47 protein-coding genes and 1 pseudogene (2 of these 48 cut by a window edge) are annotated in these 57,671 nt (G+C 47.7%); 10 read left to right on the top strand and 38 right to left on the bottom strand.

Translation table 11 applies throughout. From position 1 onward, the window contains the following. The 7 genes from nagA to FO446_RS21930 form a co-directional block, all read right to left on the bottom strand. Window positions 1–1,018, bottom strand: the 5' portion of a protein-coding gene (gene nagA / locus FO446_RS21900; protein WP_237899039.1) for an N-acetylglucosamine-6-phosphate deacetylase. The gene continues 152 nt to the left of window position 1, outside the view; only the first 1,018 of its 1,170 coding nucleotides appear in the window; it begins with the start codon at window positions 1,016–1,018; its stop codon lies off the left edge, out of view. Between the two features lie 45 nt (window positions 1,019–1,063). Further along, the gene (locus tag FO446_RS21905) at window positions 1,064–2,143 is read right to left on the bottom strand and encodes an NAD(P)H-dependent flavin oxidoreductase (protein WP_221869184.1); all 1,080 of its coding nucleotides are present in this window, start codon (window positions 2,141–2,143) and stop codon (window positions 1,064–1,066) included. 36 nt (window positions 2,144–2,179) lie between these two features. Next, window positions 2,180–3,214, bottom strand: coding sequence for a VOC family protein (locus tag FO446_RS21910; protein ID WP_232774338.1), 1,035 nt, complete (start codon window positions 3,212–3,214; stop codon window positions 2,180–2,182). 206 nt (window positions 3,215–3,420) lie between these two features. Next, window positions 3,421–4,452 carry a FecCD family ABC transporter permease gene (locus FO446_RS21915; RefSeq protein WP_173612067.1) on the bottom strand — a complete coding sequence of 344 codons (1,032 nt, stop codon included), beginning with the start codon at window positions 4,450–4,452 and terminating at the stop codon, window positions 3,421–3,423. Between the two features lie 2 nt (window positions 4,453–4,454). After that, complete coding sequence (locus FO446_RS21920) at window positions 4,455–5,510, bottom strand: FecCD family ABC transporter permease (protein WP_047071438.1); 1,056 nt, start codon at window positions 5,508–5,510, stop codon at window positions 4,455–4,457. A 215-nt stretch (window positions 5,511–5,725) separates the two neighbouring features. Further along, window positions 5,726–7,318, bottom strand: a complete 1,593-nt coding sequence (locus tag FO446_RS21925; RefSeq protein WP_221869186.1) for an AraC family transcriptional regulator — start codon at window positions 7,316–7,318, stop codon at window positions 5,726–5,728. A gap of 129 nt (window positions 7,319–7,447) precedes the next feature. Beyond that, window positions 7,448–8,422 carry an ABC transporter substrate-binding protein gene (locus FO446_RS21930; protein ID WP_173611982.1) on the bottom strand — a complete coding sequence of 325 codons (975 nt, stop codon included), beginning with the start codon at window positions 8,420–8,422 and terminating at the stop codon, window positions 7,448–7,450. 273 nt (window positions 8,423–8,695) lie between these two features. Between FO446_RS21930 and FO446_RS21935 the strand changes: the two genes are divergently transcribed. Both FO446_RS21935 and FO446_RS21940 read left to right on the top strand, forming a co-directional pair. After that, window positions 8,696–9,652 carry an ABC transporter substrate-binding protein gene (locus FO446_RS21935; RefSeq protein WP_237899043.1) on the top strand — a complete coding sequence of 319 codons (957 nt, stop codon included), beginning with the start codon at window positions 8,696–8,698 and terminating at the stop codon, window positions 9,650–9,652. Window positions 9,653–9,756: 104 nt separating this feature from the next. Further along, window positions 9,757–11,403: a helix-turn-helix domain-containing protein gene (locus FO446_RS21940; protein ID WP_237899046.1), complete on the top strand. Its 1,647-nt coding sequence runs from the start codon at window positions 9,757–9,759 to the stop codon at window positions 11,401–11,403. A 47-nt stretch (window positions 11,404–11,450) separates the two neighbouring features. Here the strand turns inward: FO446_RS21940 and FO446_RS21945 are convergent, their stop codons facing one another. The 11 genes from FO446_RS21945 to FO446_RS21995 all read right to left on the bottom strand — a co-directional run bounded on the left by FO446_RS21945 (window position 11,451) and on the right by FO446_RS21995 (window position 24,162). Then, window positions 11,451–12,239 carry a DeoR/GlpR family DNA-binding transcription regulator gene (locus FO446_RS21945; protein ID WP_221869190.1) on the bottom strand — a complete coding sequence of 263 codons (789 nt, stop codon included), beginning with the start codon at window positions 12,237–12,239 and terminating at the stop codon, window positions 11,451–11,453. A 25-nt stretch (window positions 12,240–12,264) separates the two neighbouring features. Further along, window positions 12,265–13,428, bottom strand: a complete 1,164-nt coding sequence (locus tag FO446_RS21950; RefSeq protein WP_173611986.1) for a saccharopine dehydrogenase family protein — start codon at window positions 13,426–13,428, stop codon at window positions 12,265–12,267. Between the two features lie 19 nt (window positions 13,429–13,447). Continuing rightward, on the bottom strand, window positions 13,448–14,566 hold the full coding sequence (gene phnW, locus FO446_RS21955; protein WP_232774342.1) for a 2-aminoethylphosphonate--pyruvate transaminase: 1,119 nt from the start codon (window positions 14,564–14,566) through the stop codon (window positions 13,448–13,450). Next, on the bottom strand, window positions 14,563–15,357 hold the full coding sequence (gene phnX / locus FO446_RS21960) for a phosphonoacetaldehyde hydrolase (protein WP_173611988.1): 795 nt from the start codon (window positions 15,355–15,357) through the stop codon (window positions 14,563–14,565). The genes phnW and phnX overlap by 4 nt, the downstream gene beginning before the upstream one ends. Window positions 15,358–15,360: 3 nt before the next feature. Further along, entirely contained in the window at window positions 15,361–17,070 is a 1,710-nt protein-coding gene (locus FO446_RS21965) for a putative 2-aminoethylphosphonate ABC transporter permease subunit (protein WP_173611989.1), read from the bottom strand. Between the two features lie 5 nt (window positions 17,071–17,075). After that, window positions 17,076–18,125, bottom strand: a complete 1,050-nt coding sequence (locus FO446_RS21970; protein ID WP_237899048.1) for a putative 2-aminoethylphosphonate ABC transporter ATP-binding protein — start codon at window positions 18,123–18,125, stop codon at window positions 17,076–17,078. 17 nt (window positions 18,126–18,142) lie between these two features. Further along, window positions 18,143–19,219, bottom strand: coding sequence for a putative 2-aminoethylphosphonate ABC transporter substrate-binding protein (locus tag FO446_RS21975; protein ID WP_173611991.1), 1,077 nt, complete (start codon window positions 19,217–19,219; stop codon window positions 18,143–18,145). Between the two features lie 228 nt (window positions 19,220–19,447). Then, complete coding sequence (locus FO446_RS21980) at window positions 19,448–20,140, bottom strand: aspartate/glutamate racemase family protein (protein ID WP_237899049.1); 693 nt, start codon at window positions 20,138–20,140, stop codon at window positions 19,448–19,450. A gap of 48 nt (window positions 20,141–20,188) precedes the next feature. Further along, window positions 20,189–21,034, bottom strand: coding sequence for a sugar nucleotide-binding protein (locus FO446_RS21985; RefSeq protein WP_237899051.1), 846 nt, complete (start codon window positions 21,032–21,034; stop codon window positions 20,189–20,191). Between the two features lie 127 nt (window positions 21,035–21,161). Then, the gene (locus FO446_RS21990; RefSeq protein WP_173611993.1) at window positions 21,162–22,193 is read right to left on the bottom strand and encodes a Cfr family 23S rRNA (adenine(2503)-C(8))-methyltransferase; all 1,032 of its coding nucleotides are present in this window, start codon (window positions 22,191–22,193) and stop codon (window positions 21,162–21,164) included. 517 nt (window positions 22,194–22,710) lie between these two features. After that, window positions 22,711–24,162, bottom strand: coding sequence for a YcdB/YcdC domain-containing protein (locus tag FO446_RS21995; RefSeq protein WP_237899052.1), 1,452 nt, complete (start codon window positions 24,160–24,162; stop codon window positions 22,711–22,713). A 455-nt stretch (window positions 24,163–24,617) separates the two neighbouring features. Here FO446_RS21995 and FO446_RS28955 point away from each other — a divergent pair. From FO446_RS28955 to FO446_RS22015, 5 genes and pseudogenes are all read left to right on the top strand, one after another. Continuing rightward, window positions 24,618–24,764, top strand: a pseudogene (locus tag FO446_RS28955) (helix-turn-helix domain-containing protein); the annotation flags it as partial. Window positions 24,765–24,899: 135 nt separating this feature from the next. Next, window positions 24,900–25,844, top strand: a complete 945-nt coding sequence (locus FO446_RS22000; protein WP_269137341.1) for a tetratricopeptide repeat protein — start codon at window positions 24,900–24,902, stop codon at window positions 25,842–25,844. Between the two features lie 16 nt (window positions 25,845–25,860). Then, on the top strand, window positions 25,861–26,040 hold the full coding sequence (locus FO446_RS22005) for a hypothetical protein (protein WP_221869200.1): 180 nt from the start codon (window positions 25,861–25,863) through the stop codon (window positions 26,038–26,040). Window positions 26,041–26,498: 458 nt separating this feature from the next. Further along, the gene (locus FO446_RS22010) at window positions 26,499–27,011 is read left to right on the top strand and encodes a hypothetical protein (protein WP_173611996.1); all 513 of its coding nucleotides are present in this window, start codon (window positions 26,499–26,501) and stop codon (window positions 27,009–27,011) included. 19 nt (window positions 27,012–27,030) lie between these two features. Beyond that, window positions 27,031–27,636, top strand: coding sequence for a SurA N-terminal domain-containing protein (locus FO446_RS22015; protein WP_173611997.1), 606 nt, complete (start codon window positions 27,031–27,033; stop codon window positions 27,634–27,636). 18 nt (window positions 27,637–27,654) lie between these two features. Here the strand turns inward: FO446_RS22015 and FO446_RS22020 are convergent, their stop codons facing one another. The 3 genes from FO446_RS22020 to FO446_RS22030 form a co-directional block, all read right to left on the bottom strand. Then, window positions 27,655–27,834 carry a DUF3951 domain-containing protein gene (locus tag FO446_RS22020; RefSeq protein WP_173611998.1) on the bottom strand — a complete coding sequence of 60 codons (180 nt, stop codon included), beginning with the start codon at window positions 27,832–27,834 and terminating at the stop codon, window positions 27,655–27,657. Between the two features lie 689 nt (window positions 27,835–28,523). Next, entirely contained in the window at window positions 28,524–29,510 is a 987-nt protein-coding gene (locus tag FO446_RS22025; protein ID WP_237899057.1) for a phosphotransferase, read from the bottom strand. 75 nt (window positions 29,511–29,585) lie between these two features. Next, on the bottom strand, window positions 29,586–31,034 hold the full coding sequence (locus FO446_RS22030; RefSeq protein ID WP_237899061.1) for an IS110 family transposase: 1,449 nt from the start codon (window positions 31,032–31,034) through the stop codon (window positions 29,586–29,588). A gap of 859 nt (window positions 31,035–31,893) precedes the next feature. On the opposite strand from FO446_RS22030, the gene FO446_RS22035 reads away from it, so the two are divergent. Further along, window positions 31,894–32,241: a hypothetical protein gene (locus FO446_RS22035; RefSeq protein WP_173612000.1), complete on the top strand. Its 348-nt coding sequence runs from the start codon at window positions 31,894–31,896 to the stop codon at window positions 32,239–32,241. A 229-nt stretch (window positions 32,242–32,470) separates the two neighbouring features. On the opposite strand, the gene FO446_RS22040 is transcribed toward FO446_RS22035, so the two are convergent. The 8 genes from FO446_RS22040 to FO446_RS22075 all read right to left on the bottom strand — a co-directional run bounded on the left by FO446_RS22040 (window position 32,471) and on the right by FO446_RS22075 (window position 40,788). Continuing rightward, window positions 32,471–32,920 (bottom strand): hypothetical protein, encoded by a 450-nt coding sequence (locus tag FO446_RS22040; RefSeq protein ID WP_173612001.1) that lies wholly within the window; start codon window positions 32,918–32,920, stop codon window positions 32,471–32,473. 371 nt (window positions 32,921–33,291) lie between these two features. Further along, window positions 33,292–33,744 (bottom strand): nucleoside deaminase, encoded by a 453-nt coding sequence (locus tag FO446_RS22045; RefSeq protein ID WP_173612002.1) that lies wholly within the window; start codon window positions 33,742–33,744, stop codon window positions 33,292–33,294. Window positions 33,745–33,771: 27 nt separating this feature from the next. Further along, the gene (gene arcC / locus FO446_RS22050) at window positions 33,772–34,722 is read right to left on the bottom strand and encodes a carbamate kinase (protein WP_173612003.1); all 951 of its coding nucleotides are present in this window, start codon (window positions 34,720–34,722) and stop codon (window positions 33,772–33,774) included. An 18-nt stretch (window positions 34,723–34,740) separates the two neighbouring features. Continuing rightward, window positions 34,741–36,222 (bottom strand): cytosine permease, encoded by a 1,482-nt coding sequence (locus tag FO446_RS22055; protein ID WP_237901083.1) that lies wholly within the window; start codon window positions 36,220–36,222, stop codon window positions 34,741–34,743. 78 nt (window positions 36,223–36,300) lie between these two features. Then, window positions 36,301–37,728, bottom strand: coding sequence for a YlbE family protein (locus FO446_RS22060; protein ID WP_173612004.1), 1,428 nt, complete (start codon window positions 37,726–37,728; stop codon window positions 36,301–36,303). Window positions 37,729–37,730: 2 nt separating this feature from the next. Further along, entirely contained in the window at window positions 37,731–39,275 is a 1,545-nt protein-coding gene (gene fdrA, locus FO446_RS22065) for an acyl-CoA synthetase FdrA (protein WP_173612005.1), read from the bottom strand. Then, entirely contained in the window at window positions 39,257–40,171 is a 915-nt protein-coding gene (locus FO446_RS22070; RefSeq protein ID WP_237899062.1) for an oxamate carbamoyltransferase subunit AllH family protein, read from the bottom strand. Before FO446_RS22070 ends, fdrA begins: the two co-directional genes overlap by 19 nt. 8 nt (window positions 40,172–40,179) lie before the next feature. Next, the gene (locus FO446_RS22075; protein ID WP_237899063.1) at window positions 40,180–40,788 is read right to left on the bottom strand and encodes an ankyrin repeat domain-containing protein; all 609 of its coding nucleotides are present in this window, start codon (window positions 40,786–40,788) and stop codon (window positions 40,180–40,182) included. Window positions 40,789–41,002: 214 nt separating this feature from the next. Between FO446_RS22075 and FO446_RS22080 the strand changes: the two genes are divergently transcribed. Next, the gene (locus FO446_RS22080; RefSeq protein ID WP_173612007.1) at window positions 41,003–42,697 is read left to right on the top strand and encodes a PucR family transcriptional regulator; all 1,695 of its coding nucleotides are present in this window, start codon (window positions 41,003–41,005) and stop codon (window positions 42,695–42,697) included. Between the two features lie 147 nt (window positions 42,698–42,844). Here the strand turns inward: FO446_RS22080 and FO446_RS22085 are convergent, their stop codons facing one another. Both FO446_RS22085 and FO446_RS22090 read right to left on the bottom strand, forming a co-directional pair. Then, window positions 42,845–43,459 carry a PH domain-containing protein gene (locus FO446_RS22085; RefSeq protein WP_173612008.1) on the bottom strand — a complete coding sequence of 205 codons (615 nt, stop codon included), beginning with the start codon at window positions 43,457–43,459 and terminating at the stop codon, window positions 42,845–42,847. A gap of 126 nt (window positions 43,460–43,585) precedes the next feature. Further along, a complete protein-coding gene (locus FO446_RS22090) occupies window positions 43,586–44,143 on the bottom strand; it encodes a nitroreductase family protein (protein WP_173612009.1) in 558 nt (185 codons plus the stop codon). Between the two features lie 410 nt (window positions 44,144–44,553). Here FO446_RS22090 and FO446_RS22095 point away from each other — a divergent pair, with 410 nt between their 5' ends. Further along, window positions 44,554–44,934, top strand: coding sequence for a RidA family protein (locus FO446_RS22095; RefSeq protein WP_173612012.1), 381 nt, complete (start codon window positions 44,554–44,556; stop codon window positions 44,932–44,934). A 60-nt stretch (window positions 44,935–44,994) separates the two neighbouring features. Here FO446_RS22095 and FO446_RS22100 read toward each other — a convergent pair whose 3' ends face one another. The 7 genes from FO446_RS22100 to FO446_RS22130 all read right to left on the bottom strand — a co-directional run. Next, window positions 44,995–47,520 (bottom strand): SEL1-like repeat protein, encoded by a 2,526-nt coding sequence (locus tag FO446_RS22100; protein ID WP_237899064.1) that lies wholly within the window; start codon window positions 47,518–47,520, stop codon window positions 44,995–44,997. 143 nt (window positions 47,521–47,663) lie between these two features. Next, a complete protein-coding gene (locus FO446_RS22105) occupies window positions 47,664–48,401 on the bottom strand; it encodes a PIG-L deacetylase family protein (RefSeq protein WP_221869208.1) in 738 nt (245 codons plus the stop codon). 9 nt (window positions 48,402–48,410) lie between these two features. Further along, on the bottom strand, window positions 48,411–49,427 hold the full coding sequence (locus tag FO446_RS22110) for an N-acetylglucosamine kinase (RefSeq protein ID WP_237899065.1): 1,017 nt from the start codon (window positions 49,425–49,427) through the stop codon (window positions 48,411–48,413). Then, entirely contained in the window at window positions 49,427–50,935 is a 1,509-nt protein-coding gene (gene argH, locus FO446_RS22115; protein ID WP_173612016.1) for an argininosuccinate lyase, read from the bottom strand. Before argH ends, FO446_RS22110 begins: the two co-directional genes overlap by 1 nt. 112 nt (window positions 50,936–51,047) lie before the next feature. Next, window positions 51,048–53,579 carry an NEW3 domain-containing protein gene (locus tag FO446_RS22120; protein ID WP_237899069.1) on the bottom strand — a complete coding sequence of 844 codons (2,532 nt, stop codon included), beginning with the start codon at window positions 53,577–53,579 and terminating at the stop codon, window positions 51,048–51,050. Window positions 53,580–53,698: 119 nt separating this feature from the next. After that, complete coding sequence (locus tag FO446_RS22125) at window positions 53,699–56,218, bottom strand: PIG-L family deacetylase (RefSeq protein ID WP_419466152.1); 2,520 nt, start codon at window positions 56,216–56,218, stop codon at window positions 53,699–53,701. A gap of 52 nt (window positions 56,219–56,270) precedes the next feature. Then, window positions 56,271–57,671 carry the 3' portion of an ABC transporter permease gene (locus tag FO446_RS22130; RefSeq protein ID WP_173612019.1) on the bottom strand. The gene runs 327 nt beyond the window's last position, so the window shows 1,401 of its 1,728 coding nt (coding positions 328–1,728); its start codon lies off the right edge, out of view; it ends in the stop codon at window positions 56,271–56,273.

A 57,671-nucleotide genomic window follows, 5' to 3' on the forward strand; every position in this document is an offset into this window, starting at 1 on the left:
CCATTTCTACTGCATCTGGCAAAGAGACACCGCTCAGCGTCACTATATTGCCGACTGCTCGATTCAGCGTCAGGATACTTCCAGCAAGGGTTCCATCTGCGAGCTTTGCCTGATTGTCTTGGACGTGAACCTCTTGTCCCCCAAGGTCATAAGTCCCTTCGCCCATCGCGGCTGCCCGCATGGAATCACTGACGAGAGCGAGCCGTTCAGCTGTTTTGACCCGATACAAAATCTTCATGACTGCTGGATGCACATGGATTCCATCTGCGATCAGCTCTGTGCTCAACTGCTCGTGATACATCGCGGCACCGACTACACCTGGCTCCCGATGATGCAGCCCTGTCATGGCATTGAAGCAATGGGTAAAATGGCGCACGCCCGCATCTACCGCTTCTGTCGCTTGGGCGAACGTAGCTCCTGTATGTCCAGCAGATACGATGACATCGCGTTCTTTTAACCAGGCAATCGCTTCAAGCGCTTCCGGTTGTTCTGGCGCAATCGTCACGACCTTGATCAGACCTTCTGATAGCTCGTATAGCTTTTGCACTGCATCAAGCTTGGGTATCGCGATGTTTTCTTCTTTTTGCGCCCCCTTGTAACGAGGGTTGATCCACGGACCTTCCAGATGGATGCCGATCGATTGTGCCCCCGGAAGCCCTTCCCTGCTGTTCTGCGCGATGTTTACCAGCACTTGCTCCAATTGAGCATAAGGAGCCGTCATCGTCGTCGCCAAAAAAGACGTCACCCCATGTCGCGCGAGTGCAGTCGAGATGGCCTGAAGTGATTCCGGCGTCCCGTCCATCGTGTCGTATCCGTCAATCCCATGCATATGCATATCGACAAATCCGGGACAAATCCAGCCATCCTCTACTTTCACCACATGATCTGGCAAAGCTTTTCCATACTCATCAGCCTTGCCTGCATAGATGATCGTTCCATTTCCCACGACTACGAGACCATCATGCAATTCCTGTCCATCTGCGACAAGTTTCCCCTTGAGAGCGTATTCCTGGTTCAATTTGATTTCCTCCGTCTTTGGCGTGGCTTTCTTTGCCCATTTATTCTACTGGGGTTGCCCCAGATTGCTGCAAATTCTCGTCGTCTCCGCCGCCAGCTTTTCAACGAGCTCACTCGCGCTGATTTCCTGACTGAGTGGAGCTGCCTGCCCCGCCCACATCGACATGTACGCAATTTGCTGCTGCTTGCCCGCTGCGGCTCGAATGTCTTTCGTCAGAGCATTTTGCACCGGATAGGTCGGGAGCTCGTGATCAAGTGGGGCGAGCGTTGTCATAAACTCATTTTGAATGCCCCTTGCCCATTTTCCAGAGAAAGCACGTGTCATCACAATGGACTCTTCGCTCGTCTCCCAAATAGCTTTCTTGTGCAGGGCATGTGCTCCGCTCTCCTTGCACGTCAGAAAAGCCGTTCCGAGCTGCACTGCCTGTGCCCCGAGGGCAAGTGCTGCTGCGATCCCACGCCCGTCCATGATCCCACCAGCCGCGATTACCGGAATCTTGACCCGATCCACGACTTGCGGGACGAGCGCCATTGTTCCAATCATATTGCTTGGTGAATCCGGCAAAAAGGAACCACGGTGCCCGCCTGCCTCACTGCCTTGGGCGGCAATCATATCGACTCCACTCGCTTCCAATGCAATCGCTTCGCGAACGGTTGTCGCTGTTCCAATGACAGTAATTCCCCGCTGCTTCAGCTCTGCCATCAAGCGATGATCCAGAACACCAAAGGTAAAGCTGAAAACGGAGGGCTGTTCCTCCAGGACGACAGCCATCTGCTCAGCAAACGGCTCTGTAAATTGCGTCACCTGCGGGTTAAGCGGAATGCCCAATCGATCTCGCACATCATTCATTGCCTGAGCAACGCCTTCTGCGATCGGCTGGTCGGCATCGAAATCTTCGGGAATAAACAGATTCACGCCAAACGGTTTGTCCGTTAACGCCCGAATGGACTTGATCGCCTCACGAATTTGCTCAGGAGACATATATGCGGCACCGAGCGTCCCGAGTCCCCCTGCTTCTGAGACAGCGGCTACCAGGGCAGGTGTGGTCGCTCCCCCTGCCATTGGCGCCTGAATAATCGGCCATTTCAAATGTAAACGCGAAGTGATCGGATTGTTTGGCCACATCGTTTTTTCACTCCTCCACTTTTTGAATAACCGCTTTTATTGTTTACTCATTACTTGGTCGTCGTTGTGAATCCATTCGAGAAACTGAGCCAACACCCGGGCAGTTAACCCCCAGATGACACGCCCGTCCACCTCGTAAAACAAATGCTCGACTGTCCCTATTTTCCACGGATATCGCTTGCCACCTGGGATCAGATGATAAGGAAAATCCTCTTCGGGCTCGGTCATAACAGTGGAAAGATACTTCGCTGGCTGTGTTGCCAACAGACGATCGAGTGGAAGGATAAAGACCTCTCCGACCTCGTCTGGGTTCGGCTCCATATCTCGAATTCCTTCCACGTATCCAATAAAGGGCGTAATGATAGAGGAGCCTGGCCCAATCACCTGATCGAGCTCGCCTACATAATGAATCCGATCAAGTGGAATCCCCAGCTCCTCGCTTGTTTCCCGAGCAGCGGTCGCCCAACGTGATTCGTCACTCTTCTCAGCTCGCCCTCCCGGAAAACAAACCTCGTTCGCCTGTCGCCGCATCGTACTGGCTCTTTTTTCAAATAAAATGCCGAGCTGGTTGTCAGCCATTTTGACGAGCGGAAGCAAGACACTGTACGCGCCGCTCGTCCCACGTTCACGTTCTTGCAATCTCTTTGAAATCTCCCTGATGGCAGGAGCAAGGGAATCCTCCCCTGATTCCTGTGGCAAGTACTGAGAGACCTCGATTAAATTTTGATCCGGGTCACGAAAATACACCGAACGAATCGGCCCGATAGCCCCTGTTTTTGGAACAGGTCCTTCCACCAAATGGACGCCGCATGCATGAATATGCTGGATGACTTGCTCCAGCGGAAGGGATGTGATAAGACACAAATCAGCGGAGCCTGCGACTGGATGCATCGCTTTTGGCTCCCATTCTTGTCCGATTTGATGCAAATTGATTTTTTGCTGGCCGAAGTGCAGAGCCCTCCTGCCATCGCCAAAGGTAACTGCCTTCATACCCAGGACTTTTTCGTAAAAGTGACAGGTTGCCTCGATGTCTTTTACCGTCAAAACCAAGTGGTCTAATCGATCGATCATATGCCTTTACTCCTTCTCGTCCCGATACATGCTTCATGCTGTTATTATAACAAACACAAGGCGGTTGCTTCTCCTCCCCATTGTCCTCCAACATTTCCCTCTTTTCAATTCCCAAATTGCCTCATCTCCACTTCACCAAATACAAAAACGAGCGTCTCCCTCGTAAACAGATGGGAAAACGCTCGCTATATCCACGCTTTGCGAAACTATGCTTTTGAACGTGCCAGCAAGTACAAGAAATACGGTGCACCGATAACCGCTACAACAATACCAGTCGGAATCTCTGACGGCTGCATGATCCAGCGCCCGATAGTATCCGCCACGATGACCAGTAGCGCACCCGTCAGCGCTGATGTTGGCAAAAGCATCTCATGTTTTGGCCCTACTAATCTGCGAGCCAAATGCGGACCGATCAACCCGACAAAACCGATGCCTCCACTCACTGCCACGGAGGAAGCGGCAAGCCCGACTGCGGCAGCCAGCAGCTTCAATTGTTCTTTGGCAACGGGTGCACCCAAGCCTTTCGCCAACTCTTCTCCCAAATTGAGCACATTCATAACACGTGCTTTGTAAAAAACATAAGGGATTAAAATGGCGATCCAGGGCAAGAGCGAAAGAACGAACTTCCAGTTGGTCCCCCAGATACTACCTGCGAGCCAAGTCGCCACAAACTGGTACTTGTCCGGGCTCAGCTTCAGCGTCAAGACGATCATCGCGGCACTCATCCCGGCCGCCACGGCAATCCCCGTCAATACAATACGGGTCGGAGACAATCCCTTGTGTCTTTTATAAGACAATGCGAAGATCAGCGCTGCTGTCACGCTGGCTCCGAGCAACGCCAACACTGGCAGCAAAAAAACAGGTGCCGCAGACGTCGATGGATAAAACGAAATGAACAGCATCACCATCAAGCCAGCACCAGCGTTGATCCCCAAAATACCAGGTTCGGCCAACGCATTGCGGGAAATTCCTTGAATAATACACCCCGATACGGCAAGTCCTGCCCCGATCAGGAGGGAAATCACAATCCGCGGCAAGCGGAATTCAAACAAGATCAGGCTTTGTTTGTCTGTTCCAGAACCGATTAGCGTCATCAGAAGATCGCTTGGTGACAACCGGATATAGCCTGTGTTCATACTGATGATAAACGCGATGAAAATGAGGATAGCGAGTATCGTCATAACCGCAAAGGCTTTATTTCTTTTGCGGGTTTGGTATTGGGAAAGCATTTGCTGCATCATTACATCTCCCTTCTTTCTTTACGCGCCAAGTAAAGGAAGAACGGTACACCAATTAGCGCAATAAGTGCCCCTAACGGCGTCTCATACGGCGGATTTACCATTCTTGCGGCCAAATCGGCGAAAACGACGAGCAAGCTGCCCAAAATAGCAGAGCAAGGAATAATCCATCGATAATCAACCCCAACCAAAAAGCGGGTCAAATGCGGAACGATCAATCCAACAAAGCCTACAGCCCCAACAACGGCGACTGCAGATCCAGCCAAAATCAGGACGATGATCATGCCTGCCAGTTTGACCAACGCCGTGCGCTGCCCCAATCCTTTCGCTACATCTTCTCCAAGACTGAGCATCGTGATGGAACGCGACAACATCATCGCCCCAATAAGAGCTGCGACAATCCATGGAAACATGACTTCAAGCTGAAACCATTTGGTTCCCGCCACACCGCCTGCATACCAGAAGGCCAAATCTTGTCCAATTTTAAAGTAAAGCGCAATCCCTTCGCTTAACGCGGACAATAGTGCGGTCAATGCGGCACCCGCTAAAACAAGGCGTACCGGAGTCAGACCGCCTTTTGCCAAGGAGCCAATCCCGTAGACCATACCTGCCCCTACGCCAGCACCCAAAAAGCTGTAGAGAATCAGGTACATGAACGGCAGACCCGGGAAAAAAGCGAAGCAGAGAGCCAAAACAAATCCGGCACCTGCATTCAAACCAAGCAGCCCAGAATCCGCCAACGGGTTTCGTGTCATCCCTTGCATGATGGCACCTGCAACAGCGAGGCTGGCCCCGACCATTGCACCGCCGAGCAGACGCGGCAAACGAATCTCCTGAATAATTTGGTGTTGGGTAATATCTGGATTAAATTGAAAAATAGCTTCCCATACGACAGCAAAGTGAATGTCGGCTGCTCCAAATGACACAGACAAAAACATCCCCAATATTAATGCGAATACTCCGCCGGTCAAAATGAGTGTCGCTGCCCAAGGGCGAGAGCGAAACGCAACCGGCTTTCCGTTATTCCCCTCTTTCAGGGAATGTGCGTGTTGACTCATACGTGCCACCTTTTTTTCGTTAGTTTGGAGCTGAGTTGCTAATAGTGATATTGATTCTTATTATCACATAATGATTTTAGGCGATGCGTGAAAACAGTGTCAATGGACAATCGCGAACTTGTCTTTTTTGTGAAAAACGTCTTGACGTTTTTCATTAAACAGGATGTGACCGCTTGCGGTCTACAAAGAACGGTCATGACCGTTTCTTTGTACATTTACGCTAATACTTTAAGGACTTCGTCGACCTTTTTCCCGTTGGCGATCACACCGTGATTCATCCAGGTCATGAAATCCACCTGGTACGCCCGCTTTTTTTGGACAGCGGGAAGCGCTTGCCACACGGGATGGTCGAGCTGAAGCTGTTCGGCACCTGGTTTTCCGTCATGCCACTTGTCAAAGGCGAAAAAGATATGATCAGCATCCAGTGTAGACAGCTCTTCCCACGACACCCCTTCTCTCACTTGCTTGGCAAATTGTTTTTTTACGAGCGGGGCCGGCTCCATTTCCAAATCTTGAAACAACACCTGCGATGTGTAGTTTTTCTCTACGAGGATTTGATCGGCCGAGATGCGCAAGAAGGCTACCTTCTGCCCTTTGAGACTCCGTCCTATTCCATTTTTGGCAGCTCTTACTTTTTGTTCATACTGCTCGATTGACCGCTCTGCCAATTCACTTCGGCCCAACCGATCACCGAGGGTGCGCAATGTTTTTCGCCACTCAGGACCGAACTGCCGAATTACGCATGTAAAGGCAATCCGGGCACATTGGTCATACACATCCGCCTTCCAGCCTGTACACTCCCGAAGCATAATGACATCTGGGGCACGACTGGACAATAGCTGCACGTCATCGGTCAGCACATCGTACGTCGGTACATCATGCAGGCCCAAGTAGTCTTGCTGCCCCCAATATGTATGCGCCCATTGAACGACGGGTCGAATACCAAGAGCCAGCAAATAATCCTCCATATAAAGAGAGACGACTCGTAAATCATCCCGATGAATGTTGCGGTATTTTCCTGGCGCAAGCCCTACACTCTGTTTAAAACGACGATTGAAATAATATTCGCTGTTGAATCCGACGTTTTGGGCAATCTCGTTGATCCGATCACCTGTCATGAGCAGGAGTTGCTTCGCCCGATTGATCCGCAGTTGATTCATGTAATCGAGCGGTATTTCTCCCGTCATTTCCTTGAAGAGCTGCGTATATCGCCAACGTGGAACGTTCGCTTCCTGTGCTAGCTGGTCTACGGTCAACGGCTCTTGATAGTGCTCCTCTACATACGCAATCGAACGTTCAACTGCTCTCCTCGGGTCCAAACTTGTTTTGCCTGGCACATTTTGCTGGGCCAAAACGCATAGCAATTCCTCAAAGCGCACGTGATTATAAAATCGTTGCAGCGACTCTGTGGCATCGCGATGCTTGTAAATCTCTGCAATCGATTCAACGACACGAGAAAAAGGCGTGCAGGTCAACTCCCCCATACAGAAAAAAGCCTCGGAAGCTTGTTCCTGCGTCGGAGCTCCCGTGTGGACGACACGAAAAGTCAGATAATAGTAGTCGAGAACATGACTGGTGCAACTGATCCGAACGTTCTGACGCGGTGCTGCAATCCAGCATCGCTCCCGAGTGAACCGATATGTCGACGATTCGATTTCCATGTGCCCTTCTCCGTCCGTTGCTACAATCATCGTGTAGTCCTCCGGCTCTTGATAGTCCTGCCATCTTTCCACATTTACTTTTTGGATGGCCGTCATGGCAAAGAATGATGGTGGAGATAGCTTGGCCCCGGTTGCTTCGTTATTCATCTCCCTCACCTTTCTCGTGAGAATGATTATCATTTAATATTATAATGAGTAAACATCCCGACTACAAGCTCCGAAAATGAAAAAGAAAGCGCATCAACTGATATGACGCGCTTTCTCTACTAAACTCGATTACTTTACAATCGCTTTGACCAAATCGTCTGCCTTCTTCATATTGGCCAGAATGGCACCAGATTGCCAATGCGTTCGCTCCATTGGGTAGACATGACCTTTTTTTACTGCAGGAACGGATTTCCAGATGGGGCTCTCCAAAATCTTGAGTGCATCCTTGTTTTCTTCGGAAGTCCACGTGCCATTCGACGGGAACACAATGATATGGTCTGCATCGATTGCCGGGATGGCTTCTTCTGATAATACCACGTGTGTTTCCTGATTTTTGGCAGCGGAATACGGCGTAAGTCCCAACTCCTTGTAGAGCATGCCTGTGTAAACATTGCCATCTCCGAAGAGGGCCAAATTCGGCTTATTCCCCACGTTCAAACGAATGACGGCCACCGTTTCATTGCCAATCGCCTTTTCCAGCTTCGCTTTGGTATCCGCTATTTTCTCATTGTACTTTTGGATCGCTTCGTCTGCTTTTTCTGGAACGCCTAACACTTCGGCGATTTTCTTGAGTCTTCCAATCGTGTCGTTACGGAGTTCATCCGGCAGCTTGTACGTAGGGGCTACCTTGCTGAATTCCTCGTATTTCTTGGGATCAGCGTAGCCATCCACAATGATGATATCCGGATTGGCTGCAAGCAGCGCTTCCATACTTCCTGTAATATCAAAAAGCGGCACGTCCAGCCCGAGGTAATCCTGTTTGCCCCACGCCGGGTGATACCACTGGACAACCGGAGTCACACCCAATGCTGTCAAAAAGTCCTCCTGATAAATCGCCGCTACCCGCTCTGGCTTTATCGGAATTTCTACATCGCCATAGGCGTCCTTCACCACTTTGGTTTTCACAGCGGTGTTCTCAGTCGTTGCTTTCTGCTCAGTGGATGTTGGCTCCTCTGCTTTTTCTGCACACGCAGTTAACACGAGCATCATGATCAATAATAATGCCATCCATGCCAATCCTGCATTCCGAACCGTTCTGACCATCTTTCTACCCTCTCTCGCATCTGTTGATGATTATCCAATTGATACTCATTCTCACCTTTTGCATCCTGATCATATTTGTTTCCACTCTATCTGACAATGCATTTTCTCCATTATTTTTTGTCCAAACTCCACAACCGTCCGTGTGAAACCCTTCCCTTTGCACAAAATCAATGAAGGGTATCTGACGTTTGTCCATTGAGCTGGTAAGCTGTATATGATAATGATTATCAGTGATAGCAAACAGATTCAAACGAATACTGGAGGAAAATAGAAATGAAACACATGCGCAACATAAGCGGAACGCTAGGAATCTTCGTGCTGGCTGGTAGCTTGCTCATCGGATGCAGTCCATCTGCTTCGCAAGCAACGAGCTCCGCGAGCAGTGAAGCAAGTCAGAAAAGCCAGACGCGTCCCTATACGGATTATCTCGGGCATGCAGGCAACATCCCGGTCTCCCCTGCACGAATCATCTATTCCGGTGAGACATTTGGCGATATGCTCGCGCTGGGCGTGAAGCCGATTGGGGGATTCGGGTATTCCAACCAAATCTTTGAGGATCAACTCCATGATGTCGAGAATGTCGGTTTTCCCATTAATCTCGAAAAGGTCCTGGAATTACAGCCCGACCTGATTATCAACGCAAATACGGAAGAAAAAGAATATGAACAGCTAGCCAAAATCGCTCCTACCGTCATTTTTGATACATTCGCGCCGTTGGAAGAGCGGATGACCCAGCTCGGTGATATTCTTGGGAAACCGGAGGCAGCTAGGAAATGGCTTGCCGATTACAAGCGGAAATCGGAGGAGATGTGGAAGAAGCTGAAGGAGTCTGGCACTATGAAAAAAGGGGAAACCGCCTCTGTCTTTACCTATTATCCGGGTGATCGGCTGTTTGTCATGGCTAGAACAGGGCTTTCCCAAGTGCTCTACGATACAAACGGATTCAAGCCCACCGCGCCCATTCAGGAAATACTCCATGCACAAAAAGGGTTTGAGCTCATTTCCGTGGAACGTTTGCCCGAAATAGCGGGAGATCGTATCTTTATACTGAATACGCCGAGCGAGGAAGCTGAGAAATCAACGCAGAATCTGCTAAAATCACGTATCTGGAAAGACCTTCCGGCTGTTAAAAACGGATCTGTCTACTTTATCGACATCGAAAAATCTAGCAGTGATGCGACAACAAGAGAATGGCTCCTGCAAAAGATTCCTGAAATCCTGGCGAAGTAATGAAATAGGAGAAGCTTTTCAATAATGATTGAAAGGCTTCTTTCTTTTGTATACGAATGATAAAATAATTGATAATGATTCTCATAAAAAGGAGGGCAAAACCGATGCTTCACTCTATACCACCTCATCCTCCGCTCGGTTCCCTTCATTTTCAGTTGTGTAAAACAGAGCGGACAGCTAGTCCTTCAGCCACTCCCTTCCATTCCCTGCTCTTCTTCACAAAAGGGTACGGCAGCCTCCGTATTCACGACCAAACGTTTTCACCTTTGGCAGGAAAGTGTTTTTTGCTTTCACCGTCTACTCCTTTTGCTATCGAATCCTTATACGACAGCGCGATTGAATGCTACCAAATCTCGTTTACTGTCATCCAGTTGGATGCAGACAATAGGCCCCTATCTTATCCATACGAACTGCTTGATGGTCGTATCGAGCTGTCCGCTCACCCCTCTGCCCAGCTCTTGCGCTTATGTGACGCTTTGCTCTTGGGGCGTTCAACTTCTTCTGAAATGGACAGCTTTTGGCAGCAATTGCGGTTCCAGAAGCTGATCGGATTTTTGCTGGAGCAAAATCTCTCTCCTAGCCTTATCCCCAACAAGAGCAAAGAGGTCGAGAACAGCATTCGTTATATCCAGCAAAATTATCAAGAGAACATGACGGTCAAGCAGTTGGCAGATCTGGCCAATGTACCGTCGTGGCAGTACACACAGCTCTTTCGCCAGTTGACGGGTAAAAAGCCTTTGGAATATTTGACAGCGCTGCGTATTCATCATGCGAAAAAGCTCTTGAAAAGCTCGAACGATTCACTGCGGGACATCGCCTCGCAGGTCGGCTTCACGGATGAGTATTATTTTAATCGTCGCTTTCGAAAGACGACCGGTTACACGCCTAGGCAATATTCCAGGCTGACTCAACGCATGGAGCTCGTGCAGGACTGGACAGGGCATGAGGTAGAAATCCCCCTTCTCCCACAACGCATCGTCTATATTGGGGAGACATTTAATGATTTGCTCGCGCTCCATGTGGAAAATATCGTCGGCGGAAATTTTGCCTGGGTAGAACGAACAATCTACCCGGACCGAGTAAGACACATGCAGGATATTGCGTTTCCCGTTGACTTTGACCATTTGACGGCATTGAAGCCAGATCTGATTATTTTCGCGAACGCAGAAGAAGACAAATACAAGCAGATGAACCAGATTGCCCCAACACTCACGTTTAATTCATTTGCTTCGCTGGAGGAACGGTTGCATACACTCGGAGATTGGCTAGGGAAGAAGAACGAGGCGCGGGAATGGCTCAGGAAATACCACACGAACGCTGCCACTATGTGGAATCAGCTACGCTCCGAGCTTGTGCCCGGTGAGACTGCATCCGTCTTTATCCATGAGCATGGCGGGCGTCTGTTCGTAATGGGCACTTCCGGGCTTTCCTCCGCCCTCTACCATCCAAACGGTTTTACTCCGGTGGATAAAATTCAAGAAGTAATGCAAGCTGGCTACGGTTTTATCGAAATTCAAGAGAAGGACATCCACCTGTACGCGGGCAATCGGATCTTTATGCTGCTGTCCGAAGACCCCGAATCGCGTCAGGCTGCTGCTGCATTGATGCAAAGTGATAGGTGGCACAGTCTGCCAGCCGTTCAAAATGGGTATGTTTATTTTGTAGAAGCGCAAAAATGGAATGGCGGCGCTGCCCTTACCAGAGAGAGATTGCTGCATGTGCTGCCACTTTTGCTGTGCCATTCTTCCTGAAGCAAACAGGCCAGCTTCCCTGTCGTGGGGAATCACTGGCCTGCTTACTACTCCTCTGCTACCATCCATGCTACATTTTTTGCTTGGAGTCCTTTATTCCATTCTGCTGGTGCTGGCGTATCGCTGATCACAATGTCGACCTCTCCTAAATCTGCGATCTTGCACAATGTGCTAACCCCGATCTTGGAGTGGTCCGCTAGCACAATGCTTTCATTGGCATTTTCGATGAAACAACGGGCAAGTTCTGTTCGATCCGGCTCATAGCAGGTCAAGCCTTTATGGAGCAAGATGCCGTCAGCCGCGATAAACGCCTTGTCCACATAAAATTGTTTCATCATCTTCTCTGCATAGGTCCCGCTTACCCGATGATGCTTGGCGCTCACTTTTCCACCCAGGAAGTAGATATCTGCCGCAAGCATTCCACTGTTTTGGTACTCGATTAATCGATTCAGCGCCGTGATCGAGCTAGTGAGGATCGTCAAATCTTTTTTCGTGACGAGAAAGCTGATCATCTGCAAAGGCGTTGTCCCTTCATCGATGACAATGGTATCGCTGTCTTGCACCAAGTCTGCTGCCAACCGTCCAATCCGTTTCTTTTCTTCCGCTCGCAAGACTTCACGGGTAATATGAGAGGGCTCGGAGCGCTCCACTGTCAGCTTTACTGCCCCGCCATAAACGCGCTTCAGCTTTTTCTCCGCTTCCAGCTCTTCCAAATACCTGCGGATCGACTCAGACGAAACCTGCAGCTTTTCGACCAGTTCATTGGTCCGCACCTTGCCATTGGAATTGATCAACTGCAAAATGATTTGCTTACGCTCTTCCCCGAACAACGACACGCCGAATGTCCCCCTATATCGTACTTTACGTCATTTCGATTTTCTCTCCATGGATGTAAATCTGACGTTTTGCCAGCTCGTGAAAAATCACTGCCGGATCAAATGCTTCTTCAGGTGTAATGACGCCAGTAGCTTTTACGTTTCCTTTTGCGATCTGCTCAGTAGCAATCGCCAGCGGGATTCCTACGTTGCGGGTATAGGCGCGCAGCCCAGCCCAGTCAGCTACAGAGCCGTCAGATGCCGGATGTGTATGGTACAGGACGTGTCCTACTTTCCGACCGTCCTTGGTACCTGTTACCTCGACATGGAGAGAGTACCCGTATAATTCCGTCTCTTTTCCCTCCCTAGAATTGTAGAGGTATTGGGAGATACAATCAAGGATTCCCACCTTTGTTTCGCCTACCGTGATGGGATCGTTCCGTAAAAAGCCATAATCGTAGAGGGCTTTGACCAGCTCCATGTTTTGCTTCGGCCATGTTCCCCGTACTTCGATCAGCTTTACCCCTTTTGGAGACAAAGCTTGTGCCAGCGTCTTCGTTTCTGCATGAGGAATGATGTACTGAATGGTTTTTCCATACGGCTCGGGAAGCTTTATTTCGCGTGGGCGAGCAAATGGCGGGACTTGAATAAAATCCCCATTTTCATAGACGACGCGCCCTGGCAAGTCTGGATCATACTCATAGGTCGTCGTCTCTGTGATCGATTTGGAAAAGGCAATCGGGCGAAAGGAACCGTGGCTGACGCGGACTTCGTCGACTTCATCGAGCTGGTTCGCTGCATGCATCGCCATCATTTGGGTCAATCCAGGTGTCATGCCAAAGCCTGGAAGGCAGGTCTTCCCATGGTCGCGGAAGATCGCATCTGATGCGTTTTCTTCCCCAAAACCGTTCAAATTGATGCCATGGCAGCCAGCCTCCGCAATTGCAGCAGTAGACAGGCCGTTCAGTGTGATCGTGGTTCCGTCCATTACGATGTCGTAACCGCGCATTTTTTGGACCGTATCCGCATGATCTCGTACGTTTACCGGAACAAAATCTACGCGTGGATCATTCAGCCACTCGACTACCTTGCGACCTTCTTGTTCGTTAAAATCGCCGATCGTGATCTGCTCAAAATCCGAATGCATCACGAGATCGAGCACAGCTTCCCGACAAATATTTCCCGCTCCACCCAAGCAAAACACTTTCATCACAATAGCCTCCCTTTATTTACTCCAGCCAGAAACGATTGTTTTCCATTGCCGTTATTAATCTCTCGATATCCTCTGGGTAAACCTCTCCGATATTGCCAATCCGAAACGTGTCCGCTTGCGAGATTTTGCCCGGATAAATAACAAAGCCTGCCTGCTTTAGCCGCTCATACAGCTGTGCGAAGGTAAATGCCTCGCTTTCGGGATAATAAAAGGACGTGATGAAGGGCGATTGCGATTCTTTTGGCAACAGGATGCGAAAACCGATGCGATCCATGCCTTCTGCGAGTAGCTGCTGATTGCGCTGGTAACGCTCGTACCGTTTTTCCACTCCGCCCTCAGCCTCAAGCTCTATCAGTGCTTGATAAAACGCTCGCACGACATGGGTCGGAGAAGTATAGCGCCACTTTCCGTTTTGCTCCTCCATCGTCTTCCACTGGCTGTACAAATCAAGGGACAACGTACGGGCAAACCCTTTGCATTTAATGAGCGCAGACGTTTTCGCAATGACAAAGCCAAAGCCAGGCACGCCTTGGATGCATTTGTTCGCGCTTGAGATCAGGAAGTCTATCGAGAGCTCTGCTGCATCCATTGGAATGCCTCCGAAGCTACTCATCGCATCTACGATATAGACTTTTCCGTATTTCTTGGCGACCTCACCGATTTCTTTGATGGGATTGAGCATGCCCGTAGTCGTTTCTGAGTGTACGACAGCCACATGCGTGATCGTTGCATCCGCCGCTAGTCTCTGCTCCAATACCTCTGCATCGGCTTGTGTCACTTCGCCAAAATCAATGACCTCCGTTGCAATTCCATGAATTTGTGCCATTTCCACGATCCGATCCCCGTATGCACCATTCGTCAGGACGAGCAGCTTGCCGTCTGCGGGAATCGCACTGCTTATCACCGCTTCCACACAAAAGCTCCCGCTTCCTTGTATCAAGACGCTCGTATAATCCTCTACCTGCGAGGTTGCCAAGCGGACGAGCTTTTGGCGGATTGCCTGTACCAGTTCATTGTAATCACGATCCCATGTGCACCAGTCCCGCAGCATCGCCTCGCGGACGGTTGAGGAAGTTGTCAATGGTCCGGGGGTGAGCAACAAGTACGGGTTGTCGGTTGGTCTTGTCTGATTCATGGTCTCTCTCCTCCTACATGACGCATCTCGATCTTTTTCAGCACCTCATCCAAGCATCCAATCTCCTCGATTACGTAGTGCGCGCCCGCCGCCATCAGTCGTTCTGTTGCGATAGCAAGTTTTTTATCCAGCTCTTCCTGTGGCATGCTCGTCACTTCCTCCAAGGACAGACCGAGCTCGCTTCCACCCTTCAGAACGCCAACGGTCCACATTCCGGCGTTTCTGCCTTCTTTCATATCGCTCGTCGTATCACCGACCTTGACCATCTCGTTCATTGGATATACGTCCAGCAGGATCGCATTTTGATAGCACATCCATGGATATGGACGTCCAGCAGGCACTTCACTCGGGGTGATCAGTACGTCCGGCTCGTAGCCCTGTTGTTTAGCCGATGCTGCTACAACATTCATCATTTCCCTTGTGTACCCTGTAGTTGAGCCGATTTTGATGCCTTGCTCACGCAGTCGTCCTACCAATTCGATTGCCCCCGGTATAGGAGTAGCATACTCGTGCAGCGTAGCCATCAGCATCGGTTCGAAGTCAGCGTACAATTCGTCCACATCCGCTTCATTCGGAAGTCGACCGTAACGCTCTTGCCACAGCGCTGCTACCCGCTCCATTTTGCACAGCGCCTGGATATGATCGCGCTTGAGCATCCCCATCGGCTCACGTGCTTCTGCTGCTGTCAACTCGATCCCCCGTTTTTTGAACACCTGTAAAAAGACCGCCAAAGGAGCGAAACACCCGTAATCTACCATCGTTCCCGCCCAATCAAATACTACTGCTTTCATGCTTTATGCCACCTGACCTTTCTCTTGGTAGGACCTTGTTGTCCGCTTGCGAAGTTTGGATGCAATCCATTCTGCACCAGCACGTGCGAGGATGTTGAGGAAGACGATCAATACCGACATCGCTGCTGCCGGAGCCACATCCCCGGCGTCATCCATGTTGACGATGGAGACAGATGCCAACTTGAAATCCGCTGCGTACAGAAAAACAACCGCCGAGATCGTCACCATCGAGTTGATGAAAAAGTAAACCGCCATCTCGACAATTGCTGGCATACAGACGGGAATCGTGACGCGCCACAATAGCTTTGTTTGCGAGATCCCCATGGACTCTGCCGCCTGCTCGAACTCAGGATCGAGCTTTTTCAACGCGCTCGTTGCTGTAATAAAACCGACTGCGAAAAAATGAATGACGTTCGCCAAAATTAGAATCCAGATCGTTCCGTACATGCCGTGAAATGGATTCGATGGATTATTGAAGAAGAAAATGTACGCTAGCCCAATGACCATCCCCGGCAATGCCAGCGGGAGAATCGACAGGAAGTATCCAGCTTGGCGAAGCCCCTTCCACACTTGGGACTTTTCAATCGTGTAGGCCGTAATAAACGTGACCGCCGTCCCAATCACTGCCGTCAGCAAGGCGACGAGAATGCTGTTCCACAGTGGCTCGATCCCTTCTCCGGCTACATTGGAAAAGTCGTAATGATCCAAGCCAAAAGTCAGATTATACGGCCATACTTTGATGAAAGAAGCCAGTACCACTGCAGCCATGAGAAGCAGCAAAAATCCGCTGACGCTCACACAAATAACGGAGTAAAACAAGTCGCGCAAACGATTTTCCTTGATTCGATACGGTTTGGACTTGGCTGTAACAGCCGCATGTTGCTTCCGCTCAACAATCCGGTCCACGACAAACGCCACGAGAGCTGGAATGATCAATAGCAGCCCAACCGTTGCTCCCATCGTCATATTTTGCTGACCGATGACCTGCTTGTAGACGTCTGTCGCCAGTACAGAAAACTGTCCGCCGACAACCTTTGGTGCTCCGAAGTCAGTAAACGAGAGAGTAAAACAGACAAAGCAGGCGCTGACGATACCGTATTTCACACTGGGAATCGTCACTACAAAAAACTTGCGCAAATGGTTCGCCCCGAGCGTATCCGCCGCTTCGTACAATTGATAGTCGGCAAAAGCAAGGGAAACAGCGAGAATCAAATACGCTTGCGGAAAAACATAGACGATCTCCGCCAAAATTATCCCAACAGGGCCGTACAGATCGATGTCCCATTGGAACGGGAGCAACCCGAAGATTCCTGTCGTCACCAGCCCTTGATTCCCAAAAAGGTAAGTCAGGGCGATTCCGTGCATCATCGTGGGTGCAAACAGCGGTAGCAGCGCGATAGCCCGAAAGACTCGTTTTCCGCGAATCCCGCTGCGCGTCAAGGCATATGCGAATAGAAAAGCGAGTGTGACTGCAATAAGCGTGGTCATCGCAGAAATATACAAAGTGTTGTTCAGCGACCCTGCCAGTGCTGGGGTGGAAAAGTACGTAACGAAATTGTCCAGGCCGATGAACTGACCGTTCTTGTTATAGAATGCTTTGGAAAACAGCTGGCCAAGTGGCAACAGAACACTCGCTGACAATCCAAGAACGACAAGGCCGATGAGCCACTTTTGTATGGCTTTTCCATCGAAGATCGATGTCATTTCCTTCATGCTGCTCACTCCTGTCCCTCTATGGCTGGCGCATGCTCAAATGACAGCAAATTCTCCAGCGGAAACTCCAGCCACATCTTTTTGCCTCGGGCAATTCCAAGTCTTTGTGCCTCGGCCGCTATTAAATCGATTGTCAGAAGCTCTTTTTTTATCTGACCTTCCTCTTGCCACTCCAGAAAGATTCGATAAAAAGCACCGCGAAATTCTATTTCGGAAATAGTCGCAGGAATGGTGCATTCGGATTCTTGCTGCAAAAGCCGCACATGCTCCGGTCTGATCGCAAGTAAGCGATTCGGATCAGATTGCGCATTCTCAAAGCGACTGTACTCAAAAAAGTTGATCGCTCCGATAAAATCAGCAACAAACGGAGTCGCTGGTCTGTTATAGATCTCCTCGGGTGTACCTACCTGAACGACCTCGCCGTGATCCATGACGACGATCTTGTCAGCCATGGTTAATGCCTCATCCTGGTCATGGGTGACCATCACGGTAGTCATGCCGTACTGCTCATGCAAACGCCGAATCTCCCGGCGCAGCTTTTGTCTTACCTTTGCGTCCAATGCTGATAATGGTTCATCTAAAAGCAAGATATCCGGCGATAGTGCAATCGCTCGCGCCAAGGCAATTCGCTGCTGTTGACCGCCTGAGAGCTGGCTGGGATATTTGGCGGCGGCATGAGACAAATCAACCATGTCTAGCGCCTCTTCTACTTTGGCTGCGATCTCTTTTTTCCCTAGCTTCTTTTCTTGCAGACCAAAGGCAATGTTTTCGGCAGCCGTCAAATTGGGAAACAAGGCGTAAGATTGGAACATCATCGCAATGTTTCTTTTTGCAGGAGGCAGAGAAGTAATCTCCCTGCCTCCCAAGATCATCTTGCCTGTTGTCGGCTGTTCCAATCCAGCCAGCATTCTCAGTAATGTCGTTTTACCGCAGCCACTGGGACCGAGCAGACAAACAAATTCATTCTTGTCAATTTCGATGGAAATGTGCTCCAATGCGGCAAACAAACCAAAGCGTTTACTGACCCCTTGAATGGATAGATAGGATTGTGTCATGCTGTTCTCCTCACTGCTTACTTGGGTTCACTCTTGGTCGCGTATCGTTTTTCCCACTCCGCCAAGACGTTGTCACGATTTTGTGCGGCTTGATTCAGGTCGAGCTTGATTAATTGCTTGATCGGATCTACTGCGTAGCCTTCCGGGAGCGTCGCGCCTTCTTGCTTGACACTGACGATGGCGAAGTTCTGGTTGTAGGCTTTCATGACTTCATCCGAGATAGCCCAGTCCAAGAACAGCTTGGATTCTGGCTTGATCTGACTCTTTTTGATCAAGGCATTCGCCTCTACATCCCAACCCGAGCCTTCTGTTGGAAAGACGACTTCCACGGGCGCGCCTTTTTTCTTCTCAGTAATCGAACGGTAGCCAAAGGAAATGCCGATTGGATATTCGCCAGATGCGGCCATTTTCGCTGGCTTCGAGCCGGAATGCGTGTAGATCGCCATGTTTTCATGCAGCTTGTCGAGGTACGCCCAGCCTTCTTTCTCCCCTTTTAATTGCATGATTCCGTTGACGGTGAGAAGCCCGGTTCCAGAAGACGCTGGATTCGGCATCACGATCAGCCCTTTGTACTCCGGTTTGATCAGGTCTTCGTATGAGCGCGGGATGGGCAAATTGCGTTTTTCCAGCTCCTTGGTATTGACCGCGATTGCAGTCTCCCACGCATCGATTCCTACCCAGCTTGCAGGTTCCTTGGAATCCTTGAACTCCGGGGATACCTTCTCGATTCCTTTCGGTGAATAGCCTTCGAGCATGCCTTGCTGTTCGAGTACAAGCAGGCTTGTTGCTGCCGTTCCCCATACGACGTCTGCTTGTGGATTGTCTTTTTCCGCCAGCAGCTTTGCTGTGATGATCCCTGTGGAATCGCGGACGATATTGACCTTTACATCTGGATATTTCGCTTTGAAGGATTCCAAATACGTTTTGATCTGGTCATCCTCCAACGCTGTATAAACGGTAATCTCTCCGGAGGCGTTTGTACTTTCCTTTGTGGAAGTTTGTGTGTTTGGTTGTGACCCTGGTGCTTGTCCACATCCTGCTAAAAACGCAATTGATAGAACGGATGCAAGTAAAGGATAATGCCACTTCTTCATGAGAACCTCTCCTCTTTGCGGAATGTTCATTTCTTGGTTCCTACGACACCAATCTTACGGGGGAAATATTAAGCGAATATGAACGCAACGTAAATTGATTGTTTTTATGTGCGTTTAGTTGTGTTTTATTGGTTTTATAAACATGTACGTTTGCACAAAACAAAAGACTGAGTCATCCATTCCAATAGCAAATGGGATGAACTCAATCTTTTGTTTTTAGCGTATCAACTACTGCAAAGCAGCCTCTACAGCCGCCTCTGCATGAATCGCAGTCGTATCAAATACCGGGACCGTGCAATCCTGCGCTGTGATCAATAGGCCGATTTCCGTGCAACCGAGGATGACTGCCTCAGCGCCTTCCTTGACCAATCGCTCAATAATTGCCTGGTAGGTACGTTTGGATTCTTCGCGAATGATCCCGACACACAGCTCATTGTAAATAATCTCATGGACGAGTTTTCGTTCTTGTTCATCCGGCAGCAATACCTCTAATCCATGAACATCACGCAGACGCCCTGTATAGAAATCCTGCTCCATCGTAAACCGCGTCGCAAGCAGTGCCACTCGTTTATGTCCGTGGCTCGCGATCGCTTGCGCTGTCGCATCCGCGATATGAAGAAAAGGCAGGCTAGTCGCTTCTTCGATGGCATACGCCAACTTGTGCATCGTATTTGTGCAGAGAACAATCAGGTCGGCTCCTGCCGCTTCCAGACTTTTCGCCGCAAGCCCCATCCGCTCGCCTGCCTCTTCCCATCGTCCTTCTCGTTGCATTTCTTCGATCTCGGCAAAATCAACAGAATACATAATGCTTTTTGCCGAATGCAAACCGCCCAGCCGCTCCTTGACGGTTTCATTGATCAAACGATAGTAGACCAAGGAGGACTCCCAACTCATGCCGCCAATTAATCCGATTGTTTTCATTGTTCTCTACTCTCCTTTGTCGTTATCGTTTTCATGCGCGTTTTCCCATCACGCCTGACGAAAACGGGTTTGTAGTAGTTCATGCGCCTTTTTCGTACACAACGAAGTGTCCAACGGAATCCCTCGTTCCAGCGCCTCCACTTCTGTTAACAAGGCTTCTTTTACACCATCAGCATTCAGCCCTAATGTCAGAGCCATCTTTTTGTAAAAAGAATAATAACTCTCTTTCTTTGCTGGACCGAGATGAAGAGTTCCAAGATAGGAGCTTTGCAGCAATTCGTGGATGGCCTTTCCCACATCTTCCACATGGACAAACGTCTTGTGCAAATTACCTGACCGGCTTACTTCTCTGCCAGCTTCCAGCTCTGCATACATCGAAGCTACGCGTTTATCCCATTGCCCAACCGCATTGCGACCATAGATCGGGCCCACTCGCACGATGACATGATTGGGATGCCGCTCACGAATGCGTGCTTCCCCTCGTATTTTGGCATTCGAATAAGCAGCTAACTGATTTCTCTCTTCTAATGGCTCGGGATGATCTTGTTCCCGATAAGAGCCTGTTCCTCTTCCGAAAATACCGTCTGTGGAGATGAAGATGAATTTGCTCTTTTCCGGCAACTGAGAAAACAGAACATCCAAGCCTCTTTCTATTAGCTCTCGTTCATCTGTTGCACTCATCAACGCCCAAATAACAACATGTGGTGCAAGCTCTTGCAGTATCGCTGAAAAAGAAGGGGTGTCAGTCACATCGACCCGAAGCAATTGATGGACAGCTTGTGCAGCAAAGCATGTACCCATCAGATCAATGGCATTATCCCGCAAAAGCTCCTGATAGATTTGACTTCCCAAGTAGCCGCTAGCCCCGAGCAACAATACGCGGCGTTTCTTCACGGCATGTCCCCCTCTATCACTTACCATCTCGATTATAATCTAATATACCACTATCTCCCATATATAGGGACGCATAAATAACAGACCCGCTGCGTCCCGCGTAATAAATTTTAATTTCCTACATCGATTATTCAGACCGGTATAGCTGGCCGCATGCCGCGTTAATGTCCGAACCAAATTGAGTTCGGACCGTGACGCTTATCCCCTTTGACTTCAGGACACGAACAAATGCTTTAATCCCAGAAGGATCAGATTGCCGATAGCTGTCTGGCGTAACTTCGGTCGAATTGAATGGAATCAGGTTAACGTGGTAGAGATGTTCCCAAGATCCCCTTCCCCGTAGCAACTCGGCAACTGCTTCCGCATGCGCCGTCGAGTCGTTTACTCCACGAAGAAGAATATACGCAATATATACCTTTCTCCCTGTTTCCCGGATGTGACGATCCAATGCCATCAGTACGTCGCGGACTGGGAATCGGTCGTTGATCGGCATCAGCTCGCTTCGCTGATCGTCAAACGGCGAATGCAGCGAGAAGGTTAGATTGACCTGGGGAAACTCCCGCGTCAGCTTGTCAATCCCCGGCAACAGGCCGATCGTGGAAATCGTAATTCGTCGATGTCCTAAACCGAAGAGAGAAGGATCGGTCAATATCGCCATCGCATCAAAAATATGCGGGTTTGCTAGCGCCTCCCCCATGCCCATAAATGAGATGCTGTCCAAAGAGTGGCCGTTCAAGCGAAAATACAGCAATTGGTCGGTAATCTCATCTGCGGTCAAATTTCGTTTCAGACCAATGGTACCGGTTGCACAAAACTTGCACCTGAATCCGCAACCGCACTGTGTGGAAATACAATACGATTTCCACCCCCGCTCATAAGTAAGTCGTACGGCCTCGACCTGTTCGTCGCCGGGAATCGCAAACAGCACCTTGCTAACCTGTTTCGACGTGAGTTCCTTTACCGGAGCGATATTGCAAACGTTCGGTCCAAGTACCCGGTTCAACTCGTCGCGCAAAAATTTGGGTAGTATGGTCATCCGTTCGTATTCGCCGATGTTTTGCCTGAAAATGGCGTCCATAATCTGAGCATACCGATACTCGGGCTGCTTGCATTCAGACAATATTCGCCGAATCGTTTCATATTTAGAGGTTAGTTTCATGTCTTCTCCTTACTGCCGGAGAAACCATATAAAGCAACCGTCAATTGGCGCTATAACACGTTATTCATCTATATAGAAAAAGCGCATACGTTTGCAGACAGATGACTACGTGCATCTGTCGATAAATTGGTAAATCTCCGGCAACCGATTAGTTTTTTTGTGAACCGCTTCACACAGTAAGAACCGGTTCACATAATCATCTACAACCTCAATCTCCATCGCTTTCATCCTCCTAGAAATGGCTTATCTCTGTCAGAATAAAAAAAGAGCTACAAGAAAGTTACCTTTCTTGCAGCTCAAAAAATACGGCACATCCAACCCGTTGCAGGGTATAAACAGGATATATTTTCTGAGTGAAAAGAATAAGGTAACGATCTTGCCAATAAAGAATAAGACAAATGCTGCTTTATTCTTTAAAAAAGTGGCAAGAATGATTACATTATCCTCTTCAACTCCTATCGTTAATTGTCAGAACGATTTTAACATACCAGTTTCTGCATGACAACATCCGTGAGTCCTACTCTTCGACCTTACCTGTCAGGGCATTGATATTGTTACCATCAATGGAATAGGCCAGAACCGGTTTGGCCAATCTCTTTCCATTAAGAAATGGGTAGATATATAGCAGTTCAGTGGGTTTCTCTAACAAGGCCTTGGCTGCTGCATCTATCGAGACAGCCTTCCTCTTATCCGGGAGCTTGGCGGGCTTTTGGTCGAGCTTTTGATAGTAGTCGGTGATTTTCCCCGTGACTCCATTCACACCAATACCAATGCTTCGTCCGTATATCAGCGGAAGTCCCTGAACAGATGGCACAAACTCTACTACATACTCATGTGGATTCTGCGTATCAGGATTCACCATGTAGTAGAACTCCTTTTCTTCTTGTTTGAGATATGGTTGCAGGAACTGAACAGCTTTCTCAAGAGCCTGCTTTTCCGACAATGTTGGCTTCCCTTTTTGGGGTTCGGCGTTCGAATTGCTTATAAAACCGATCACAACGCCATCCTTCGTAAACAAAACCTCATTTTCATCAGGGGAAACATAGACTCTTTCCTTCTCGTCTCTGACGCCGTTGAAGGTACTTCCCTTCAACCTGATACCAAACTCGCTTTCATAAATCCGGGTTGCCTCCTGCTCATTCTTCACCTTTACTACCTTTCCACCAGGTGTGAGGGAGATTGGTTTCCACCTCCAGGTTATGTATTGCTGATTAGGGATCAACTCAGCTCCGGTTACTGCGTCCAAATAATGGGAGCCTACAGTGTTGTAGACGAGATCGGTTTTATTTTCATCAAGGATGTACATGAGTTGCAGTTGAGGTGGGATAAAGCGACTGAGCTGATCTTTCTTCATCGCTTGGGCTGGGGGGAGGAAATCAGCTGGATCGATGCTTGTCAGCGCGTTTTCTCCTGCCGAAACGTTGGTTACCTCTCCCGCACTGTTTACTGACAACCGAAACTCATCGCCAACTACCTCGATGCCATTTACATAGCGGCTATAGATGACATCCCCTGCAGGAGCCCGCGTTACCTTGTACAGGCTACGCATTTCACCGATCCACCCCTCCATGAAGGTATCGGCGCTCTTATAGGCCAGCTTGTCATCAGGATTTTCAAGATCCTTGTCATCCCAATAAAACGTAAGCAGTTTCCCTGTTTCTGCATGGATATTGGCTATGGCAAAGAATTCATTATTTTTTTCATAACGGATCTCGTATACAGGCTGGTCTTTCGTTTCCAAGGTTATATGTCTTGATGTGTCATCGAGAGCTGGGAAGAGCATTTGCAGCTTTTGCTCCGTTCGTTTTGCCTTTTCGCTAAGCTGATTTTCCTGAAGGTGAGCTGCAGCTTGGTGGTTCCCTGTCTGATTTGCCGTGACTGTGCCCGTGACTGGTGACAGGAGCAGTGTGGCTGTTAGGAGTGCGCTCCTTGCCAGTACAGGATAACGCCTTTTAGAGGTCGAGGTCATACGTGTATCCTCCATCTTTTCTTGACGTTGAAGCTCACACAATAAGACGTGACTAGGAAAAAATTGTCACCTCATCTTACGTGAGACAAACCTACGCACCTTTAATAGAGAAGAAATCATGGCGTAAGATACAGGGAAAATAACAAAGAGAAAAAGGGCCCTTATAAGGCTCTCAGGCTGTCGAGAAACCCCCATCCTAAATTTCGCGTACCTTCTCGAATCGCTCCTAACGCGTTTTACGAGGGTGGGGACTTTCTCTACACTATAAAACTCTACTTTGTAGTGATTCATTCCAAATAAATTCATTTTTCGCATTTTTATATATCGATATTTCTCGAAAAAATTTTTCCTTTTTATAAAATTTAGTGTAAAAATGTAAAATAGAGTTATAATTCACCATAAATGGATAAAAGCAGGAAGGTGTTCCGGTTGATTGGTGATTTGTAAAGGAATACAGGGGTCGTGCAAATTTGACTTTAACCGAATTATCGGAGAAGACTAATCTCTCTCATGCTACCATCAGTAAGATCGAAAATAACTGCGTTCAGAGGCCAAATCCACGCCATCTCCTTACACTAGCTGAGGTTCTGGGGATACCCTTCGACCAAATAATAGGCGGTTGTATTAACTATGTAAGAAACCCTGAAATGCTGAACTTCTTGCTGGATAAGGCTATCACTCATAAGCATCATAGATTAATTCAGAAAATATCCGAAAAAATATTAGAGTGTACCAGAATGGATACATTTCAGACGTTAGACGGCCTTTACCAATATGCGGGTCTAGTGAAAGATGTAAAAATTCAAGTGTTGCTTTACGATGCGATTTTGAAATACGCTCGTGAGCATGGAACTCCTGTTTATCTTGCCCGCGCGCTTTTCCAAAAATATTTGATTAAGCGTAAAGACTTAGCTCGACGGGAACAGTCCTACAACGAAGGAAAAGAGCTATTGCACTACTTGCTTTACCTCCATGAAAATGATCAGGTAATTGCTCTCTACCGGCTGGGATTACAAGCGTTTAGTTTGAAACTTTACAGTGAATGTATTGAATTTTGTCGAAAGGGATTGTCCAAAAACCAGGAAGTGAGTGAGTTACAAGCGTCAGCAACTTTGGCAACTTGCAATTCCTATTTATTTTTAGAAGATTTCATACTTGCTAGCGTCTATCTAAAGGAATATGAAAAATTCAATTATACATATGTACAAGAAAATGCCGAGTATCTACGGGCCATTATTTATTCCAAAACCGAAGACTATAGAAAGGCAATTCCATTATTAGAGAAGTGCTTGGAACGATCAAAAACAAATGCACGAATCCCCATTGCAAACGACTTACTGAACATTTTTCTTAAAATGGAGGATGCTAACGCGGCACGAAATATTTTTCATCAAGAGGTCGCTATTTTACCCGCTAAGATCGAAACACCATATATGTTCGATCAAGTAGGACTTTACTACAGCTTAAAAGGGAAATTCTTGATCGAGCAAGGCATGTTTGATGCGGGAATAGAGTGTTTACAGAAGAGTATTCAATATTACGGTGAAATCGGTGCTTATAGCGAGATTATCGAAAATACATCACTAATTATTCGTTCTCATGTAGTTCACGGAAAAATGTTGAATTTAGAGGTGTTACAGGAGCTTGACAGCCTATATAATGTAATTATTAGAAAAAAATGAGAGATCTGGTGATTACATGAAAAAGAAGGCATCTTTCCTGCTTGTAGCATTATCAATGACGCTTGGTTCTCTTCTAGCAATTGATGTTCCGTATAAAAACAGCAATAATGATTCACTTTTAGCAGTTGATGTTCCTTATGGAATTAGCAAGGAAAAGTCTAACTCTCCCCAAAGAGTTCCAGACCCTGGTTATTAAAGTGTGCGGCCTATCTATACTTGTTGGTCCGGTGAGGTACGCTAGCCTCACCGTTTTTTATTGTGGTCCGCTAATATCGTTACGTACATATCCGTCATTCGTGATAACTCCGCTAACGTTAAATCAGCTCGTTCTCTATGTTTTTTTAACTCACTTCCAAATGATTTTGTTTCTACTACAAAACGATAAAATCCCTTTATTTCCCTTTTATGGATATGATAGCATGCTGATTTAGTGGTCTTGATTATTTATCTTTTTTCTTGATTGAGATATTTTTCGAAAAAAAGGAAATAAGTTATTTTTTGGAAATGTTGTTATAACTAGGTTTAATCAGAACTGCTATGGTTACTGATGTTTTAAAATTTCGAAAAGAATGGAGGCTTTTGTCAACTTCCTTTACGAGAAGTGATGGAGACTGGATTTTGTAAAACTATGAAAAAGATAGGAGGATTCTTTTAATGCTAAAGAAATCAATCTTGGGATTGAGTATCTGCTCATTAATTGGAATGTCTGGAGCGACAGTTGTTTTGGCAGACACACTAAAGGACACAGATACAAACCGTCAGTCTGTTTTATACTCTGGCCAGTACCCATACCATACGGAGACTTATATTCGATATTCAGAAGATTACGAGGACACTGGATCAAAATTGAGATTCGATAACCGAAAGATCTATATGCACATGGAAGATGGCGAGGATCTCCCTTTTGGAGAATTTAAGACCTTCAACACGACCGTGTACTATGGTGACGGTAAGGAACGTGGAGAAGTATCCAATCGCGATTGGGATCGCGATGATGATGATATCATGATTCCTAGCGGAGTTACGTATAAAGCTCTTAGAAATGATTCAACCAAGTATTTGAATCTGTCATATGATAATAAAAAGGTTGAACATACAGCCACGTTCTTGCTGAAAAATTGCTACCCAAATTCACTGACTCTAAAGGCCAAGGAAAGACTGGATTAATACAAAGGAGGCTTAGACTATGAAGAAGTTAGTCGGCTTGGGGTTAATGACCATTGCAATTTTGTCTAGTGCAATAGTAGGCTTCGCCAGTGAAGACAATTCCTTTTACAAATTTGGGCAAAGCAACTCGGCCTATGATAAAGAAGTTCAAAAGTCACCCGGTTTAGCAAATGATGAAGTCATTAACGCTAAAGAGGTTCATGCTTTACAGATGTTTTATGAGCACATCGAGAACAAAGATAGTCAAGCTGCCAGAAAAGAAGCCATTAAGCAGGTTGTAGAGGATACCATTTTATTACAGGAAGCAGAGAAACGAAATTTGACTGTCTCAGAGGATGAAGCTAGGGAATTTGCTAAAAAGCAACGAGAGGAATTAGACAAAAGCTCAAATGCCGAAGAAATCCAAAAGGCAATTGATGGTCTGATTCAAGGTCTGGGAATCTCTGAAGAGGAGTATTGGACTGACTATGTCGTTAAAGGATACATGAAGCAAAACACGATCAGTAAGCTCCGTAGTGAGGTTTTAGAAGGTATTGAGGATCAGGCTAAGAGAAACGAAACTTGGGAAGAATTTGTAAAAACATTAACAAAGTCATCTTCAATCGATCTAAAATCGATTGAATAAATGAAAGTGGAAACCCGTCTAGTTTTCCTTATTTGTTTCACGGGTTTCATCTGAGCGTACTTTTCCAGACATTACATCATCGTAAGGGGTATAGTTAGGCGGCTTTGGAAGTCTTTTCTCCTTGATTGATCGGAAAACAATTCGGGCAATCAGGGCAACAAAAGTAAATATAATCAGAACTACAATCACTTGTGTCATGGTACAATCCACCACCTATGAGTTTTTAGTCTTCACGACACGCGCAAAGTTTCTCTCAGCCGATTGCTTATGCAATCGGCTTTTTGTATACAGTAACGCAGCCAGCCAGTGAGTGGCAACCCCCCATCTCTGTCTGTCAAAACATTATGCAATTTCTGGTGTATTGTATGACACTGGGTACATAGGGTGGTGAGCAAGTTAAACATTTCTATAAGAAATGTTCTTATATACCGCGTGCGCCAAGTTTCACTGGGCTTTTTTGCACTCACTTGGCGGAGATCTCCAAGATCATGGTTGCAGAGGGTCCCGTCGAGCTCCGCGCGCCGGCGGCGCATCGATCCGGAATGACAACCAGAGCAGCCCCCCAGATGACTACCTTGATCAGTATAGTTAGCTAATCAGTCTTAATCAGTTTATTACATTATTTTTCAGTCTAAGACTTTATTTTCTAGTCTATTATGTAGTGTAGTGCTTTAGGGGTTACGGACAACTAATTTCCACGTTGAATAAATCCAAAAACTTAATAATATGCGGTCATTATTGACTAATTAAAGACTTGTAGGGTATTTGATAATAAATAAACACAACAGATTATTAATGCTAACTGTTGTGTTTATTGAACCATTTACCCGGCTAATCTGCTAAAAACGGCAAAAAGTGGGTTCGTTTTTCATGATCACTTTCTTTAGCTAGATATTCCCTAAAAGTGTGGACATATTTTTATGATTGTTAGCTAGCCAAATCATTTCCTTTGCAAAACGAGCCGGAGGTACACTATGCTGGTCCATGTTAGAATTAATCCACCATGGGCTTTCCATATACCACAACAACTGCAATGAATTTGTTAAGTAACCATCCATCACGGTGCGTTCCTCACTGTATCCCTCAATAAACGCTGAAGCCAGGGAAACGTCAAAATAATCATCTAAGGCACATGACATAACTGCCCGTGCAACATCAAGTTGAGGATAATCATATTTCAGTCGATCAAAATCTAGTATTGCAGTTAATCGATTATTATCAAATAAAATATTATCGACCCAAAGGTCACGATGTGCCCACCCAGTAGAAAGTATTTCGAGGTTTTCAATATTTATTTCTTCAGTTGCTTTAAGTTGTGTCTCTATATCATCAAGCAATTCGATCTTCCCAGCTTCCTTCGCCTTTTTCAAAACTGATTTCCAATGTGCTAAACGCTCTTCACGGCTAGGAGGAACAAACTGGGGAGTATCTTTAGAACCAAGTGTCCCGTCGTTTAACAATCGATGCATTTTTCCTGTTGCCCGACCTAGATTGTATACTTGATGTGCATTAGCTTTACCTGGCGAGATTAGTTTGCCCTGGCAATATTCCATGACAATAAAGAGTTCTCCTTCATCTGATTCAAGCAGTATACTTTCATCGTGTGATAAAAGATTAGGACATTCAAGGCCTTGGTTATTTAATTTAACCTGTTGAGAGAATGCAAACTTTAGATCCTCAGGATTATACAGCTTAAATCGTTCTTTATTGTATTGTTTAAGTAAGAATTGCCCTGATTTAGTCGTGACTCTCCATTTCAGGTTTAACCAACCACGTTTTATTGGACTGGATTCAATTACTTCCAATCCGAAAAAATGATGTGAAGCTCTAATTAAGTCTTCCAATATCAATTCCTCTGTCAATATTGACTCCATTTGACCACCCCTAATTACAGTTTAAATGTTTACATTTCTCTTTTTTAATACTGAATATCAAAATAACGTTTGGCTTTAAATTTCTATTTTCTCAGCCATTTCAGCTGCATTGTTTTCAAATTCATCAACATTATCGGGCAATTTAATTACGTTAACCATGTTATGCTCCCAGGAAACCCCTAACTGTTTAGCATGAACAAATGGATCGTACGAGGAGTTGTTTTTTAAACAAGAATACATAACTTGAGCTATCTTCCCACATACATGTCCAATTGCTTTACGCTTGCTCATTCCTCTACCATTTACAAGTCGATCGTAATACTGTTTAAATAAATTTGGCTTAGTATTCGGCGAAATTAAAACTAAGACCATTAAGAACAGTATGCGTCTGGTATCTCGTACTCCTTCATACGTCTGCCTTGTTTTAGCAACAGAAGTTCCTGACGTTTTGTTTTCAGCAGCTACTCCAAGGTACTTTTTGAATTCCAAGTAGTTCGAAAATCTGTCTACATCACCTATTGCACCAATTAGGGTACATGCCATTACATCACTCATAATTGGGAATGATTTTAAAATTGTTGTGTAAGGGTGAGGTTCGATACCTTTGCTTTCATCACCGTGTAATAAGACTGAGATCTGACGATCTATACTATCAATGGCTTCCTCAATGCGTAATGCTTCTTGAATAAGCCATGTTTGTCTCTCAATTAAATGTGGAACTTCAACTGCTAACGTATGTGGTAAATACTCAGAGAGCGTCACTGAGGCCTTTGTAGCTATTGTCTTGGCTCCCACTGCAATTAGAGCTTTCCTTAGCTCCTCTTGGGTAACCTGAGACATTTCCTTGGCAGTTGGGTATTGTAGTACAAATTTCATTACAGTTGTAGAGCCGGGCCTCTTAAAAGCTCTTTTCAGTTCCGGATTTGTAACAGAAAAGAGTTGCTGTACCTGATTTTTTCGCCTCGTCAGCTGTGTTGAAAGGAGCCATCTATCCCTTGTAAGAGTTCGAAAAAGAATCTGAGTAGGGGTAGCAGGTTTTACGAGCCGTACACCTTTCATATCTGGATGTAGCGTTTTATGCCAACCCATATAGGCCATAATTCTAGCATCGATTTCGTCTGATTTTTCATTAAGGCCCAGTTGGCGTTCACGGAAATCCTTAACGGATTTATTCTCAACTTGAAACAAGTGATAACCTTCATCTAGAAGGACCTTCATAACCAAGTAAGAATAATGACCGCCTGTAGGCTCAAGTAAAATAAAAAAGTCCGAAGGAGTTAATCCAAACGTTTCCCGGATTTTTCTTAGTTCACTAAGAAAATCAATAATCCCTTTACTATCTGAATGGAACTTCATTGTTTTTTGTCGCTTCCATTCCTTTTCGTTACGAAACTTCCCAAAAGGAATGCAAGCCGCAACATGAAAGTCAGCACCAATATCTAAGCCTACATAAAATTCGTACCATTTGTTTGATTCAAATCTCTGTCTTGAATGTTTCTCCTCAGCAATTAATTGGTTATCCATAAATCCTCCATAGGTAGCAGTAAAAGCACTATCAATCCAAGTTTTCTTTAGAGCTCCAAAGGGCCCAATGTAGCATGTCAGGATTAACGATAGTGCAGCGTACCCACATTGTACAAAGAGGTCATTAATGCCCCAAATATTTCAAGAGGTTACTGCAATAGTCTTCTATAAGGTTCTTTCGATATGTTGGATAAATTATCCTTCTATAAGGTTCTTTAATTTTGAAAAATAAAAAAACTTGCACCTTGGCAAGTTCTCAATACGAAGATATTGTGCAGTGCCGTTAAAGCTGGAGTGCCCCAATTCTATAATAGAAGTCCAAGGAATAAGCTGGCTTCATGCCCATAACAGTTGGCTTCCCTTAAGTTCCTGCAAATAGACAATGAGGAACCAGTTTTCCGCAAACTATATTCAGAAGTACCTAAGCGGTCTTCACGTTATAGACAGGGGTAAAACTGGCTCATGGTTATTTAACCACAGTAAGTCCACTCACTCAACAAAAAATGAATATCCAGCTACGAAATAAAGCTCATACGTATTCAGCATGTAGTCTTTAGCTTTTAGACTTAAGAACTAAGAAAACTAAGAAAACTATATTTTCACAGAACACCTTTACTCATCTCCACTGTAATCTTCACTAGGCCCAATCCCCTTATTCTTTCGTTTGTTCAATTTGATCCTACCAAGACTAAAATTGTTAGGCATTAACAAACGCGATTCCACTTGACATGCCTATTTCCAGTTTTTTCTGCTATAGTAATAGTTTAGAGCCACTTACTAAGCGGTTACATTAGTACGTCGTAAAGTAAGGGAATACAAGTATCATATCCATTTGATCGTTATCGCGGGAGGTTTAAAATTGAAAAAAGTAAGTATAACCGCCATAATATTGGGCATCGGAGTTATTTTTTGGGGGCTCAGGCTTCAACCTGAAGAGGAGCAACAGGTGACCAATAATTCTCAACTAGTTTCAGTCCAACAAGACAAAACTAATTCTCCTGTTCAACAACAGGAGACTTCTACGAAGGACTTTTCTCGTATAGTAAAAGGTGCGGTTTTCACATATGAGGCAAATAGTGACCAGGCACTCGATTTATTGCTAAATGGGAATATGACGACAGAGGAAAAGAAAGAAAAGTACGATGCAATCAAGGCTGATGTAGTAGATGCAAGAAATACCGTTATTAATACTGGTAGTCACTCCTAACGGAGTGAAAATCACCAAGCTATCCCTGTGTGTCCCACAGTTTAGTTGACTACGGTACCCCGAAAGTACATCTACAGAAGCCCAAAATTTAGCTTTTCACCTAGCAAAATAAAAATAGCCCCTTTTCAGAGGCCACTTTGTAGTCTAACACGGTTGACGTTCTAATGAATTGCGTACCTGTTATGGCCCTACCGAGCTAATGGAAGCCATTTTCACAGTAATTAGACTTTTACTCAGCATATGCATTGCCTGAAACTGGAACTGATGAATCAGGATTTCTTAGTACAAATTTGTAGTAGCCTTCCTTTACAGTACCAAATGATACAGTATGGTTCTGGTTTTTGTAAGTCCCCTCAACTTCTTGCGACCCTACTGTTTCATTATTAGCATCTACAAGTACATAATTTAAAACTGGCTTATTTATCCAATCACTAGCTTCTGACCATTGAACAACAGTAAGTTTTAGTTCTTTCTTTGATGGTACTTTAAACCATTTGTTAGTATCAAACTCTCGGTTTACATCCTCGAATTGAAAGGCCACAAGAGCTTGTGCTGCAAATTCATTTTGCCCACTCGAAGTTCCAGTTTGATTAATCGTACTTGCAGAAGCATCATACGCTACTGTAGAAAGTGTAGTGCATAAAATCAGGGTTGCTACAACAGATTTCAAGAATTTCATACCTAAGTAACCTCCTAATTTTAATGGTTTACATAAGTAAAATATTACCATTAATACAAATTATTTGCAAATTACTATCATTGGAATCTTTACCAATTCGTCATGTTCTTGAACACGCAAAAAAACCCCTATCCAAAATAGATAGAGGTTCAGAGTGTAGAGAAAGTCCCCTTCCGAAAAAAGGATACTTTTAGCTTGATTTTAGAGGGTACAAATATGCCTCCTCACCCTCGTAAAACGAGTTAGGAGCGATTCTAGAAGGTCAAATTCTTTCTGCCAATCCGCGAAATTTAGGATGGGGGTTTCTCTACAGTCTGAGGCCCTTTTAAGGCCCTTACATCCGTGTTTCTTATCTGCTATTCAGTTACTTTCTATGCTTGGTTCAGCTTGTGATAGTACGTAAACAACTGATCGCAATCCTCACGCTTCTCCACCTTGATCATGTTCAAAACGCTCTTATCCTTACCGGAAAAATAGTCGCGAAGATGCTTATCCGAAAAACCGTTCTCATGCGCATCCTCCGCAGTTGAGCAGTAATGAACAACCTTGATCCCGGACCAAATGATAGCGCCCACGCACATCGGGCAAGGCTCGCATGTCGCATAAATTTCGCAGCCTGTCAGGTCCATCGTGCCCAGCGTCTTGCACGCTTCGCGAATGGCTACCATCTCTGCGTGCTGGGACGGGTCCATATCTGCCATCATGCGATTACTGCATACGGCGATGATTTCGTTCCCTTTCACGACAGCCGCTCCAAAAGGTCCGCCGAGCTTGTTGTTCATGCCTTCCAGCGTTTTTTCCACTGCCAGCTTCATGTAATCCATAGACTTGCTTCCTCCCTCAAGAGGCCTTTATTTTACGATGTGTGTCCCTGCTTTGTTCGTAATCGCATCCTTTAAGCTCTCCGGGTTCGTAATGATCACGCTTGACCCGTTTTTCTCCAAAAAGCTCAGGCTTGCCTCGATTTTTGGCAGCATGCTGCCTTTTGCGAAATGCTCTTCACGAACGTATTGCTTCGTTTCCTCTACCGTGATGCGCTCCAGCGCCTTTTGATCCGGCTTGCCGAAGTTAATGCATACCTGCGGAACACCTGTCGTAATGATCAGTGTCTGTGCATCGATTTGCTCAGCCAGCAAGCTGGTGGCAAAATCCTTGTCGATGACAGCATCAATCCCATCGTACGTATTTTCGCCCGATTTCACAACCGGAATACCGCCTCCGCCAACAGCGACTACCACATATCCCGCTTCGATCAACGATTTAATTGCGTCTTTTTCCACGATGTCGATTGGCTTTGGAGAAGGAACCACTCTTCTGTAGCCGCGACCAGAATCCTCGATAAATACCCAGTCCGGATGCTCTTTGCGCATCTCTTCCGCCTGCTCCAGCGTGAAGAAGGAGCCGACTGGCTTCGTTGGATTTTGGAAGTTCGGATCATCCTTGCTGACCTCTACCTGTGTGATGACGCTCGCAACCTTTTTGTTGATTCCTCTTTTGGCGAATTCGTTGGTGAGTGCCTGCTGGATTTGGTAGCCGATTCCGCCCTGTGTATCCGCCACGCAATTGACCAGCGGGATCGTAGGCATCCCGGACACTTCATTGGCGATTTCGCATCGTTGCAAAGCAAATCCAACCTGCGGTCCGTTGCCATGAGTAACGACTACGTTGTACCCTTCTTGCACCATATCTGCTATATTTGCTGCGGTTTCACATACGGCTTCATACTGGTCTTGAATCGTGTTTCGACCATTATCCTTAACCAATGAGTTGCCGCCGATTGCAACAATAACGAGTTTTTCCACTGGGCACTTCTCCCTTTGTTAAGATACTTTTGCAGTTGTTTCACTCTGCGTGATCGTGCTTGGTTTATTCCATTTATAGCACAGCGCGTATAAAACGCCGGATATGATCGACCCGCTAAGGAATGCTGACTTGCTGATGTTTGCCAATAGTGGCACATTTGGCAAGAAAGAGCCGGATAACGTAATCAAGAAGCTGACGATCAATACGCCGCATGCCACCATATTAAAGCCGTTCTTGAATTCTCCATTTTCACCCGGTTTTACGTAGATCGCAGATAAATCCAGCTTTCTCTTTCTTTCAATGAAGAAACTGACCAGCATGATCCCCGTAATTGGACCGTACATGGAGCCGATAAAGCTATAGAACATATACAGTGCAGCCGTACCATTTACCAGCTTCCAAGGTAAAATGACAGTCCCCAATACAGCTGTCAAGATAGCCGCTGATTTCACTGTAAACATTTTCGGAAGAAGCGCTGTCATTTGCAGTCCAGATGGAAGCAAATTCCCAAACACAACATAGCTCGTCGAACCTATATTCAGTGCCAGCAACAAAATAATGACGGCAACCGGATTCCCAATTTGATCAATGGCAACGACTACATTAAAGTCTTTGATGCCAAACGCGATTTGCGTCCCAACCAACAATCCTACACACGTAATTCCAAACAAGATGTAGGATGCAATCATTCCAAGCGGCAGACCAATCATCGGAGCTTTCGGGTGTTTTGCCCTTTGCGTAAGGTCTGCGATATTGACAATCGGGCCACCCCAGTTCGATACCAAAGCACTTACACACGCGATAAATACAAGCCAATTCTCCATCGGTTTGGCAGGAGCATAAGCAAAGATTGGACCAAATCCGCCAGCAACGCTGATCGCCCAAATTGCTGCACCTACGATGAAAATATAGATGATCGGTGAAGACCATTTACTAAACAGACTGAGAATTTTCATTCCACCTAAAAACAATCCAACAGTAATGACCCAGAGGATCACATAAGACAGCATGGTTGGGAAATCTAATCCGAGAAAATCAAAGCCTGGAACCATACTCTTATAGCCAGGGAATATTTTCTCAAAAATGACATTAAAGGATTGGGCGCCAATAATTGTTTTTGTCCCAAAAAACACAACACCAGCGATAAGCCCGCGACATATAGCAGGAATGACCGAGCCTTTTACCCCAAAGGAGCTGCGCAACAGCATCGAATAGCCAATCCCGTACTTCGTTCCCGCATAGCCATTCAACACATAGCCAGCCGAAACAATCAAGGCAGCAATCATGACTGCCCACAAGACTTGCGGAACGGATAATCCGAGGACAAAGAATCCGGCTACCGTCATGTACGACATGAGATTGTGCACAGCGCCCATCCATACGGTCACGTAGTTAAAGGTGCCCCAATCTCGATTTTCGGAAGTCTTTGGCAAAATATCGTCCGCGTATCCATAGGACTTGAATTCTTCATATGATTCCTTTACGTTTGCCTGTCCCATGTTCATTCACCTTCCTCTTTCAACTCAGCTTTCGCAACCTTCTTTTGCTGCGAAAGCTGAGTCACCTAGGATGAAAAGCTATTGGCTAATCGTTTCCGTCACTGCGAGCAATGCCTTTTCAAAAGCTTCCATCGGCGGATACGTAATACCCGCACCGATCATACCGATGCCTGCATCTTTATGCGCAATGGCGGTGTTGATAATCGGCAGAATGCCTGTCTGGATCACCTGGCGAATATCGATTCCTGTCGGTACTCCGCTAAAGTCCAAGAGCGGAATCGTGACGTTTGGATTTTCGGCTGTGGTGATTTCTTTCATCGTGGTGGAGAAGCCGATCGCTTCTTCAACCGTTCCGCCTACGAGCGCAACAATCGCTGGAGCTGCCGCCATCGCGAAGCCACCGATCCCATATGTTTCGGTGATCGCACTGTCCCCGATATCCAAGCCGGAATCCTCTGGCTTGTAGCCTGCAAACATCGGACCAATTACCTTTTGTGCTGGTCCAGTAAACCATGTGTTGCCAGCCATGCCGCTTACACGAATACCGAACTCTACCCCATTGCGCGCCATTGTGGTGACAATCGTGCTGTTTTCGATTCCATGTGCTGCATCCAGCGCGCATTTGCACATCGCCATCCATGTCGGGCCAGAGAAGTAATCGCTGCTCGCTACGAATTCGAATACTTCGCGCTTTTGCTCTTTTGTGAAATCTGTCTCCAAAATGTACGGAGTCAGCGCTTGAATCAACAAGCTCGTACCTGCGTTGTTGCGGTTGTGGCATTCATCACCCATGTGCAGTGCTTGCGCCAGCATGAGACGCAGATCGATTTCACCTGCAATTTTCATCGCATCACGCAGCATTGGTCCCAATACATCGCGCATCCAGTTCAGACGAGCGATGACACTTTCATCGTTGGCACCCATGCGCAAAATTTTAGCCATTTGCTCACTCAGGTTGGTGTAAGCGATGTTGCCATACGTCTTGTTTTTCACCACATGCATGAACATTGAAGCGGATGTCACACCTGCCATGGAGCCTACGCAGTTGTGTTCGTGGCATGGAGAGAACGTGATTGCGCCGGAAGCAGCTACCTGTTCAGCTTCCTCGATGTCTTTTGCCAAGCCCTCGAATACGATTGCTCCGGTTACGGCACCTTTCATTGCTCCGCACATTTTGTCCCAAGTAATAGGCGGACCTGCGTGCAGAATCGTGGTTTTCGTCATGCCTGGTACCACATTGATCGCTTGGTCGAAGCCAACAAGCATTGGCTGGGAGTTGATGATTCGCTCTACCGCCAGCTTGTTTGCCGCCGCGATTTTCTCCGCAACAGCTGCATTTTCCAGTCTGTCGAGAGCTTTAATCAGCTCAGGCTTTCCGCCGCCTGGTGGCTTCCAATCCAGATGAGACGCATTCGCATTTTGCTTGATGATATCGTCTTTGAAAAACTCGATCCCTACGTTGATCGCATGAATTTTCCCGTTAAACAGCTCGTTGATTTTGCTCATGATTATTCCCCTTTCGCAACAAATTCTCTAGCCAGAAGACCTGCGTTCGTGCTGCTGCTCGCAATCGTTACACCCGCATCCATCAGCTTTTTCACTTGCTCATCGAAGTTCGGAGTATCGAGGTCAGTACCCAACACATAGCCCAGGATTTCCAGATGTCTGCCTTCCTTGGCAGCCTGCGCTTTTGCTTCAATGATCGCTGGCAGCATCACGCCGACAGGATCTTCGTGGGAACCGAAGCCCAAGATGAAGTCCATCAGAATGACGCCGACGGAAGGATCTTTCGCTTCTTCCAAAAATCTCGCGATGCGCGTGGAAGGATCGATCATTGGATGCGGCTTGCCATTTGTAAAGTCGTCATCACCCATGTCGAGGAAAGTATGAGCCTTGCTCTCATGGATGTTTTTCAGCTTGTAGTCCGCTTTCTTTTGGATGTTGCTGTATACGTCTTCATACTTGTCCATTGCGAGGTACATGGCTTCGTCGCACAGTGTACCGCCGCAGAACAGCCCCCGAATGTATTTTTGTTCAGGTGACAGCTTTGCCCGGACTTCTTCAATCAGCGGCCAGTTTAGAGCGCGCTTGTTGAGCTCGTCTTCGTTGGCACCAGCCAGCACAACTGCTTTGATGGCAGCCTCCTTGCTCGTCTTGGCAAAATGTCCGCCTGCTTCCAGAACTGCGGTTTCTTCTCCACCAATGAAGTACACAACGACAGGCTTTTTGCAGCTTTTCACTTGGGCCAACACTTTTTCTTGAACACTTGGTGCTGGCGGTTTGGAAATGAGCACGATGACCTTTGTCGCCTCATCCTCTTCAAGTGCTTTGATTCCGTCGAGCATCATGATGCCGCCGACTTGCTCGGAGAGGTCGCGACCGCCTGTTCCGATCAGCTGCGTGATACCGCCGCCGAAGTCGTGAATACGCACGCTCACCTCTTGGCTTCCTGTACCAGATGCACCTACGATCCCGATGTTGCCTTTTCTCACAGCGTTTCCGAAGCACAGTGCCACATTGCCGATAATCGCCGTACCGCAGTCAGGTCCCATCATCAAGAGGCCTTTTTCATGCGCAAATTGCTTGAGGGCGATCTCTTCCTCGATACTCACGTTGTCGCTGAACAGCATGACGTGCAGATCGTTTTCCAGTGCTTTTCTTGCTTCTCTCGCCGCAAATGCGCCGTTTACCGAGATGACAGCGAGGTTTGCCTCTGGAATACTGGCTGCCGCAGAATCAATCGTGGAATATTTGATCTCTGTTGCGGATTTGCTACCGCCTTTTTTCTTGAACAGTTCTTCGATGGCGATGAGAGCACTCTCGCACAGCTCGTCAGTCGCTGCCTTCACCACGATCATCAAGTCGCTCGTTTTCGCTGCTTCCAGCTCAGGTGTGAGCAAACCAACGTTTTTCAATACTTCTTTGTTCATGTCGGTGCCCATTGCGATAACCGCTTGTTCGACACCTTCAATTTGATTCGCTTTTGTAGATAGAGACATCAGGGATACCGAGTCAAAATACGTGCTTTGCTTGATTACGACTTTGGTAGACATACATTACCTCCAGCTTCAAGATTTCGTTCCAAACCACATAGGATGCCAAGTAGGATATCCGTACCCGACGACGAGCCGATCCCGATGATTTTGTCTAAAACAGGGACAAGCTCTTCCGTGGAGCCAGACACCATACATGAAAGTAAGTCATTTAACGACTCTCTTACTTGTCCATGTGCTGCTTTTTTCAGCGTGATCGCACTGATTTCGTTCGTTAATGCCTGGGACGAACGGACGATTTCATCGAAAAATGGGCATGACAAACAAGAGGAAATGTTCTGCATTTTGTATACACTGCACAATCCCACTAAAAAATCGTCACCCGATGGCGTTAAGCCCGGCCCCAGCCCGATTAGACTGATCGCATGCTGAGTGGCTGACTCTATGCGTTTGTTTGCCAGATCGTCGGAAAGCATGCCTGCACGCTGGATCAGCATACGGGACATCTCTTTCTCAAACGGATTGGCAGGTTGGGAGGACATTTTCATGCCCCCCGTCTTGCCGTATACGTCCACGTAGTTCTTCGTGAACGCCACATTTCTGCGCAATATGTCTACGCCTTCTATGTCACAAGGATAGGAAGGAAGCTCTCCTTCCCACTTTGTTGCTTGCTGAGTCCATATTCGTATATTCGCTCCCATAACGAGCGAGCTATCTTCTTTTGTAATGACCGGAGCGTTAACGGACAGCCCCAGCTCTGAAAAGCCCTTTACATTAATGATGAGCGTGTTCGGTGCATTGTCTAGCTGATGGTTGCCAATGGTGTACAATTCCCCGTTTTCGCTGCATTTCAGATTGATCGTGCGCTCAAAAATACTGTGTACGGTCCCGCTAAAGTTTGCTCGTGCCAAACGCTCAAGGAAACCAGCATCGCCCGACAACGCCTGGATGTACATGGGACGCTTTACTTTGCTCCTGCTTCCAGCAAGATTTTCTCGATCTCGGTGTAGCCTTTTCTTCTCGCAAGCTCAAGCGGTGTTACGCCGTATTTATCTACCATGTGCACATTGCAGCCATGCTCAATCAACAGTTTGATGATCGTTTGTTGCTTTTCACCGCCATCGCCTAAAATGATCGCTTCGATGAGTGGCGTCCAACCTACAAAGTTCGTATGGTTTACGTTGATGTCCGTCGTCGTTACGAGCTCACGTACGATGTCCACATGACCTTTTTCGCACGCTGGTGTAATCCCTACGCCACCAAAACGAGTCAACAGCTCCAGATTTGCTCCTGCCTTGATCATCATTTTGACGAGCTCCAGCTTGCCGTTGATGCAACCGAACAAGAACGGGTTGAAGCATGTCTCATCCTGCAAATCTACATCTGCACCCGCTTCTACCAAAAACGATACCGCTTCCAATTTGTCGTTCATGGCAGCAGTCAAAATCGCTGTACGCTTTTGTCTGTTTCTTGCGTTAATATCTACGCCCTGCTCCAGATGCTTTTTCAGTGCCTCGATATTCCCCTCAGCCGCTGCCTCGAGAAATGCTTGTACTACGCTTTTGTCTGTCATAGTAAGCCCTCCATGATCTCGTGATGGAACAACCTGCCAAGATTGGCTGAGTGCTTGCTTTTTAAAAAAGAATTAGACAAGCCCCCGTACTTACATCATTATTTTAGACAGGGTGAATGGAATCGTCATTGTGTATGGAAACTAAAAAAATCGAGGTTCACTTGTGCACATTGCACAATTACAGGAATCCCTTTGTGGCAAAGGAGTGAACAGGGTGCTGACCATCAAAGATTTGCTTACCATTCAATCCATAGACGGCATCAAAATCATCGCGGGAGAGCAAGGCATCAATAACGTCATCTCCATCGTCAATATCATGGAGAACCCGGATGCTTTTGACTGGCTGTCTTCCAATGAATTACTGCTCTCCACCGGATATATTTTCAAGGACAATCCCGAGCTGCAAAATAAAATCATCAAGGAACTGGCGGAGATCAACTGCTCCGGGCTCTGCATCAAGATGCACCGCTATTTCGATCAAATCCCGCAAAACATGATTGATCATGCCAACAAATATGGACTGCCGCTCTTGGCCCTGCCTTTTGAATACACGCTGTCGAAAGTGATTGCCATTATTAATGAGAAAGCCTCCGGGCGCTATGATTTGTTGAACCGCAAAACATTGGACATGCATAATGCCCTGTTTCGCATTGCGCTGGAAGGTGGCGGACTGGATCGCATCGCCTCCGAGCTGTCTGAGACGATCAACAACCCCATCCTTATTCTGGATCAGGACTGGCATCTGCTTCATTACACGGAAATCTGGCACAATCCGATTCCGCTTGACTCCTGCCTGACCTTGATCAAAAACAGACCTGTTTTTACCCGTGACTTCACGGAATCCGTCCCGAAAAATATTAGCCAAATCAAAAAGTCTATCAAGCGTATCTACCAGGCGAAGGATTATGAGGTTAAATGCAGGATTTTACCCGTTGCCGTTGCCAATCACATCTACGGATACATCGTCGTCTGGCAAACTGTGTGGGAGCTGACTGAATTTGACTACATCGTGCTGGAACAGGCATCCACCATCGTGGCGCTGGAGCGGATCAAGGCGAGGGAAATCGAGGAAGTGAAGCTAAAGATCAGACAAGACTTTTTCGATGACTTGCTCACAGGTAAAATCACTTCGGCTGACTCACTGCAAACCTTATGTGATTTGCACGGACTGCAATCGAGCTACATGTATTTTTGTACGGTTATTAATATTGAGCCAGTTGAGTTGGAAAATTTGGAGGATATAATCGATCGCAAGTACGAGCTGGACCGGATCGCAAAAAAATGCGTGGATCTTGTGTATGATTACGCGAGCAAAGCACCGGGAGAGGTGACCTGCTTTTATCGAAACAATCGAATCATCATTCTCATCGGACAAAATGAACATCGTCCTGTGGTGTCTGCAAGTGAAGCCAAGCAATTCGCCAATGAGCTGTACAGCGCTCTCGTGGATAAAATCAAGAAAACCTTGTTCTTTATTGGGGTCGGACGTCAGTATAAAAACATCGCTTCGCTGCATAAGAGCTTTACCGAAGCACATGAAGCGATCCGCCTGATGCAAAAGTTCAACAGCAAGGGCGACGTCTCTCATTTTGATGATTACTCCGTCTATCATTTCCTGGGTTCCAACATTAAGGACATCGAACTGGAAGACTTCTTTTTGAAGCGTCTCGGGAAACTGTACGAGCATGATCAAGAGTTAGGCACCAGCCTTATGGTGACCTTGGACAATTACTTTCTGTACAATCAAAACGTCAGTGAAGCGGCGAAAGCGATGTTCATTCACCGCAATACGTTTATTTACCGGATCGAGAAGATCAAGGAGATTTTGAACATGGATTTGAAAAACTCGGAGGAGTTGCTCCAAATCCAGCTGGCGCTCAAGATCGGCAAGCTTTTGCATAAGGAGTAAAAGATTGAAAGAGCTTGGTCATCGGGCTGTAGTGGTCGGGAGGAAGGTGCTTGGATTGCTCGTTTTGAACTACTCATCAGAGTAGGGGGCTTGACGAAGATTTCGCTTGAATATAAAAGAGCCTCTTTTGAAAGAGGCTCTTCTTTTTTAGTTATGAATGTATTTTTCAAAGACTTTACCAAAATCTTTGACGACATACTTGTATCGGATGTCCTCCAGCCAATCGAAGGTGTATTGGTTGATCGACTTGAATTGTGAAGCTACGTCCGCTTGCTGGCCAGTTACGCGACCCAGTGTGCTTTGGGCGACGTGGAGGCTTTCTTTTGCATGCTGAAGCGCAATTTCGTTATCGTGCATAATCGAAGCGATCTTCACAAGGGCTTTGTAGAGGTCTTTTAGCTCCTCCAAATGCTTTTTGTTAACATCGATCGAGTAGTGCTCATTGCCCATCGTGAACTTGATTTCTACATCCAAATCGACGGTTCCGGCTGTTTCCAGATACACGTTAGAGATCGGATGTGTATGGTAGGAATAGCGGCGCAGCATGCGTTTTTTGCTGGTAGCACTCGTTCCATCCAGATGAACCAGCCCCAGATTGGTGAAGCAGTACTCATCGGACTTTGATTTGATCAAAAAATAGATTTTCTCATGGTCCTCGTGCAAGATGTAATCATCCGCGTCTACCTTGTCGTAATCCGCTGGTTTTACCACGATTCCCACATTGCTCAAGCCAAGAGCGTCTGCCGCAAGCTTTCCAAACATTTGAAACAGCTCCTCTCAATATGTACGGTCTAACCTTACCCCTATATACGTGCGCGAGGGGACTTAGTTGCAAACAACTAGGGTTTCTTTTCCGTTCCGTATTTTTCAAAGAAGCCAGCTGGAGCATTACAGCCAGGTCGTCTTTTCTTCCGCTGCCACCCTACTAGTTTCAGGAGCATCTGCCTCAGGATAGCCAACAAACAGCGTGCCCACGACCTTTTTATTTTCAGGCGATCCAAGGAATTGCAGCAAGCGCTCGTCGCGAACCAAGCCGACTCCTCTCGTGCGCCATACCATGCCCAGTCCCAGTTCCTTTGCTGCCAGCCACATCGAGTGAATCGCGCAGCAAACCGCATATTCGTTATCCTCTGAGGATGCTTCATCTCCTGGGATCACATCAGCAGTCGCAACAATGACGAGCGGTGTTTTTTCCAGGACGGCCAAGGAATCCTGCACGAGATTCGGCTTGGTCGGAAAACGCTCCAGCAAAAATTCCTTCGCGATTGCCTCGAACCGCAGCTTCGCTTCTCCTCTGATTACGTAAAAATGCCACGGCTGACGCAAGCGGTCGTTCGGAGCTAACACTGCACAATCTAGCAACGCTTGGATTTTTTCGGTTTCTACTTCTTTTGGAATATAGTTACGCACGGCTCTTCTGCTTTTGAGTGCCTCTAGTACGGACATACTGGTTCCTCCTCGGTTTACCATTTTCATACGAATCCCCATCATTATATCGAAGGTTATTCGCGTTCGTACAGGTATCTATCACCGAGCATGTATCGCTGAATGTGCTTGGTGTTCGTCTTTTCTCGCAACATAGATATCATATTGCTTATGGTCTTTTTCTTGGGGCAGCATCCCCATGTCTCCCCCTAAATGACGAAGCGCATGTGAGTGAATGCGTGTCCGAAAACGAATGCCACGAGAACTTAGCTTATTTGCCACACGAATGTATTCTTCATGACCAAACGCAGTGTGGATCAAGCACTTGTACTTGGAAAAAAGGGTGAGAAAAAAGTCCATAAACCGCTCCACTCCCTTTCCTTTTTGTAGTATATTCCAATTATTGCGGAAATGAGAGGGGACATTCTACTATGAATCGAAAGAAAGTATTCACGGGTTCACCTTGGGAGCCTGTCGTGGGCTATTGCCGCGCAATCCGAATAGGGGACCGAATTGAAGTAGCCGGCACCACCGCCATGAAGGACGGAGAAGTCGTTGGCGTGGGCAATGCCTATGAACAAACAAGATTTATTCTGGAAACGATTGAAAAAGCATTGCAAGAATTAGATGCTGATTTGTCTCATGTGGTCAGAACGCGGATGTTTGTTACGGATATCAGCAAGTGGGAAGAGATCGGAAAAGCACATGGGGAGTTTTTCCGCGAGATTCAGCCTGTCGCTACGATGGTCGAGGTCAAGGCATTGATCGACCCGCGTCTGCTCGTTGAAATTGAAGTGGAAGCTATTGTTTAAGCATGCTTATTAGTTGGAGCGGACCGACGACTTTTTCTGTCGATCCGCTTTTTGCTTTTTCTACGATTGTGTGAGCTCCTCAGGGATATCAAGACCTGCCTTCTCTGCTTCTTCGAGGTGATGTTTCGCCAGAAGCTCGTCCACATGTTGCGCTTCATTCAGGTAAATTCTTGCCAGTTCGATATGTGCATGCGGGTAATCTCTTTCCAAAGCAGCATGAAAATAAGTGATGGCGGCGTCGATATTTTTGGCTGTACCATACCCATTACTGTAGAAAATCCCCAAATTATAGGCACTGAAATCGCTGCCTGCTTCGTAATCCTGCTGATAATAATGCAGCGCCTTTTCGTAATTCCCTTTTGAATCATGCAAATAGCCAAGCCAATCAAAAACCGGAGAGCCTAATAACTCTCCCTGTTCATAATGCCAGAGAGCTTTGTCCAAATCTTGCGCCACCAGCTCCCCCTCATAATAGGTCGCGCCAAGATTGTTGTGAGCCAGCGCATGACCGTGTTCTGCCGCCTTGCCCATCCAGTACATAGCCTGATCGGCATCAGGCTCCGTGCCTATCCCATGTCGATAGCAGCAGCCTAATCCGTTCATAGCATGGTGGTTGCCTGCCGCAGCCCCTAACTCATACCAGTAAAAAGCTTTATCAGCATCCTCGAAGCCTTCCAGATTGTAATACATATGGGCAAGATTGTTCATGGATGGGGCAAAGCCCTTTTCAGCAGCAAGCGTATCGTACAGAATGGCTTTCTCATAATCACCTGCTTCATACGCTTCCATGCCCAGATTGTACAACGTTTCTACTGGCGTGTACTGATCTACGCTGTCAATATCGGATTGCTCTCCTTTGGCATAGACCAGCAGTCGCTTGCGAACCTCGGCATCAAAATAATAGCTGTAATAACGATCTTCGACTTCCTCCAGAACGAGCGTTTTATCTGCCCTCGACAGCCCGTACTCGCTTACTAAATAAACGTCGTGATCCTTGAAGGCATAAGCAAAACCCTCGACCAGTGCCTTTTTCACCACCAGATCGAATTCGAAATCACTCCATCGCTTTTCCGGCGATAAAGCAATGCTCCATAATCCATTTTTCTTCAAAGCATACGCATCCTGATGCAGCCAAAAAATATTCTCATAATCGTCTAGGGGGAATAACCACGCTGGTTCATCGGCATCTCCATGAAAAACGCCTAGCTTCCCATCTTTTTTCGCCAGCACCTGATTGCCCTGCCCTGCCTCCGTATACACCTGCAAATCAATCAGTTCATCGTATTCATACGACAACAAAAGGCTCTCCTGCTGCTTGCCATAAGCGGCGTACTTCTTCCCCTTGCGCAGAACGAGCAGATTCGGAAAATGGGTTTGCCGATTCAGTTTATCGAAGCCGGATGCCCCGACAGTGCCGTCTTTTTTGTACAAGGTGCTATGATTTGTACCCTTGTGTGGTTTGACGAGGGTAAACCCTTCGTCGATCTGTTCCACCGCCGCCAGAGGGAATTCTCCGACGTATTTCCAATATTCGTTAAAGATTTTCCGATTTTTCCTGCCTTTGACCGCCGTATGGTAAAAGCCGACCCCACACTTGAAAGCCTCTTCGTGCTCAAAATCTATCGTTACAGAACTAGATTCGTCCAGAACGCCCCATTTTCCGTCTTTCTTTGCCGTGTAAAATCCTTGGTAATCAAGCAGTTCTAACTCTTCGTAGTGGGTAGGGACAATCGTTTGGCCTTCCAGATTGATCAGACCATATCGACTGTTTCGTTTGACAATCGCACCAGCAGAGCCATATTCAAAATCGTAGGCGTCCTCCCACTCCAACGGAATGACGATTCTCCCGGATTTATGTACATAGCCGTATTTGCCATCTCTAGCGACTACGGCGAGATCTTCGGAAGCGAAATCGTAAAAGGCATCGAACTGAGGGGCGAGCAATACGTTTCCCTCTGCGTCTTTGAGACCAAACAAGCCAGCTTCCTCAAAAATCTCTACATCAGGATGTTCTTCATAAGGCTGCCAGATGTGTCCCCAGCCGTATTGGTAGTCCTCATAATTGAGCAGCTCGGCAAAAGAACGAAAGCCCGGGTTCACATCCACCAATTCGGAGTAGTTCAATAGCGAGATGTCATCGTTGTCCATTGCCTTTGTCATGATCTCGTTGTTATGGGCAATATTTGCCCGCAAAGTTTCCGCCTGCTCGTCATGAGGGATGTCATCCATATTGAATACGTCCCAGGCATCAATGTGAAAATACGGAAGCGTTCGTTTTTCCAGATAGTTCAGAAGCTGATTCCTCGCTTCCAAAAATGCTTCTTCGTTACGGATTAGTCCTTCCTGTCTCTCCAGGAAATCGTAGAATCGCTTCACGTTTTCGATGCCTGCCTGCGCGTCGTAAAAGAGTCCGGAATTGTCCGGTTCGGTATGATTGTTGTAATTGTTTCCGGCGATTACACAACCTTCTATGAAGAGCGGCTGCAAGAGTAGTGGGACCTCATAGCCCCATTCCACCATCATCGTGTCGTTGCCTTGTGCTTGAGAAGGTTCACTGACGTTATATACATAGACTCTATGTGACATGTCTTCTCTCCCTTTGATTTCCAATTGCTTCTGACCACATTGTAAGCAATTCTAGCACGGTAAAACAATCCGACTGATGGTCTATCCAATGAAAAAGGCTGACAAGCGAAAATCATGCTGGTCAGCCCTTTCTACTTTTTAGACTATAGCTCAATGACAGGAATACTCCCACCCACACTAACCGGCTCGATCGCCTTGCCCGCTGACCGCACCAAAGTAAAGTACTCATAGCAGCCAATGACACCAAAGTCCCCATCGATCACACCCGGATAAGCGCGGTTGACGGAATACTCCTGACTGAGGTGAGCCTTCAGCGCCTCTCCTTTTTGTGTCCGATAGCCTGAAATATCGACCTTGCCTGTGATCGGAACCGCTGGCTTTGGACCATGATCCGGGCAATGATCGTAGTAGTGTGGGATCGAAACATAGTACAGATCAGGATATTCTGCCGGAGGCAAGCTCGCTTCCGCTTGTTCCACCGCTCTCGTCGTCGCCTCACACGTGACGATATGATCGGGATGACCCGTTACCCCGTCCGGCGGAAACGTAACAACGACATTGGGCTTCCATTCCTCTATCGCTTCCCGAATCTTGCCCACCAGCTCGTTCAGGTCGGCATTTTGCAAGGAACCATCCGGGTACCGGAACAAGTCGAGACGACTGATTCCCAGCACTTCCGCCGCTGTTTTCAGCTCTAGCTCTCGATGCTTTGCCAGCTTTTCTCTGCAATCGATATCGAATGGACCGCTGCGACCTTTACAACCGGAGGTAATGCACAAATAACATGTTTCGTGTCCAGCATCCTTGCACTTTGCCAACGTTCCCCCGCAGGCAAAAGACTCATCGTCCGGATGGGGAAAGACAACCATTACTTTTTTCATATCTGCACCTCACTTGCCGCCCGATTGGCGTTCTAAATAAGCCAATCCCTTTGCTATGACACCGTAAATCGGATCGTTTTGCGCTTTTTCGATGACGACCTGCGAAGCGTACTCTCGGACGCGCTCTACGACGATCTCTCGCACGCGATCATCGTTTTGCAAAACGCCTCCCTGCATGATCATCTGAAACGGCTTGGCTTTCATTTGCAACGTATCAATGACCGCCCGAGCAGCATCGAAAAGCTCTTCGCCTGCGACCTGCAAGATAGCTGCTGCCACCTCATCTCCGGCAAGTGCCGCTTGACTGACCAACGGCGACAGCTCTCCTACCTTCTCGACGGAATAATGCTCACTGTACGTCCAATTAAACAATTCATCTACGCGTCCCAGTCCAACGTGCGGGAGGAGCAGCTCCTTCAATACGGTCGGCTCGCCGCGGCCATCCGCTGCTTTTAATACTGCCATAATCGCTTGCTTGCCGATCCAGTAGCCGCTGCCCTCGTCACCGACCCGATGCCCCCAGCCTCCTGCTCTCGCCGTTTCCTGATCATCATTTACACCGAAGGCAATCGAGCCTGTGCCTGCGATGACCAGAATGCCTGGTTTGCCTCCGGTCGCACCGAGCAATGCCGCAAACCCGTCGTTTTCCACAATTAGCTGCTGGACGCGAATACCGAGCTGGTGCAGCACCTTGCTCACCATTCGCGAGATCACCTGTCGATCATACTCCGTATCCAGGCCAGCGATCCCGAACACCGCGCACTCGATTTCCCATTCGATTCGTCCATCCGGGGTCGACGTGCCGCTCATAAAAGGGGCAACTGTTTGACGAGCGACCGCATCGTCCAAAGCTTGGCTGATCGCTGCAACCAACTCACGAGCTGCCGCTTCCTCCCCGATCCCTTGATAATTGCATGAACCGGAGCGGCCTGCACCGATTTCATTTCTGGAGCGGTCCACCAGTACCGCCAGACACTTGGTGCCCCCTCCGTCCACTGCCAGAAGAGGTATTCGCACCACTGCCATTACCCCACACTCCATTCAGCTGTCATCTGATCTAACCCTTTCATCACATTCGCAATCGCCTGTTTTTTCTGTGCCAGCCATTCTGTTTCCTGCTGGAGAACCCCTTGGCGAACAGCGATCATGCGCTTCATTTCCTCTGGGTTTGGTCCACCAGGAAGCTTGCGGATCATTACGAAATGGACCGGGTCAAGTGCCAGTCTGAGCTCTTCTGCTGTGAGCGACAGCTCCCGCCCGATTACTTCCAAGGCTGCACGGTTTACCAGCTCCAAGCTGATTTGGTTTGCAGCGAGTTGCTCGCTCATCGCTTCTTTTACCACACGACTCACGATGTGATGAGATTTGCGGAACGAAAGCTGATCTGTGCGCACCAATGTATCCGCCAGCTCAGTGACAGTCGCAAAGCTGCCCTTCGCCCGCTCCAAGAGAACGTCCTTGTTCACTTCCATCGTACCCACAACGCTCGCCATCAAGCGATACATCTGCTCGAGTACTCCCATGCTCCGCCACGCGTATGGCTGCATGTCATCCTCGGTGTCCACGATATCGCCAAAAGGCGTATTGTGCATCATCGTAAGCACTGTCGTCGCATTGCCTGCCGCACTGGACAACAGAGAGCGCATATGCTCAAAGGAAACCGGATTTCGCTTTTGCGGCATGATAGAGCTGATCTGCACGTATGGACTCGCGACTTTTAACCCCGCAAATTCTTGTGTGCACCACAGCAGCATATCTTGAACCGTACGCCCCAAATTGATAGCTGCCAATTGTACGGCTGTCGCTACTTCCCCTAAATAATCCGCTCCGCAGACTGCATCATAGGAATTTTCCACCAACTCATCAAATCCGAGCAATTCGCGCATCCGCTCCCGGCTGATCGCAAAGCCAGAAGTCGTCAAGGCCGCTGCCCCCATCGGTGAGCGATTGACTGTGTGATAGGCCTGGATCAGTCGTTTGATATCACGGCTGAGCATGTCAGTAGCCGCCATGATGTAATGCGCCATTGTCGTCGGCTGTGCCTGCTGTGTATGTGTGTAGCCAATCATGATCGTATCCACATGCTCATTTGCAAAGAGGAGCAAATGCTCTTTCAGATAGAGGGCAGAAGCCAAGGTCACCAACAATTTTTCACGCAGCACCATGCGGTAAATCGTAATCCCCATGTCGTTGCGGCTGCGAGCCAGATGCAGATTTCCTGCCACATCAGGAGCCAGTTCCAGCAAACGGCTCTCTACCTGAAAGAACAAATCTTCAAACTGTCCGGTGTAATGCGATTGGCGCAGCTCTTCCATTTCGATCCCACACAGTGCACCAGCAATTCTTTTAGCCTCGTCGTCTGTGAGCAATTCTTGTTCACGAAGCATGATCAAATGTGCCTTGTTGATCGCCATCATCGGATGCAGCAGATGGTGCTTCGCTTCATTAAATGCAGGCTCCAAAACCGCCTCCACGTATGTCTTGCCAGGGAAGCTGGCTCCCTCCTGTTGAAAAATTCGCTCTCTGTAATTCATCTTTCTTGCATCTCCTTCCCTACCCATTCGTAAGCTGCTTCTATTTTTGCGTCTGTTCTTCTTTTAGGGAGGGGGGCGACCGCCTGAACGATCGCCTTCCCTTCTACTATGATTACTGCTGTGGGCTGATCATGTTGACAAACAATCGGATCGCACCCGGTACGAGTGACGGAATTTCGCGATACCACACGAGTGAGCTGTAGGTATACGTTCCTTTACCATACTTGGCAGTGAGGTACGTACCCGTAAATTCCTTCTCGCCTTCGTCTCCATTGGAGATAAGCTCTGTGTATTCCTTGCCCCACTCGGATGGGTTGTAAGCGGAACGATCCTGAATCCAGTTGTCCCAATCTTTCTCCGTGATTTTGTTTGGCGAATGGAACAAAGCATGATCAGGCGCCAATACTGTCACTTTGGAGTTTTCATCTGTGACACGCCATTGAATCAGCGGAGCACCGATTTTAATCGGATAAGGAGCCAACTCCGGCTTCCATTTATCCTCTGGCTTGTGGTATTGCACGACCAGATTTCCGCCGTTTTCCACGTATTTCAGCAAGCGTGCATTCGAAGGAATCAGCTCAGGTCGGAAACCATAAGCGCGAATGCCCAGCACGATCGTATCGTATTGATCCAGATCACCAGACTCGATATCTTTTGCCGACAAATTGGTCACATCGACTCCCAATTGGGACAAATACTGATCGATATTGTCAAAGCCACTGGATACGTAACCGACCTTCAATCCTTCCGGCACCTTCAAGTCAAATGCCTGGATGGCAAGCGTCGCTGGTTGGACAAAGTACGTCGTGCCGATATGCGGGTAACGGATGACTTGGGCTCCGTGTCGGCTCTCTTTTCCACTGCCAGACGCTACTGCTGTCACCGTGTACTTATCCGGTTGGACGGAAGCATCTGCTTTGACCGTAAAGGCAACGGACTTCGTTTCTCCCTTGGCTTCAAAGGCGAGCGGTGCTGCTTGTGGTTCTACGCTCCAGCCTTTTGGTACATCGAGAGAGATGGTTGTTTTCGCTGCACCTGGATTGTAGTTTTTCACCGTAACCTTGACCGGAATTGGCTCCTCTGGCTTCTGCGTATTCAAAACCGTCGCATTTGGACTCAGCACCATAGAAAAAGATGGAAGAACTGCAATGGCATCTGCTGGTGTCACATGGCTATTCGCCGTCGAGCCTGCAAAGCTGTAGCTGACATCTGCTGTAATGGCAGGAGCGGCATACGGTTGGAACAGAGCAGCATCAGAAGGAACTGAGACATCAAAAGTCGTTTTCACCGTCTGATTGTAGCCGAGCGATGAGAAGCTCGTGGTCGATTGCGGCTTGGCTTGCCAGCCTTTTGGTACATTCAGCGCGAGATTGATCTTCCCGACTTTTGCTTGGCCGCCGTTGTAAGCCGTGACCGTTACTTTTGTCGTTTGCCCTGCTACCAGTTCGGTTGTCTCAGGCTTTACTTTGGTTACGAGCGAGAGCGCTTCGGCACTAGCTTTGTTCAGCTGGGATTTCTTCACTCCCAAACGATGGCGCAAGTCTGTTTTCGTGTCAGTTGGCAAGGAGGAGGCTTCGACTGCTGCCGTCGCTTTTTCCACATCCGCCAGCATCTCATGCGCTTCCTTGGCTACGGAGGCAAAGCTTGGGTACGCAGCAATGACCTCTGCGGCATCCTTTTGCAGCTTTTTCAGTTCACCCGCGACTTTTTCCCCGCCAGACTGGCTGGCCACTTCCTTCGCTAAATCGTCAAACGAATAGGCGATTCCCTCAAAAAAGTCTGCTTCCTTGTCTTTTGTCTCTACGATGGATTGATCGAGCTTGTAATAATTGAAGCTAGGTCCCTCGTCATAGTGACGTCCCATCCCCTGACTCTTGTGCATAAACCGGGATTCTTCGCCGAGTTGGACGTAAGAGGCCCCATAAATTTCGTCATAGTCGCCAACAGGCACTTTGACCGAGTAATCCTGTTCCTTTGCAGGCAGATACAGCTTCTTCACCTGCCAAGTAGCCAAGCCTTCTTTTGCATGCTGTGGAAAAACGTTTGGATCTGCGGCATCCTTGAATGCCCGTACTGTAATGACATTAATCGCGCGATGATGACCGTGAGTCGAAGGTTCGTTCAAAAATGCGGGAATCACGACATCAGGTCTCAGTGTCCGGATACGGCGGATGAGCTTTTCGTACGCGACATCCTCGCCCCATTTTTGCAAGGTTTCATCCGGGCTTTTGGAAAAGCCGAAGTCAAAAATAGGGTCGTCGATTTTTTCACTGAGGTTCTCCAGATGGATGTTCGTGATTTTGGAAGCTTCCTGCAATTCGCGGGTACGAATGATCCCCAGCGCATTACCCAGCTCGCTGCCTATCTCGTTCTGTCCTCCCTCGCCTCGGTTCGCAATGACACTGGATGTGTCCACCCCTTTGCCAAGCGACAAGTACGCGAGCATCGAACTGTGCTCATCGTCCGGATGTGCTCCGGTGTTCATCGCACTGGCAATCGTGGTGAGCGGCTTGATGGCTTTCCACAGGTCGACAACCCCGCGGTCCGCATGGGCGGTCTCGGGTGCTACCGGCATAATCAGACTCGTGGCTAGCACCGCTGCAGTCGTAATCGTGTACAGCTTGGCAAGTTTCCCCTTACTCAATGAACAACTCCTCCATTCCATTCAGATTGATGTCTATATCAATCATGGCGGTCTGTACGTATGCATTTCATTGATGTAGCCATGGATCGACCCACGGTTGGCCCGGAGTGGATGGGGCATTACTGCTTCTGACTGATCATGTTGACAAACAAGCGAAAAGCGCCAGGGACTAGCTGTGGAATCTCGCGGAACCAGGCAAGCGAGCTGTAGGTGTACGTCCCTTTTCCATAGTGCGCCGTGAGGAAAATGCCGCGGAACTCCGGTTCTCCCGGATCACTTGTCGCAATCAGCTCGGTATACTCGCTTCCCCAGCGAGAAGGATTGTAGATGGAGCGCTCTTGCACCCATCCATCCCAGTCTGCTTGGGTAATGACGTTTGGCTCCTGGAACATCGGATGGTCAGGGGCCAGCATACGGACGTCTGATTGCTCATTGGTCACCCGCCAATCGATTAGCGATTCACCGATAAAAATGGGGTAAGGTGCCAAGTGCGGCTTCCATTTGTCCTCCGGCTTGTGATATTGAACGACGAGGTTTCCGCCGTTTTCTACATAGTGCAAAAGACGCTGATTGCTCTCGATTAATTCGCGCCGGAATCCGTATGCACGAATACCGAGTACAATCGTGTCGTAGCGGGACAAATCGCCCGATTGGATTTCGTTTGCGTCGAGATTGAGACAATTCACCCCGACCGCGCGCAAGTATTTATCCATATTGTCAAAGCCGCTGGATACGTAGCCGATCCGTTGGTTTTTCGGGATGGCCAGATCAAAGGCTTGAACAGTCAGCGTAGCGGGCCGGATGAAATACGTTCGGCCAACATGCGGGTATTCAATGACCTGCACATCTTGCGCAATCTCTGCCACACCGTCTGTCCCCGCGACCGTAGCGCTGATCTGATATTTGCCATTCGTCACCTGCGGTGTGGTATGAACAGTAAAAGCGATCGTTTTCGTCTCGCTCCGGAAAGAAAACGGAACATCGACAAAGGCTGGCTCCGCTGTCCAGCCTGCCGGGACAACGAGAGCGACCTTGGCTGTAGAGCTTCCCGGACGGTACTGTTTCAGTGTTACCTTAACCGGGATCGTCTCATCCGTATGCAACGTATTCCGCACCACATCGGACGGGGTCAGCGTCACGGCATACGGCGGAAGCACAGCTACACGGCTATCCGGCTCCACGCGAATCGTACTGGCTGTCTCGAAGGCGAAATAGAGCACCTCGACATCGAGTACAGTCGGCTTGTAAGGATGGAACAGCTCCGTCTTTGCAGGAATCGATACCTCAAATACGGTGCACACCGTCTGATTGTAAGCAAGTCGTGGAAAAGCCGTTGGCGTGAGCGGTTTCGCCGTCCATCCAGCGGGGACACGCATACGCAGCTGCACATGCTCAACCTCCAGCGAGCCGCCATTGTAAGCCGTTACGGTAACCGTTGTCGTCTGGCCCGCCACCCACTCGCCCGTCTCCGGCTTGATTTTCACAACCAGAGACAGAGCCTCCGCACTGGCACGGTTTAGCTGCGCTTCCTTGAGTCCTAGCCGATACATCAAATCGACCTTTGTTTCTTCATCGAGTGAAGCCTTGCTTACTTCTTGTTGTGCAGACGCAAGCATAGCCTTCATGTGATGAACCCTTTGAGCCACCTCAGCAAAACGCGGGTAGGCATTCAATACATCTGTAGCCGCATCATCCATACGGTGAAGCACTTCCGCAAGTTCTTGCCCGCCTTTTGCAGCGATGCTCTGCGCCAGATCAGCAAAACTGACGGGCAGTCCGGAAAAAAAGTCGCGCTCTTTTTCCGGTGCCGGAAAAACCGAGGCATCCAGGCGATAGTAATTGTAGGTCGGGCCTTCATCGTAGTGAACTCCCATGCCCTGTGTCTTATGCATAAACCTCGATCGCTCACCAAGCTGCACATAGGATGAGCCGTAGATTTGGTCGTATTCCCCCACGGGTACGGCGACGTGATAATCATCGTTGTCCATGATAGGCAGATACAGCTTTTTCATTTGCCACGGCAAAAGTCCAGCCTGGCTATGTTCAGGAAAGATCTGTGGATCGGCTGCTTCGTGGAAAGCTCGCTGTGTCAGCAACGTAATCGCCCGGTGATGTCCGTGTGTCGTCGGTTCATTTTCAAAGCAAGCGATAACGACATCGGGGCGCAGCTCCCTAATTTTTCGAACCAATCGCTCGTACACGACCTCTTCGCCCCATTTGCGGAAGGTTTCTTCGGCGCATTTGGAGAACCCGAAATCATGGATGGGATCATCCAGCTCTTCGCTTAAGATGCCAAGCGTCACATTGCTAAGAGATGAGGCTTCTTCCAGCTCACGCGTGCGGATAATCCCCAGCGCGGTACCTTGCTCGCAGCCGATTTCATTTTGGCCGCCTTCCCCTCTCGTCGCGATCACACTGGTGGTATACACGCCTCTCCCCAGGGCCAAGTAAGCGAGCATGGCACTGTGCTCATCGTCCGGATGGGCACCTGTATTCATGGCACTGGCAATGGTAGCGAGTGGCTTGATCGCTTTCCACAGATCGAGCAGTCCATGTTCCCCCTGCATGGTGCGAACAGATGCGGGAATAGTCGGGCAGGGTAGTTTGGTCGGCTGCACTTTCGGTGATTTCTTGTCCATCGATTCACTGACATCCACGTGAAGCCCTCCTTTTTCACGAAGGCATCCAGCTTTACACGGCAGTTCCCGCCTTATCTCCGGTCAGTTTTCTGGAGATGAACAACACGATGATGATGACCACGATTTGCAAGACACCATAGGCGCAAGCGGTGCCAAATTCATTACTGTACATGCGTTGGAATACAGCGACAGACAATGGCGTTGTCTTCGGTGTGAAGATCAGAATCGAAGCCACGAATTCCCCGATACACTGGACGAATGCCAAGAGCGTACCTGCGAGAATTCCACCCCAAGCCATCGGGAACACGACACGTCTAAAGCTGTACCACCAGGAAGCACCCAGATTTCGCGCAGCCTCCTCAACAGATGGGTCCATCTGCATCAAAGTCGCATTGGTAGAGCGAAACACAAGTGGCAGATGTCGGACAAAATACGCCAACGGGATAATCCAGAATGTTCCGATCAAAACCTGTCCAAAGCTGAATGCATTCGGCTCACTGAACGCTGCAATCAGGTTGATCGCCACGACTGTCCCTGGCAATGCCCATGGTAGCATGATCAACACATCCAGAAGCGTTTTCCCGCGAAACTTGAGGCGAACCATGGCATATGCCGCAGCTACACCGAAAATGACGATCCCGATTACCGCGATCGCAGACAACTGCAAGCTGTTGAGAATTGGACGCCATGTCTTGCTATCCGTGAACAAATCCATGTAATGCGACAAGGTATACTCAGGAGGTAATATTTGCACCGTCCAGGTACCATCTACCGAGAAGGAGATGAGTACCAATACGAGAATTGGCAACATCAGAATGATTGTACCGATAAAAGACAGCACAATCGTGGTGTAGCGTCCCGCTTTGCTCTTGATCTCGGTACGATGCACGCTGACCCCTTTGCTCAAGTTCTGGTAGTTGCGCGCGCCTTGGTACCAACGCATGATCAAAAGAAAAGCCACAGAAACGATCGAAAGAATCGTAGACTGTGTCGCAGCCATGTCCAAATCTCCATTGGTGCGAGACAGATAGATCTGCATCGTCATCGTCCGGTCAATGCCGAAAATGAGCGGTGCCGTATAAGAAGCCATCGAAATCATGAAAACCAACAGAGAAGACGCGACCATGGCTGGCGTGAGCATCGGCAAAATAATACGCCGCCAAACCGTAAAGCGATTCGCTCCAAGACTGGCTGCCGCCTCTTCCAAGGACGGGTCGAGCCCCTTGATTGCTGCTGTAGCTGTCATGAAGAAGTAGGTGTACATCGTAAACGTATGAACGACGACCACACCCCACATTCCTTTTAACGAGAAAGGAACCTGGGCAAGCCCGAACAGCTCTTTGATCGCCCGTGGGATGATTCCGCTCTCTCCGTACAAAAAAGTAAACGAGAGAACACCAATCAGTGGAGGCAACGCCATCGGAACCAAAGCCAGCACAGAAAGAATTTTTCG

Origin of the sequence: Brevibacillus brevis (assembly GCF_022026395.1) — a bacterium.
In the GTDB taxonomy this organism is placed as follows: Bacteria; Bacillota; Bacilli; order Brevibacillales; family Brevibacillaceae; genus Brevibacillus.

Excerpts from the sequence above, each read along its gene's own strand:
- FO446_RS21905 (WP_221869184.1), bottom strand. The coding sequence starts at position 2,143 with ATGTGGCCAAACAATCCGATCACTTCGCGTTTACATTTGAAATGGCCG.
- FO446_RS21910 (WP_232774338.1), bottom strand. The coding sequence starts at position 3,214 with ATGATCGATCGATTAGACCACTTGGTTTTGACGGTAAAAGACATCGAG.
- FO446_RS21915 (WP_173612067.1), bottom strand. The coding sequence starts at position 4,452 with ATGCAGCAAATGCTTTCCCAATACCAAACCCGCAAAAGAAATAAAGCC.
- FO446_RS21920 (WP_047071438.1), bottom strand. The coding sequence starts at position 5,510 with ATGAGTCAACACGCACATTCCCTGAAAGAGGGGAATAACGGAAAGCCG.
- FO446_RS21925 (WP_221869186.1), bottom strand. The coding sequence starts at position 7,318 with ATGAATAACGAAGCAACCGGGGCCAAGCTATCTCCACCATCATTCTTT.
- FO446_RS21930 (WP_173611982.1), bottom strand. The coding sequence starts at position 8,422 with ATGGTCAGAACGGTTCGGAATGCAGGATTGGCATGGATGGCATTATTA.
- FO446_RS21935 (WP_237899043.1), top strand. The coding sequence starts at position 8,696 with ATGAAACACATGCGCAACATAAGCGGAACGCTAGGAATCTTCGTGCTG.
- FO446_RS21940 (WP_237899046.1), top strand. The coding sequence starts at position 9,757 with ATGCTTCACTCTATACCACCTCATCCTCCGCTCGGTTCCCTTCATTTT.
- FO446_RS21950 (WP_173611986.1), bottom strand. The coding sequence starts at position 13,428 with ATGAAAGTGTTTTGCTTGGGTGGAGCGGGAAATATTTGTCGGGAAGCT.
- phnW (WP_232774342.1), bottom strand. The coding sequence starts at position 14,566 with ATGAATCAGACAAGACCAACCGACAACCCGTACTTGTTGCTCACCCCC.
- phnX (WP_173611988.1), bottom strand. The coding sequence starts at position 15,357 with ATGAAAGCAGTAGTATTTGATTGGGCGGGAACGATGGTAGATTACGGG.
- FO446_RS21965 (WP_173611989.1), bottom strand. The coding sequence starts at position 17,070 with ATGAAGGAAATGACATCGATCTTCGATGGAAAAGCCATACAAAAGTGG.
- FO446_RS21970 (WP_237899048.1), bottom strand. The coding sequence starts at position 18,125 with ATGACACAATCCTATCTATCCATTCAAGGGGTCAGTAAACGCTTTGGT.
- FO446_RS21975 (WP_173611991.1), bottom strand. The coding sequence starts at position 19,219 with ATGAAGAAGTGGCATTATCCTTTACTTGCATCCGTTCTATCAATTGCG.
- FO446_RS21980 (WP_237899049.1), bottom strand. The coding sequence starts at position 20,140 with ATGAAAACAATCGGATTAATTGGCGGCATGAGTTGGGAGTCCTCCTTG.
- FO446_RS21990 (WP_173611993.1), bottom strand. The coding sequence starts at position 22,193 with ATGAAACTAACCTCTAAATATGAAACGATTCGGCGAATATTGTCTGAA.
- FO446_RS21995 (WP_237899052.1), bottom strand. The coding sequence starts at position 24,162 with ATGACCTCGACCTCTAAAAGGCGTTATCCTGTACTGGCAAGGAGCGCA.
- FO446_RS22000 (WP_269137341.1), top strand. The coding sequence starts at position 24,900 with ATGGATACATTTCAGACGTTAGACGGCCTTTACCAATATGCGGGTCTA.
- FO446_RS22005 (WP_221869200.1), top strand. The coding sequence starts at position 25,861 with ATGAAAAAGAAGGCATCTTTCCTGCTTGTAGCATTATCAATGACGCTT.
- FO446_RS22010 (WP_173611996.1), top strand. The coding sequence starts at position 26,499 with ATGCTAAAGAAATCAATCTTGGGATTGAGTATCTGCTCATTAATTGGA.
- FO446_RS22015 (WP_173611997.1), top strand. The coding sequence starts at position 27,031 with ATGAAGAAGTTAGTCGGCTTGGGGTTAATGACCATTGCAATTTTGTCT.
- FO446_RS22020 (WP_173611998.1), bottom strand. The coding sequence starts at position 27,834 with ATGACACAAGTGATTGTAGTTCTGATTATATTTACTTTTGTTGCCCTG.
- FO446_RS22025 (WP_237899057.1), bottom strand. The coding sequence starts at position 29,510 with ATGGAGTCAATATTGACAGAGGAATTGATATTGGAAGACTTAATTAGA.
- FO446_RS22030 (WP_237899061.1), bottom strand. The coding sequence starts at position 31,034 with ATGGATAACCAATTAATTGCTGAGGAGAAACATTCAAGACAGAGATTT.
- FO446_RS22040 (WP_173612001.1), bottom strand. The coding sequence starts at position 32,920 with ATGAAATTCTTGAAATCTGTTGTAGCAACCCTGATTTTATGCACTACA.
- FO446_RS22045 (WP_173612002.1), bottom strand. The coding sequence starts at position 33,744 with ATGGATTACATGAAGCTGGCAGTGGAAAAAACGCTGGAAGGCATGAAC.
- FO446_RS22055 (WP_237901083.1), bottom strand. The coding sequence starts at position 36,222 with ATGGGACAGGCAAACGTAAAGGAATCATATGAAGAATTCAAGTCCTAT.
- FO446_RS22060 (WP_173612004.1), bottom strand. The coding sequence starts at position 37,728 with ATGAGCAAAATCAACGAGCTGTTTAACGGGAAAATTCATGCGATCAAC.
- fdrA (WP_173612005.1), bottom strand. The coding sequence starts at position 39,275 with ATGTCTACCAAAGTCGTAATCAAGCAAAGCACGTATTTTGACTCGGTA.
- FO446_RS22070 (WP_237899062.1), bottom strand. The coding sequence starts at position 40,171 with ATGTACATCCAGGCGTTGTCGGGCGATGCTGGTTTCCTTGAGCGTTTG.
- FO446_RS22075 (WP_237899063.1), bottom strand. The coding sequence starts at position 40,788 with ATGACAGACAAAAGCGTAGTACAAGCATTTCTCGAGGCAGCGGCTGAG.
- FO446_RS22085 (WP_173612008.1), bottom strand. The coding sequence starts at position 43,459 with ATGTTTGGAAAGCTTGCGGCAGACGCTCTTGGCTTGAGCAATGTGGGA.
- FO446_RS22090 (WP_173612009.1), bottom strand. The coding sequence starts at position 44,143 with ATGTCCGTACTAGAGGCACTCAAAAGCAGAAGAGCCGTGCGTAACTAT.
- FO446_RS22095 (WP_173612012.1), top strand. The coding sequence starts at position 44,554 with ATGAATCGAAAGAAAGTATTCACGGGTTCACCTTGGGAGCCTGTCGTG.
- FO446_RS22100 (WP_237899064.1), bottom strand. The coding sequence starts at position 47,520 with ATGTCACATAGAGTCTATGTATATAACGTCAGTGAACCTTCTCAAGCA.
- FO446_RS22105 (WP_221869208.1), bottom strand. The coding sequence starts at position 48,401 with ATGAAAAAAGTAATGGTTGTCTTTCCCCATCCGGACGATGAGTCTTTT.
- FO446_RS22110 (WP_237899065.1), bottom strand. The coding sequence starts at position 49,427 with ATGGCAGTGGTGCGAATACCTCTTCTGGCAGTGGACGGAGGGGGCACC.
- argH (WP_173612016.1), bottom strand. The coding sequence starts at position 50,935 with ATGAATTACAGAGAGCGAATTTTTCAACAGGAGGGAGCCAGCTTCCCT.
- FO446_RS22125 (WP_419466152.1), bottom strand. The coding sequence starts at position 56,218 with ATGGACAAGAAATCACCGAAAGTGCAGCCGACCAAACTACCCTGCCCG.